The sequence below is a fragment of the Planktosalinus lacus genome, from assembly GCF_014640155.1.
In the GTDB taxonomy this organism is placed as follows: Bacteria; Bacteroidota; Bacteroidia; order Flavobacteriales; family Flavobacteriaceae; genus Planktosalinus; species Planktosalinus lacus.
In genome coordinates, this window is the sequence record NZ_BMGK01000004.1 from 57,672 (window position 1) to 115,342 (window position 57,671).

Below are 57,671 nucleotides of genomic sequence, written 5' to 3' on the forward strand. Positions count from 1 at the left end.
TTGAGTAAGTTACTCCTGTGTTTTTTCCTAAAATGTCGTGTAATGTTACACCTGTTACTTGGATATAAGATGGAACTTTTACGTTTAATACATCATCTGCAGGTGTTGGATAAACTGCAATATACTCAGAAAGGTTATCTCCAATTGAAAGAGGTACTTCTTCTCCAATAATGTTCATTACATAAGAATCAGGAAATCCACCTACATCAGCAGGAGTTGTTGGAAAATTAATTCCACAATCTGCAGATTGAAGGTAACAAGGTGCGTTTTCACCAGCTGTGTTATACCCTGGGAAAAATCTAACATCAGTAGCAGCACCACCATCAGGTGAGTTTACTTCAAATGCAATGATAGACCCTGCAGGAATTGTTGCAGATAAAGACTCTGTCACTACAGATAAATCGTTCGCAGGATCTGAATTATGAGTTGTAGAAGCAATCAATTCATACTCAGTAGCAAGAAATAAGTCCTCACTATCAACAACATATATATTTAAAGTCAACACATTATTAGCATCTGCTGTTCCTTGACCCCATTGAACTTCAGAAATTTCAAAATCCCCGGATACACCAAAATCTGCAAGATCATAAGATCTCCAAAAGGAATTGTTTCTGTATTCAAAGCTTACATTATCCCAGCAAGCAACACCGCCATCTGTAACGTTTTCAGGGTCAATAGATTGAGTTAGGGTAATTTGTGCGTCAGCAGCAAAACTAAAAAGTACAGCTACTAAAAAAAGAGTAATTTTTTTCATAATTTTAAGTTTTATTTAAATTAGTATGGAAACAAATATATACTTTTAAATTTATAACCTGAAAACCTCTTAAGATTAATTTATGTTAAAAAAAGTTTGTTTCCTCTTGTTTTCTTTGCTCATTGGCTGTAATGAATCTAAAACAATTCCTGAAAACACCGTTGTTTTTAATGACAACAAAACCCTACCATATCAAGAGATAATTTCTTTTTATATTCAACTGGCTGACAGCAGTCCTGCTATCAGTATGCAGGAAGTGGGGTCCACAGATGCGGGGCTTCCTTTACATATGATTATTTACAATGACGACTCAAATTTTAAGTTTGATGAATTAACTGGAGAAAAAGCAGTAGTACTCATCAACAATGGGATTCATCCCGGCGAGCCCGACGGTATAGATGCATCAATGAAACTGTTTTCAGACTTGGCTTCAAGCACTATCACACCGCCAAAGAACACAATCATTGTTTGCATTCCGGTGTACAATATTGGAGGCGCTTTAAACCGAAACAGTACTTCCAGAGCCAACCAAAATGGGCCGGAGGAATATGGCTTTCGCGGGAACGCACGCAACTATGACCTTAACCGGGATTTTATTAAAAGTGATTCCAAAAACGCACGGGCTTTTGCAGCGTTGTATCACAAAATCAATCCGGATGTATTCATCGATACCCACGTGAGCAATGGCGCCGACTATCAATACACACTCACGCACTTATTCACTCAACACAATAAACTGGGTGGTGAGTTAGGTAACTACCTGCATCAAACATTTATCCCGGAATTTGAACAAAACTTAAAAAATAAATCGTGGGATATTATTCCTTATGTTAATGTATTCAACCGCCCGCCCGATGCCGGTTTTACACAGTTTTTTGACAGCCCCAGATATTCCACGGGATATACCACCTTATTCAATACATTAGGGATGATGATTGAAACACATATGCTGAAACCTTATAAAAACAGAGTGGAAGGTACTTATGAGATTCTCAAAACAATGCTGAAACTAACCGATGAAAATTATAAAGAAATTAAAGAATTAAGAGCTGAAGCCAATGAACGATTTAAGTCCGGTACAAAATATCCCTTGCAGTGGGCAATAGACAGCACGCAGTTAACCAAACTCGATTTTAAAGGGTATGAAGCGGTTTACAAAAAAAGTAAAGTTACAGGCAATGAGCGGCTGTTTTACAATCGAGAAAAACCGTTTACCAAACAAGTGGATTACTACAATTATTTTAAACCCACTGTGGAAGTGAACATTCCCAAGGCCTATATCATACCGAAGGGTTGGTGGCATGTCATTGATTTATTAAAAATCAACCAAATTGAAATGCTCCCCATTCAACAAGACACACTTATCACCACTGAAAAATACAGAATTGAAGATTACAAAACCCGGAATACACCGTATGAAGGGCATTATCTTCATTATGAAACCCGTGTTTCAAAAACAACACAAAAAACCACTGTACCCAAAGGTGATTTTCTAGTTTATACCAATCAAGCCGGGCTGCGTTACCTTCTGGAAACACTTGAACCACAAGCCACCGATTCCTTTTTTAACTGGAATTTTTTTGATACTATTTTACAGCAAAAAGAAGGATTTTCACCTTATGTTTTTGAAGAAGTGGCTTTAGCACTTTTAAACGATAAGAAACAATTAAAACAAGAGTTTGAAGCAAAAAAAGACGATGATGAAAGCTTCAGAAACAATTGGTATTCAAAATTAAATTGGCTGTATAAAAGATCTGAACACTATGAAGAAGCACATTTAAATTACCCTATTTTAAGGGTTTTAGATTAATCTCCTGAAAAAATAGCTCTCTGATGTTTGCATAAGACTTGTGCAAGGCTTTAGAAGTTTTTTTGGGATTTTTCCAGGCTACTTTTTTTATACCTTCGCTTTTTTGGGGTTTTAATGTACCTTTAAAATTGGTTTTCATTTCAAACCAATAGGTTTCTTTCAGTTTTAATTTGCCGTTTCGTTTAAAAAAATGATAGGTAATTTGAAGTGGCTTTACAATTTCCAGGTCTTCAACTCCGGTTTCCTCTTCGGTTTCTCTTATGGCCGCCTCTTCAATGGTTTCCTTGTTTTCAACACGCCCTTTGGGTAAATCCCACTTGCCGTTTCGTTTGATAAACAAAATCTCCTCCTGTTCATTTTTCACAAGCCCTCCTGCTGCAACCACTACCGGTATTTTCTTTTTAAACTTTTGAAGAATCAATTCGCCATTAGGATAAAAAAGATATACCTGAGGCCATTTGTTTTTTGCAACTTTCTTTACAATTGTCTCCAAATCAGCTTCCTTAAGCGGAATGCACTTGGAATCTTTTTGATAAACCATCTCACTGGTGAGATAAATAGGTCTATCATTCACAAAAACTTTATACATTTGCAGTATGATTTTGAATAAAGAAACGGCACAAAAAACAGCCGACTTACTATTGCAAATTAATGCAATTAAATTACAACCACAAAACCCTTTTTTATGGGCATCAGGTTGGAAGTCTCCCATCTATTGTGACAACAGGATAATTTTATCGCATCCTCCCATTAGAAATTATGTGAGAGAGCAAATTGCACGGCAAATTGAAGAGCTGTATGGAAAGCCCGATGTGATAGCAGGAGTTGCTACCGGCGCCATTGGAATTGGGATGCTCGTTGCAGATTATTTAAACCTGCCGTTTGTATATGTGCGCCCCGAACCAAAAGGCCACGGACGACAAAATCAGATTGAAGGGCAGGTGTCAAAACATCAAAGTGTCGTAGTTGTGGAAGACCTGATAAGCACCGGAAAAAGCAGTTTAAATGCAGTAAAAGCCTTAAAAGAGGCTGAGTTGCGTATCAAAGGAATGGTGGCGATTTTTACCTATGGTTTTGATATTGCTGAAGCAAATTTTAAAAAGGAAAAAATAACTTTACATACCTTAAGCGATTATACCAGCTTACTTTCAGAAGCTGAAAAATTAAATTATATTTCTACCAAAGAACTTCAAACACTTCAAGACTGGAAATCAAATCCGGCTGAATGGAAAAAATAAAAAACCTATGAACCTGGAAAGCAATCAAGTGACCGTAAATAAATCTGCTACTGAACTGGTAGCCTTTTTAAGTGATGTAAAAAACTTTGAACAGCTAATGCCTGACAACATTAGTAAATTTGAAGTGATTAGGGAAAATGCATTTGTTTTTGCCCTCAAAGGCATGCCTGAAATTGCGCTGGAAATCAAAGAATCTTTGCCTCCAAATAAAGTTGTTTTAGGCGCTATTAGTGATAAACTTCCGTTTACACTTACAGCAGCTATCGATGAGGTAAATGAGCAAACTTCTAATACTCAGTTGCACTTTGAGGGAGAGTTTAACGCGATGATGGCCATGATGGTCAAAGGACCCATCTCAAAATTTTTGGAAACCCTGAGCAGTAATCTGGCAAAATTATAATCCGTTAAGTAGTTTAATTTCCTTTAAATCAAATTCTTTTTCACCAAGTTCAGTGGCTACCTGAAGTTTACCTGAATTTGAAACACCTGTTATCAAACCATTAAATTCATTTCCTGCAGGATCTTTGAAAACACTTAGCACACCTTTTCGATAAAGACAATTGAGATATTCACGCTTGATAACTGAATATGGCTGACTGTTTAACTTAAAAAATTGTTCGTTGATTTCATATACAATTTCCAAAGCAAATGTATCAATATCAATATGTTTACCAGTCAACATTTTTATTGAAGCTGCTTGCGGTAAATCTGGCATCTCTGTTTCATTCAAATTCAAACCAACACCAATAATTATCGCTTTTATCTGATCTTTTTTTAAAACAGGTTCCAAAAGCAAGCCACACACTTTTTTATTTGCTGACAGAATGTCGTTTGGCCATTTAATTTTTATATCGGGTAAATTGTAGAATGAGAGTACATTTTTTATGGCAATTGAAACCAGCATAGAAAGACAAAACCGGTTTTCAACATGAAATCCCTCAAGCCTCTTAAGTGCGCTCATCGTTAAGCTTTTCCCCTCTTGTGAATGCCATTCTGTACCCATTTGCCCGCGACCTTGAGTTTGCTTTTCAGCAACAACGGCAAGCTCATTTAGGGATTGGTCATTCCTGAGCAACTCTTTTAGGTAAGTGTTTGTCGAGGTAATGGCACTGATTTTGTTTATATTCATAAAAAATAATCTAAAAATTGCGTTAATCTTGTAAAGCAACAAGCTTCAGGAAACCAAAAAAGTAATAACTTTGCAAAAATAGTTGTTTTAATGACCAAAAAAGAAAACGAAGCAGATCAATTAATTACACAAATAATTCAAGGTATTGAAGATGTTAAAGGTCAGGATATAGAAATTCTTGATTTAAGAGCAATCGAAAACACTGTTTGCGACTACTTCATCATATGCAATGGTACCTCAAACACCCAGGTAAATGCCATTGTAAATTCCATCGAAAAATCAGTAAGCAAAAATTTAAAAGAAAAAGCCTGGCATATTGAAGGCTCAGACAATGCTGAATGGGTATTAATGGACTATGTAAACATAGTGGTGCATGTATTCCAAAAACACATCAGAGAGTTTTATGACATTGAAAGCCTTTGGGGCGACGCTAAAACAGTGAAAATCGAAACAAGTTATTAAAAAAATTGCAACATATTAATGGCAAACAATACAGACAATTCCGAAAAGAAACCACAGGACGAAGGCAATAAAAATAAAGACCTAAAACCAAAATTCAGTCCCTATTGGATTTATGCAATGATCATTTTTGCATTTATCGCAATCAATTATTTTGGAAGTGGCGGCTGGTCTGATCCGGCAAAAACCACTCCTGCCGAATTTCAAGAATTCCTGAAAGATGGTGATGTTGAACGTGTTGTTATTGTCAACAAAAATAAAGCACGTGTTTTTTTAACTGAAGAAGGCAAAGCCAAAGAGGTACATATCAGAAAAGTTGGAAATCAACCTCTTACTTCCAATACCCCTGCTTATCAATTTGAGTTTGGTGACCTTCAGAATTTTGAAAATGAGTTAAGAAAAACCAAAGAAGAACACAACCTGACAACCACTGTTGTGTATGACACCGAGTCTAACATGTGGGGTGATATTTTAATCACACTACTCCCCTTTGCAATCATTATTGCTATTTGGATATTCATTATGCGCAGAATGTCAAGCGGCGCAGGAGGAGGCCCAGGTGGGCAAATATTCAACATCGGAAAGTCCAAAGCACGGCTGTTTGACCAAAATACTGATGTAAAAGTTTCTTTTAAAGATGTTGCCGGACTTGAAGGTGCTAAAGAAGAAATACAGGAAATAGTTGACTTCCTTAAAACACCTGAAAAATACACTGCCCTGGGTGGTAAAATACCCAAAGGCGCTTTACTTGTAGGACCTCCGGGAACCGGTAAAACCTTGCTGGCAAAAGCAGTGGCCGGAGAAGCCAAAGTGCCGTTCTTTTCTCTTTCAGGATCAGACTTTGTTGAAATGTTTGTGGGTGTAGGTGCTTCACGAGTAAGAGATCTTTTTAAACAAGCCAAAGAAAAATCACCCTCCATAATTTTTATTGATGAAATAGATGCCATTGGTCGTGCCAGAGGAAAAAGTAATTTTTCAGGTTCTAACGACGAACGCGAAAATACACTCAACCAATTGTTGACAGAGATGGATGGCTTTGGTTCAAACGCCAACGTGATTGTGCTCGCTGCTACAAACCGCGCCGATGTTTTGGATAAAGCATTGATGCGTGCAGGTCGTTTTGACCGTCAGATCTATGTGGATTTACCTGACTTAAGAGAACGAAGAGAAATTTTTGAAGTCCATTTAAGACCTATCAAAAAAGAAGAAAATTTAGACCTTGAATTTCTGGCCAAACAAACCCCCGGATTTTCAGGAGCAGATATTGCAAATGTCTGTAATGAAGCAGCGTTAATTGCAGCCCGAAAAGGAAATAAAGCAGTGGGTAAACAAGACTTCCTCGATGCCGTTGACCGAATTATCGGTGGTCTTGAAAAGAAAAATAAAATCATCACCCCTGAAGAGAAAAAAGCCATTGCTTTTCATGAAGCCGGCCATGCAACCGTTAGCTGGATGCTGGAACACGCAGCCCCTTTGGTTAAAGTTACCATTGTGCCCAGAGGACAATCGCTGGGAGCTGCCTGGTATTTACCTGAGGAACGCCTCATTGTAAGACCCGAACAAATGCTGGATGAAATGTGTGCTACCTTGGGGGGAAGAGCCGCAGAAAAAGTCATTTTTGATAAAATTTCAACAGGAGCTTTGAGTGATCTTGAAAAAGTAACCAAGCAAGCCCGCGCCATGGTAACTGTTTATGGTTTGAATGATAAAATTGGTAACCTGACCTATTATGATTCCTCCGGTCAATCTGAATACAATTTCACTAAACCCTACAGTGAAAAAACTGCTGAAAGCATTGATAAAGAAATTTCAAATCTCATTGAATCTCAATACAAAAGAGCGATTGACCTACTTGAAAAACACAAAGACAAGTTAATCGAACTTGCCAATGTATTGCTTGAAAAAGAAGTCATTTTTAAGGATAACCTGGAAACAATATTTGGCAAAAGAGATTTTGACGATAGAGATGTTGTTTTAGACAAAATTGATCAGCCGGAAGAATAAGTGACATTGCCTTTCATTTAAATCAAAACTTAATTCGCTTTTGGATTAAGTTTTTTTTATATTTGGTGCCAAGCTGAAAAAACACCTCAAACAAGTTATTAATGAGTTTGTTTAAAAAACTATTTAAAAAAGCTAAAGACAAAGAATCCCCAAAAGAAGAAAGAAGTAAATATTTACCGGAAGTACCGCTACCTACTGACGAAAAATTCACCTACAACTTCAGAAAAAACGGAGGGAAATTTCTCTATTGCGAAAACATGGAGGAACTTGACGAAGCGTTTGACAATATTCTTTTGGAAAACGATTGGTATGAGAAAGATGTTTATTGCACCAATCAAAACCTAAAGTCAAAATTTAATTCCTACAACTTAAAATTTGTCGAAAAAAACAGTGCTACTTTTTTCTTTTCACAATGTGAATCACTGGTTGCAGATGTTGGGGCCATTTTAATTTCTTCTAACCAAATCAAAGAAAAAAAATTAAAAGAGCTGCCTGATAATTTTATCATCTTTGCAACAACAAGTCAGTTGGTTGACACCATTGGAGAGGGGCTGCGAAAAATCAAAAACTCCAATAAAAAAAGTATCCCCACAAATATTACTACCATTAAAAACTTCGAAAGCAAAAAAGAAAATGATTTTATGACCTACGGAAGTAGCTCAAAAAACTTATATTTGCTCCTTCTGGAAGACTTATAATATGAAGGAACTTTTTGTTAGAGCATTGTCTGGGGCTATCTATGTTTTTATTCTTCTAGGTTCTATTTTTCTCTCTGAACTTTCTTTTTTTATCCTCTTTTCGATATTAGGCATCATTTGTTTGAATGAGTTTTTAAAACTTATTCACTTAAAATCCATCGTTCTTTATGGAGTCCTTTTGTTGTTTATAGCCTTATTTTCTGTAGTTCAATTTGATTTATATGCGACAAAACTGCTTCTAATTCTCACCGGTTTTATCAATTTATTTTTATTGAAAGATTTGCTTTGGGTTAACATGATTCCAATGTACCAAAAGAAAAAATATGCTGTAACTATCCTTTATCTTATTTGTGGTTTCGTTTTCATTACACTCATCCCTTTTTATAATAATGTATATTCACCCCATTTGATAGCATCGGTTTTTATACTTATTTGGGCCAATGATATTTTTGCCTTTTTAATTGGAAAGTATTTTGGAAAAAGAAAGCTTTTTGAGCGCATTTCACCAAAAAAAACCATCGCCGGTTTTGTGGGCGGGATGATTGCCTGCATAGTGGCAAGCTTTTTTATTTTTAAATATCTGGCTATCTTTAGCCCGATCTTTTGGATTGGATTGGCCCTGTTGATTAGTTTTTTAGGCCCTGTAGGAGACTTAATCCAGTCAAAATTTAAAAGACAAGCGGGTGTAAAAGACAGTGGGAACCTGATTCCGGGACATGGTGGAGTTTATGACAGGCTCGACAGTATTTTGTATGCAGCCCCATTTATTTATACTTATATCATTTTAACAGATTATGTTTCATAAGGAAGGCCACATATTAATTTTAGCAGCACTGGCAACATTGATTGTACTAGCGCTTTCGTCTCACTTCTTTTTGGAGAATGAACTTCATAAAAAAATACTCGTTAGTGTTTTTATTATCTTTTTCATTCTCATTCTTCAGTTTTTTAGAAATCCAAAAAGGAGTTTTCAACTCAATGACCAAAATGTGCTTTCTCCTGTTGATGGAAAAGTGGTTGTGATTGAAGAGGTGTTTGACAAAGAATATTTCAACGAAAAAAGATTGCAAATATCAGTATTTATGTCACCCATCAATGTGCATGTGACACGATATCCTGTAGGTGGAAAAATTGTTTATTCTAAATACCATCCCGGTAAATATCTGGTTGCCTGGCATCCAAAATCTTCTGAAGAAAATGAACGAACCACTGTTGTGGTCAAGAATTCGGTTTTTGGTGATGTACTGCATAAACAAATTGCAGGGGCGCTCGCAAAACGCATAGTCAACTATGCAGTTGTTGGCGAAAGTGCTGTTCAAGCTGACGATAGTGGTTTTATCAAATTTGGCTCCAGAGTTGATGTCTTACTCCCATTGGATGCCAAAGTGAATGTACAACTCAACCAAAAAGTAAAAGGAGGAATCACAATCCTAGCACAAAAAAATGACAGCTGAAGAACTTGATAAAGCATTTTTGGAGTCTGTGGAAAGAGTCAACAACCACACAGACCCATTTCCGGCTGACTTACTGTTGCGATTATACGCCTATTACAAGAGAGCTAACGATAACAAGGACGACCCAAACAGTAAAAAACCACTCATCAATGCTTTTAAAGCCAACGCGCTTTTTCAAAACAAAGACCTGACACCCGAAGAAGCAAAAAAAGCCTATATAGATGCAGTAAACACCTATTTTCTCTATAGAAAATAAAATTACTTTTTCTTAAATTTTAACGGAAGGTAAACTACTTTTTTGGTTTCAAAAAAAGGTTCTTCAAAAAAATCTGTCAATAAAAACTCCTTAGCTTTAGAATACTCTTTCAACTCTTCAGTTAAGTCACCACCTTTTAAGTATAAAATGCCATTTTGAAGGTTGTGGATGCTTTTTTTGGCAATTTTACCTTCCACCCAATGCACAAAAGTGGGCATTGCCGCTACAGCACGACTTACGATGAAATCATAAGATCCCTGAACATTTTCCACCCTGTCGTTAGTGGTTTTTACATTTTGTATTCCTAAACCTTCCACCACCTGATTAACTACTTTGATTTTTTTTCCGATTGAATCTACCAGATAAAAATTGGTTTCCGGAAATAATATTGCCAAAGGAATTCCGGGAAAACCACCCCCTGTGCCAACATCTAAAATTTGAGCATTGGGCTTAAAATCCTGCACTTTGGCAATGGCCAGTGAATGCAACACATGCCGAAGATAAAGTTCATCAATATCTTTCCTGGAGACTACATTTATTTTCAAATTCCAATCGTGGTACAACTCTTGCAGCATAGTAAAGTGAACACGTTGCTCTTGGGTAATCTCCGGGAAATACTTAGTAATCAGATTCATAAACAATTTTAAGTGAGCAAAATTAATCAATTAAGATTTAATTTTTTGCCAATCCTAGAAGGAAGACTTGAATTTATAATTATATTTGTCAATATTAAAATTGCGTGTAAAACGTTATTACCAAAAAATACACAATGAATACAACCACAATTCGCTTCTCGAGAAAAGATCCTGCCAATTTTTTTAGAACTTTGAACGCTCGGGTCAACGATTATTTCAAAGAAAAAAATATAAAGAAAACGGGCAACTGGAAACTCCACTTGAAAACAATTGCCATGTTTGCAATTTTTTTAACACCTTATTTCTTATTACTTACCCTAAATATGCCCGGATGGGCTCAACTCTTGCTCACCATCGTGATGGGAGTGGGAATGGCCGGTGTGGGTATGAATGTTATGCACGATGGCAATCATGGGTCCTATTCTTCCAAAAAATGGGTCAATAAATTTATGGGGAGCACCATATACATCCTTGCAGGAAATGTTTACAACTGGCAGGTGCAACACAATGTATTGCATCATACCTATACTAACATACACGGGCACGATGAAGACATGGAAGCCGGACGCATTATGCGTTTCAGTAAACACTCTGAATGGAAACGTTTTCACAAATACCAGCATTTGTATTCTGTATTATTATACGGCCTTTTAACGTTCAACTGGGCTTTAACTACAGACTTCAAACAAACCCGAAATTATCTGAAAAGAAAACTTTCATATGGTGAGTTTCCTAACCCCGTCAAGCAGTGGAGCATTGTTGTGATTTCAAAAATAATTTATGTCTCAATCTGGATTGTGATCCCAATGCTTATTCTATCTATCGCTTGGTGGAAAGTTTTGATTGGTTTTTTTGTGATGCATTATGTAGCAGGTGTTATCTTAAGTGTTGTTTTTCAATTAGCTCATATGGTAAAGGATGCACAAATGCCGCTTCCCGATGAAACAGGAACCATGAAGAATACCTGGGCCATACACCAATTATACACAACGGTAAATTTTGCCACCAAAAACAAAATAGTAAACTGGTATACAGGTGGCTTAAACCATCAGGTAGAACATCACATTTTTCCAAACATTAGCCACGTGCATTACACCAAGATTTCAAAAATTGTGAAAGAAACTGCCAGAGAGTTTGATTTGCCTTATCACGAATACAAAACAACACGCAATGCCATTTTTTCTCATTTCAGTCACCTGAAGGAAATGGGAATGAAACCAGCTTTAAGTGCATAAACAGTAGAATCAGCTTTTTTTATGGAAAAACATTTATCCGACAGAGTTAACAATATGTCAACCTCGGCCACATTGGCCATGGCTGCAAAAGCAAGGGAGTTAAAAAGCCAGGGGAAAGATATCATAGGGTTGAGCTTAGGTGAACCTGACTTTACTATTCCCGAATTTATTAAAGATGCTGCCATCGAAGCAATTCGAGATGACATTCACGCTTACCCCCCTGTTGATGGTTATGCCGAACTTAAAAATGCAATCATCAAAAAATTTAAAAGAGACAATCATTTAAGTTATGAGCCCTCTCAAATTGTAGTCTCCACCGGAGCAAAACAATCGTTGGCAAACATAACGATGGTGATGCTCAATCCGGGAGATGAAGTGATTTTACCCGCTCCATATTGGGTAAGTTACAGTGATTTGGTAAAACTGGCTGAAGGCGTCCCAGTTGAAATTTCAACTACAATTGAAACCAACTTTAAAATCACCCCTCAACAACTGGAAGCGGCCATAACTCCAAAAACCAAATTGGTGATGTACAGCTCTCCCTGCAATCCCAGTGGTTCTGTTTACAGTAAGGATGAGTTGAGAGCACTGGCAGATGTGTTAAAAAAACACCCAAACATTTATGTCGTTTCCGATGAGATTTATGAGCACATTAATTTTGGAAACGAGCACTTTTCCATGGCTCAATTTGAAGATATGTATGACCGTACCATCGTTGTAAATGGAGTTTCCAAAGCCTTTTCAATGACCGGATGGCGCATTGGTTATATAGGTGCCCCTACATGGATTGCCAAGGCTTGTAATAAAATTCAAGGGCAAATTACCAGTGGCGCCAATGCCATTGCACAAATGGCAACCATTGTTGCGCTGGAAGCCTCTCCAAATGAAATTCAATATATGGTGGAAGCCTTCAAAAACAGAAGAGCTTTAATTCTCGATCTCTTGAGTGAAATACCCGGTATGAAAACCAATACTCCCGAAGGGGCATTTTATGTTTTTCCCGATATTTCCAGCTTTTTTGGAAAGACCATACGCGGTAAAAAAATTGACAATGCAGGAGACTTTTCGTTACTTCTTTTGGAAGAAGCATTGGTAGCTACCGTTACCGGTGAAGCCTTCGGTGACCCCAATTGCATTCGACTATCTTATGCCGCTTCTGAACAAGAAATCAGGGAAGCAATCAAGCGGATTAAAGAAGTGTTAGGTTAAACAATAAAAATTATTATCATTCAGCTTAGTTTTATATAATAAACAAAGAATTCACCTTTTTTTGTAAACTGAACACTCAATACTCTTTTACCTGTTCCTCCAGAAAAAAGGAGTCAATAATATCAGTACCGTAAAAAGCTCTAAACGTCCCACAAGCATCAGGAAAGTGGCCCACCATTTACCAAGTGTGGGTAACATATCATAAGAAAATACCGGCCCTAAACCTCCAAGTGCAGGTCCCACATTACCAAGTGTGGAAGCCGCCCCTCCAAGTGCTGTTTGAAAATCCAGCCCCAGGAACGAAAACACAGCCACGCCTATAATAAAAAGTAAAATGTAAAATATAAAAAAGGCCAGAATATTAAATACAATTGATTGAGGAATAGCTCTTTCATTATACCGAACAGGAAGCACTGCATGCGCGTGGAAAGCTCTTTTAAACTCTAAAATGCCATTTTTGATAGTGATTAAGTGTCTCACAATTTTCATCCCACCCGATGTGGAACCTGCAGAACCTCCCAAAAACATTAACCCAAAGAAAAACATCGTTAAAAAGGGTGTCCACATAGTATAATCGGCCGTAACAAAACCTGTAGTGGTGACTATAGCCAGCACCTGAAACAATGCATGTCTTATAGATGCCTCAAGTTTGCCAAATACTTCAGGATGTGCTATAGATGAAATTGAAAAATCTGCCTGGAAATAAACGATTGATGCGACAATGAACGTAAAAATTAAAATAAAAACACCATACAAGCGAAACTCTTCATCTCGAAATATTTTAGAGAATCTCCCTTTGAAAGCAAAATAACTCAACACAAAATTGGTTCCTGCAAGGAACATAAAAACAATTGTAATGTATTGAATTGCAGGAATATCGTTCCAATGAGCTATGCTGGCATTTTTTGTTGAGAACCCACCGGTGCTTAAAGTTGACATTGAATGATTGATAGCGTCAAAAAGTGACATCCCAGCAAGATTCAGTAAAAGGGTTTGGATCAAGGTATACAAAAAATAAATCAACCAAAGTCTTTTGGCAGTGTCTGTAATTCGCGGGTGTAATTTATCACTGCTTGGCCCCGGAGCCTCTGCTGCAAACAGCTGCATCCCTCCAATTCCCAACAGTGGTAGAATTGCAATAGCTAATACAATAATTCCCATACCACCAATCCAATGTGTCAAACTTCTCCAAAACAAAATACTTTCAGGAAGGCTTTCAATTTCATTCAAAATGGTAGCCCCGGTGGTTGTAAAGCCACTCATGGTTTCAAAAAAAGCATTCGTAAAATTAGGGATGGCACCCGTCATCACATAAGGCAAAGTGCCGCTAAACGCCATAATAAGCCAGCCAAAGGTGACAATAATATACCCGTCTCTTTTCTTGATTTCTTTTTTGTGATTTTTGGTAAGAAGGAAAATCACTGAGCCAACAAACAATGTTAAAACTCCCGCTGAAAATATCCCGGTGGTCACTCCATCCTCAAAATACAAACTCACGGCGGAAGCTGCCAACATAAAAAATCCATTAAACACCAAAAGAACAGCCAAAAAATGACAAATTATCTTAAAGTTGAAACGTCTCGTAAAGCGTGTCATATTAATTAAAATATTTTTCTACTTTACTAATGGCGTGGGGCAAACAGCACACCACTACCCTATCTCCACTTTTAATGACAAAATTGGGAGTCGCTATCAACCCGTTTCCATTGCGAATTACCCCACCTATAATTGCTGACCTGGTAAAGTCAAGTGAACGGATGGTCTTGTCAACAACAAACGAACTTGAGGAAACCACAAATTCCAGTAGCTCGGCATTCATATTGGTGAGTTTGGTCATCGCTACTACTTCCCCTTTTCGGATGTATCTGAAAATATCATTGGCAGCCAATAGTTTTTTATTGATTAACGTATCAATTCCTATGGATTGTGATAATTGAAAATAGTCCATATTCTCTACCAGTGCTATGGTCTTTTTTACACCTTTGGATTTGGCAACAAGGCACGACATTATGTTGGTTTCACTATTTCCGGTGACGGCAATAAAAGCATCCATATCCTGGATAGATTCCTCCTCCAGCAATTCTACATTTCTTCCATCGGTATTAATGACCAGCACATTGGGTAACATATCTGCCAGATCAAAGGCTTTTTGTTTATTGCTTTCTATCAGCTTTACCCTAAAATGATTTCTACATAATTCGCGTGCGGTTTTAAATCCAATCTTACTACCTCCTAAAATCATCACATTTTTAATGTCTTCTCTGATTTTTCCGGTTAATTTATAAACCTCTTCTACACCTTCTAACGTAGTTAAAAAATAAACCTGATCACCTTCTTTATACACTGTGTCCCCTCGTGGTATTAGGGTATATTGCGTCCCAAAACGCTGAATAGCAATAGGTATAAATTCAATTCCGGGATACACCTCAGCGGCCTCTTTCACTGTTTTGCCAACAAACAAAGCCGTTCTGGGAAGTTTGATTCCAAACATTGTGAGCACACCGTCTTCAAATTGATACGTGTTGCTAAAAGCACTCTGATTTAACAAGAGTTCTATTTCGGCAGAAGCCAGAGACTCAGGTGAAATCAATTCGTCAATACCAAAAGTTGAAAATCCAATTTCATCTTTATTCTTGATCCATTCGGTGTTTGAAATACGTGCAATAGTTTTTTTGGCACCCATTTGTTTGGCAATAAAACAAGCAGTGATATTTGTGGTTTCACTGGAAGTAACACCAATCAACATATCCGCACGATCTATATGAGCATCTTTCAGTACTGAAGGAGATGTACAATCACCTTTTAAAACCCTGATATCCAAATGTGTTTCGGCATACGACAAACTGTCTTTCACATTGTCAATCAAAGTGATATCCTGAGATTCATAGGACAGTAATTTTGCTAAGTGAAAACCTACTTCACCGGCCCCTGCAATAATAATTTTCATCGGTATAAAAATTTACAAACCAAGCTATTATTCTTTATGGTTGTTGAAACGAAAAGTATAACAAAGTTACTATAAAAATAAACAAGCACCCTCATTTCATTTAAAATTCTATTATGAAAAAAGCAATGCTAAAATGCTATATTTGCACAAAATATTGATATGAGTGAGAAAGTAAAACCCTATAAGGAATCTGACCTCAACAAAAAGAAGCAGGTAGAGAAAATGTTTGACACCATTTCAGGTAATTATGATGGTTTAAACAGGGTGATTTCATTGGGAATAGATAGAAAATGGCGAAAGAAAGTCATCAAATTTGTAATGGAAACAAATCCTGAAACAGTTCTCGATATTGCTACCGGAACTGGTGACCTAGCCATCAGTTTTGCTCAATTTGATATCAAAAAAATCGTGGGTTTTGACCTTTCTGAAGGGATGCTTTCAATCGCAAGAAAAAAAGTCATCAAACAAAAACTAACTGATAAAATTGATTTTATTCAAGGAGATTCTGAAGAGATGCCATTTGAAGACAATAGCTTTGATGCAATCACGGTGGCCTTTGGTGTAAGAAATTTTGAAAACCTTGAAAAAGGGCTTTCAGAGATTTTAAGGGTTTTAAAGCCTGGTGGAACATTTGTAGTTTTGGAAACCTCAGTTCCTACTAAAGTTCCTTTCAAACAAGGGTACTTTTTTCACACCAAATATATACTCCCATTAGTAGGAAAACTCTTCTCAAAAGACAAAGTCGCCTATAATTATTTAAGTGAAAGTGCTTCTGTATTTCCTCATGGTGAAAACTTCAACAATATTTTGAGAAAAATTGGGTTTAAAGAAGTGAAAAATAAACCGCAAACCTTTGGGGTTGCAAGTATCTACTTAGCATCAAAATAGATTTATGAAGAATATTTTTTTGATATTGGCATTGCTCTTTTTAGTGGAAACAGCTCAGGCTCAATTATTTTCTAAAGAGCGTCTTGCAAATCTTGAAAACTTTGATAAACGAAGATGGAGTTGGGGATATTTTTTGGGGTTTAACAACTATGACTTCAAATTTGATTATAAAAACGAAACAGGTGACCCAGATATATTTGTGGAAGCCAACGGCGGTTTTAATGTAGGGCTGATTGGTGATTTAAGACTAAACGACTATTTTAACTTAAGACTGGAACCCGGATTATACTATACAGAACGCAATTTAATTTATCCCGGTTTTGAGGAAGAACGTGACTACCTTAGAGAAGTGAAGTCAACTTACATCCATATACCACTATTGCTCAAGGTTTCCACCAAAAGACTTAATAACTTTAAACCTTTTCTTGTAGCGGGCGTTTCTACTTCTTTTGACCTTACCAGTGACGAACAAAACCCAGAAGACAACAGCGTTGGCCGGTTCAGAATGACAACCAATAATTACTATTATGAACTTGGCTTTGGAATTGACTTTTATCTTTTTTACTTCAAATTTACACCATCTATCAGAGGTGTTTTTGCTTTAAACGATGAGCTGATCAGAGACGTGGATCCTAACAGTCCTTATACCGTGAATATAGACAAGCTTTCTTCAAGAGGTGTTTTTATCAACTTCACTTTCCAATAGAACGGTGAAATTCACTCAGCAAAATGGAAGTAGCCATGGCCACATTGAGACTTTCTGTTTCTTTCGAATTACCAAACTGAGGGATGCTTATTTTTTTTGTTAAAAAGGGTTCTAGTTCTACTGAAATGCCTTTACCCTCATTACCCATTAATATGATCGCATCACTGGGAAGTTGTTCCTCATAAACAGATTGACCATCCATAAAAGCTCCATAAACAGGTAAACTGTTTTCATTGGTAAAAAAAGCATCCAGCTCTTTATACACCACATTAACTCTGGCAAGGGAGCCCATCGACGCCTGTAAAACTTTTGGATTGTAACAATCTACCGTATCGCTGGAACAGATAAGTTGTTGAACTCCAAACCAATCACACAAACGAATGATGGTGCCTAAATTCCCCGGATCTCTCACATCATTGAGCGCAACCTGAATACCTTTATTGCTATAACTTTTGGATGCTGAAATTTCAAAAACTGCCAGCGCCGTATTTGGACTTTTCAAGACGCTGATTTTCTTGAGGTCAGTGGGCGAAACTTCGGTCGTTTTACTTTCGGGCAAACCCGAAATTAATGAAGTCGCAAAAAGTGAATGCAACTTCCACCCTGCCTGATAAAACTCCTGAATAACTTTTGTACCTTCGACAAAAAATAATTGATGTTTTATTCTGAATTTTTTTTGCTGTAAAGACGTTATTAACTTTATTTGGCTTTTGCTTACCATGCAAAACTTGTATTTTTGAACACTAATTAATCTACTTTTTGAAAAAGCTATTTGCAAAAATACCATTATTTCTGCTAACCCTCATCATACTGAGCTCTTGCGATGCCGTTAAAAAAGTTAGCGAAAATGATTTTTTACTCACTAAAAATACCATTTTAATTGACGACCAAGAGAGTTCAGATGCCGGTGCTTACAGTCAGATCATTCAGGAACCCAACTCCCGTCTTTTAACCATCCCCATTGCGTTGCACTTTTACAACTTGGCCAGTGAAAAAACAGATTCTGTTTACTATGCACAGTTATATAAAACCCCACAAAAGAAAAAACGACTCGTCAGCATTTTTTCACAAAAACAAGTGGATGAAATCGTCAACTATAAAGTGGGTTTCAATAACTGGATTAAAAGTAATGGGGAAGCTCCGGTAGTTATTAGAAAGGACCGGGCCGAACGATCAAAAGAACGCATTGAAGAATACTATAAAAGTTTTGGCTGGCTCAATGCCAAAGCAAGTTATGAAATTATTGAAGACACTTTAAAAGAAAAACGGGCTTCTATTATTTATAAAGTGGAAAGGCAACAACCTTATTTTTTAGATTCTATCGTAAAAAAAATAGACTCCCCCATCGTCGACTCCCTTTTTAAATCCACTGAAAGAAAAAGTCTGATTAGATCTGGACAACAATATTCCCGAAATAATTTTGCAGATGAAAGAGACCGTGTCACTGTTCAAATGCGGAATTCAGGCTTGTTTCACTTTAATCAGGAGGCTATCTCATTTATTTCAGACACTGTAAATACAGGACACAAAGCCAACATTGAATACCTCATCAGCGACCGAGCTATTCAATCTGGCGATACAACCCTAAGGGAACCCTTTAAGATTCATAAAGTTCAAAAAATTAAAATCATAACAGATTACAGTTTTGAAAATCGCAATAAAAAATTCCAGGACTCTGTAAATTTTAATGGCTACACTCTCTATAGTTATGACAAAATGAGCTACAGGCCCAAGGCCATAACAGACGCTGTATTTATTGAACCCGGCGGAATTTTTAAAGATACAGACCGCACCCTTACATACAATCATTTAAGTGAACTAAGAGTGTTTAGATATCCAAACATCAGTTATGAAATCGACCCGGCCGACAGTACAGATACTGATTTAATCGCTACCATTTTATTAACTCCACGAAAAAAGTTTGGAGCAAATTTTGATGTGGATGTTTCCACTTCAAATATTCAGGACATAGGAATTGGTTTCAGCACTTCCTTTTTGACCAGAAATGTTTTTAAGGGTGCTGAAACACTTGAAATATCAGTAAGGGGGAGCATCGGTTCCTCTAAAGATGTTGCAGAAAGAGACAGCCGCTTTTTCAACCTTTCAGAAGTGGGGGGCGATGTTAAACTGGGAGTACCCAGAATTTTGTTCCCTTTAAACACTGAAGGCATTATTCCTAAATATATGTCGCCTTACACCAATTTAAGTGTGGGAGCAAGCAGTCAGAGTAATATTGGCCTTGATAAACAAACAACCAATCTAATTTGGAACTACAAATGGAGCCCTTCTCGCATTCACACTTACAGAATGGATCTCGCCAACGTTCAGTACATTAGAAATTTGAATACAGGAAATTACTTCAATGTCTATAAAAATTCCTATGACAGATTGAATGACATTGCACTTGAAAACAGTTCAAACATCAATCCTTTTTACTTTAACCTGGACGACAATAACAACCCCCAATCGCTTATTATACCCGAAGGAGCTGAAGGATTCCTCAATGATTTTAATCAAACTGACTTGCAAGGCCTCACTGAAGAAGACCGACAAACCATTAGAAACATTAACCAACAAAAAGACAGACTCACCGAAAACAACCTTATTTTTGCCTCCAATATTTCCTGGATTAGAGACTCAAGACAATCGGTTTTTGACAACCAGTTTTCGCGCATCAGGTTAAAGCTTGAATTTGCCGGAAATCTATTAGCAGGTGTTTCTTCACTGGCAGGAATAGAGAAAAACAACAATGACAATTATGAAGTTTTCAATGTCACCTTTTCACAATATGTAAAATTTGACGGTGAATATGTGAGATATTGGGAGGTCAACAAACAAACCCAGGTTGCAATGCGTCTTTTTGGCGGCATAGCCATCCCTTACGGAAACTCAAACAGTATTCCCTTTAGCCGAAGTTATTTTGCAGGAGGGCCCAACGACAACAGAGGCTGGTTACCATTTAAATTAGGTCCCGGAGCAAGTGACCGTGGTGATGAGTTTAATGAAGCCAACTTTAAGCTTGCGGCCAATATTGAATACCGTTTTACTATTTTGGGTTCCTTCAAAGGTGCTTTGTTTGTTGATGCTGGAAACATCTGGAATGCACTCGACAATATAACAGACGAAAAATCAACTTTTGAAGAATTTTCAGACCTTAAAAACGTCGCCCTTGGCTCAGGCTTTGGACTGAGGTATGATTTTGGATTTTTTGTGCTCAGAGGAGACCTTGGATTTAAAACCTATAATCCAGCCAGAGAAGAAGGTGATAGATGGTTTAAGGAATACAACTTTAGCAATACAGTATTAAACATCGGCATAAACTACCCTTTTTAAGTTTATATTTTTATACTTTTGTACTTACTAAAATAGTACTCAATCATGGTAAATCACACTATTCAACCCGGTGTTGCAACCGGAAAAGCAGTACAGGAAATCCATCAGTTAGCTAAAGAAAAAGGCTTTGCTCTTCCCGCAGTCAATGTAGTGGGTTCAAATTCCATCAATACCGTTTTGGAAACCGCTGCAGCTTTAAATTCACCTGTAATCATTCAATTTTCAAATGGAGGGGCGCATTTCAATGCAGGAAAAGGACTTTCAAATGAACATCAAAAAGCGGCCATTGCCGGAGGTGTTGCGGGTGCTAAACATATACACGAACTTGCTAAAGCTTATGGCGCTACCGTTATTTTACATACAGACCATTGTGCAAAAAAATTATTGCCGTGGATAGACGGACTACTCGATGCTGGCGAAGTTCATTATAAAAAATATGGTATTCCGCTATACAGTTCTCATATGCTGGACCTTTCGGAAGAGCCCATCGAAGAAAATATTGAAATCTCAAAGCGCTACCTTCAACGGATGAGCAAAATGGGAATGACCCTTGAAATTGAACTGGGTATTACCGGCGGTGAAGAAGACGGCGTGGACAACACAGGTGTTGACTCCTCCAAATTGTATACCCAACCTGAAGAAGTCGCTTTTGCATATGAAGAACTTAAAAAAGTGAGCGATCAGTTTACCATTGCAGCGGCATTTGGAAACGTTCACGGTGTTTATAAACCCGGAAACGTAAAACTCACTCCGGTCATTCTTAAAAACTCTCAGGAGTATGTTCAGAAAAAATTTGGCACCGGTCACAACCCTATTGATTTTGTGTTTCACGGAGGAAGTGGTTCTTCAGTTGAAGAAATCAGGGAAGCTATTGGTTATGGAGTGATAAAAATGAATATTGACACCGACCTCCAGTTTGCATTTACAGAAGGCATCAGAGACTATATGGTCAATAACCTAGATTACTTAAAAACACAAATTGGAAATCCCGAAGGGGAAGAACTGCCAAATAAAAAATATTATGACCCTAGAAAATGGTTACGTGAAGGCGAAATGACTTTTAAAAAGCGCCTTGAACAGGCATTCAAAGATCTCAACAATATCAACACACTTTAAGCATACAGTATACTAAATTAAAATATCTTATATCTTTAATCTAAAATAATAAATCAATGGCTTGGTTTAAAAGAACAAAAAAAGGGATTCAAACCCCCACTGAGAATAAAAAAGATGTCCCCAAAGGTCTTTGGTATAAATCCCCTACCGGTAAGATTGTAGATGCCGAACAGTTGGCAAAAAACTTTTACGTTAGCCCTGAAGATGGCTATCACGTGCGCATTGGAAGTAAGGAATATTTTGAAATCCTTTTTGACGACAACAATTTCAAAGAGCTCGATAAAAATTTATCTTCAAAAGATCCTTTAAAATTTGAAGACACTAAAAAATATCCTCACAGACTCAAAGAAGCTGAAAAAAAGACCGGTTTAAAAGATGCTGTAAGGACAGCTGTTGGAAAATCTATGGGTGAAGACCTTGTGATTGCCTGTATGGATTTTACATTCATTGGTGGTTCTATGGGCGCCGTGGTGGGTGAAAAAATAACCCGTGCGGCCGACTATGCGCTTAAAAAGAAAATCCCTTTATTAATAATCTCAAAAAGTGGGGGTGCCCGAATGATGGAAGCTGCCTTTTCATTGATGCAGCTGGCAAAAACATCGGCTAAACTGGCACAACTATCTGATGCTAAAGTGCCCTACATATCATTGTGTACAGACCCCACAACCGGAGGAACCACAGCTTCTTTTGCCATGCTGGGAGACATTAATATTTCTGAACCCGGTGCACTCATTGGTTTTGCGGGCCCCAGAGTAGTGAGGGATACTACCGGAAAAGAACTCCCTGACGGATTTCAAACAGCAGAATTTTTGCTTGAGCACGGTTTCCTGGACTTTATCTCACACAGAAAAGATTTAAAAAAGAATATCAATAAATACATAGACTTGTTATTAAACAGGCCACTGAGGGTTCCGGCTTAATTAAAAAATAGTGACTAAAGAGTAAAATAATAAATTTTATTTCACTACTTTTGCACCCTGATTACCAGAGAGGTAATTTTTACATAAAAATCATTTAAATAATATTGGCATGTACCCAACAAAAGAAGACAAAACAAAAATTTTTGAAAAACACGGTAAAGCTAAAACAGATACCGGTTCAGCTGAAGGACAAATCGCCTTATTTACAGCGCGAATTGAACATTTATCACAACACCTTAAAAGGAACATTCACGATTACAATACTGAGCGTTCATTGGTAAAACTGGTAGGTAAAAGAAGGTCTCTGTTAGATTATCTTATGAAAAAAGATATTGTTAGATACCGTGCTATCGTAAAAGAATTAGGATTAAGAAAATAATTTTAAATGGGGCTTTTTGCCCCATTTTTTTATAATACCTGCCTCAGGCAGTTTCTGAAAAAGCTACTCTTTTAGTTTTTCATTGGTCAACACTACTACACAACACAACGACCATTGTTTAACCAAACAGGCAATACTGCTTGTTTATTATTAATTTATTATGATACCAAAAGTTTACAAAGAGGTCATTGACCTTGGTGACGGTAGAGAAATTTCTATCGAAACCGGAAAATTAGCAAAACAAGCCCACGGGTCTGTTGTTGTACAAATGGGAAAAGCCATGTTGCTGTGTACCGTTGTTTCATCCTACAAGGAGAGCACAATGGATTTCTTTCCATTAACTGTTGATTACCGTGAAAAATTTGCGGCTGCCGGACGTTATCCCGGTGGTTTCTTCAAAAGAGAAGCACGCCCAAGTGATGGTGAAGTACTAACTATGAGAATAGTAGACCGCGTTTTACGCCCTTTATTCCCTTCAGATTATAAAACCGAAACGCAGGTAATGATTCAATTGATGTCTCATGACGATGATGTTATGCCTGATGCACTTGCCGGTTTGGCAGCATCAGCCGCAATTCAGTTGTCTGACATCCCATTTGAATGTGCCATTTCTGAAGCCCGTGTGGGTAGAATCAATGGAGAGTTTGTTTTAAACCCCAGCCGCAGCCAGTTACTGGAGTCTGATCTTGATATGATTATAGGCGCTTCTGCAGATTCTGTAATGATGGTGGAAGGTGAGATGAAAGAAATTTCAGAAGAGGAAATGGCTGATGCTATCAAGTTTGCACACGAAGCTATTAAAGAACAATGTGCTGCTCAATTGCGTTTAGCAGAAGCATTCGGTAAAAAACCGGTGCGTGAATATGAGCCAGCAAAAAGCGATGAATCAATTGCAGCCAAAGTGCGCGAAGCAGCGTATCAAAAAATATATGATATTGCTAAAGGTGGTCACAGCAAAAGAGAGCGCGGCGAAGCTTTTTCAGCGGTAAAAGACGAAGTAATGGCTTTATTTACTGAAGAAGAACTTGAGGAAAATGAAGCGTTGATCAAAACCTATTTCAACAAAATCGAAAAAGAAGCAGTAAGAGAATTGACCCTAGCTGAAGGATTGCGTCTTGACGGAAGAAAAACTACAGATATCCGCCCCATTTGGTGTGAGATTGACTATTTGCCTTCTGTTCACGGTTCTGCAATTTTCACTCGTGGGGAAACTCAGGCATTGGCAACCGTAACTTTGGGAACCTCCAGAGAGTCAAATATGATTGACATGCCAACGCATCAAGGTGAAGAAAGTTTTTATTTACACTATAATTTCCCACCATTTTGTACCGGTGAAGCTTACCCAATTAGGGGAACTTCACGTCGTGAAATTGGTCACGGAAACCTTGCACAACGCGCCTTGAAAGGAATGATTCCTGATGAGTGTCCATATACTGTGAGAATTGTTTCTGAAGTTTTGGAATCAAACGGTTCATCTTCAATGGCAACAGTATGTGCAGGAACGATGGCTTTAATGGATGCAGGTATCCAAATGAAAAAGCCGGTCTCGGGTATCGCAATGGGATTGATTTCTGACGGCGACCGTTTTGCGGTACTTTCAGACATTCTTGGTGATGAAGATCATCTGGGTGACATGGACTTTAAAGTAACCGGAACAGCAGACGGTATCACCGCCTGTCAAATGGATATCAAAGTAAAAGGAATGCCTTATGAAATTTTGATTAAAGCATTGAAGCAAGCCCGTGAAGGCCGTTTGCACATTCTTGAGAAATTGACTGAAACCATTGCTGAGCCAAATGCTGATGTGAAACCACACGCTCCAAAAATCATCACCAGAATAATTCCTAATGAGTTCATAGGTGCCTTGATCGGACCCGGTGGTAAAGTGATTCAGGAGCTTCAAAAAGCTTCAGGAACCACGATTGTTATTAACGAAGATCCTGTTACTGAAGAGGGAATTGTTGAAATTTTAGGTACAGACCCTGAAGGAATTGATATGGTTCTTACTAAAATTGACTCATTGATGTTCAAGCCGGAAGTAGGCGGTACTTATAAAGTAAAAGTGATCAAAATGCTTGACTTTGGTGCTGTGGTAGAATATCTTGACGCTCCCGGAAATGAAGTATTGTTGCACGTTTCAGAATTGGCGTGGGAACGCACCGAAAATGTTTCAGACGTTGTGAATATGGGTGACGAATTTGAAGTGAAATACTTTGGAGTAGACCCAAGAACACGTAAGGAAAAAGTTTCGCGCAAAGCCTTGTTACCAAAACCTGAAGGCTATACCGAAAGACCTCCACGTGATCGTAACGATAGAAATGACCGTGGAAGAGATTCCAGAGGAAGAAATGACAGAGACAGAAAACCGAGAAGGGACTAATTCATTGTCAGAAAATAGCATCCAAAACACCTCTAAATTTTAGGGGTGTTTTTTTTTGATCTGTACGCAACCTTTTTAAAAAGTCAAGACTATTAAGGAAAGAAGTCTTTTGAAAATTTAATTGTTTTATTATGAAAAATTATAGAAAGCTAATAGTCTTATTATTGATTTTCCCTTTTTTGGCATGTGAAAATGAGCCTGTTGGTGAAATTGGTTATACTACAGATTATATATTAGTAGATTCAGAATTATACCACCTTATGAAACGAGTCGCAGAACCGGAATCTGGTGAAGGCATTTCTTGTATTCAATTCAACTATTCATTTCCCATCTTTGTTTTTGACGGCAACCAGGAATTCCTTCGGGTTGAAGGTGTCAACAACAACGAAGAATTCATTTTTCTTCTGGAAAACCTCGAAGAAGACGAGTCCATTAGTTTAAGTTACCCCATGAGCGGTACCACAACCAGTGGTGAATGGATAGAAATCAATACTAACAGTGAGTTAAAAGAAGCCATAGAGAATTGTCTTAAAGAAGAAATAATTAGTAATTGCAACCAAACCCTCTGTGAATTACAATGCGCCTGGGTTATCACTGCTTTCAGCAACACCACCTTTGAAGGAGCCTATTTTAGAAATAATGCTGACGGCACATTCAACCTTTACCATACTACAAATGTTTATTTTGGAACCTGGACCACCTACTTTATTGAAGATCAATTGTACCTAAATATGCATTTCATTGACGACGGTGTCGTAGCTGAGGCTTTTAATTTTGAATGGGAACTGGACTATACTTCAGATGAATTCATGACACTTACTGCAGAAGGTCAAACCCTTTCAATCGGTATAGACTGTGAGCTGCCTTGTTTTGAAGAAAATTATACCCAATGTGAAATAGAAGGAAGTGAAGGAACAGCAAATTTCGCGCTGCAGCAATATGTATTGTGTTTTGGGTATAATTATGGAAATAGTGCCAATCACCCCCTTGAATTTTCATTTTATGAAACTTTGGAGAATGCACAAACCGGTAGTAACCAAATATCCTCAACATCTTATAACAATATTGAAAATCCACAAACTATTTATTTCAAATCTTTGGATATGCAAACAGGCACTACTACAGGTTTTGGCTCTTTTAATATTGAAGCAATTCCTTGTAATTAATTTTTTTTATAAACGATACATTCTACTAAAATGAAAAATATCTTATTTATATTACTTGCTGTTATTTTTACCACAATTTCTTGTTCAAGTGATGATGATGCAATAAATCTATCTGTTGGGGATGAACACCAAGGAGGCATTATTTTTTACCTCGATGAAACCGGGGAGAGTGGATTGATTGCATTTCAACAAGATATTGGAGAGGCTGAATGGGGATGTACGGGAAATGAAGAACCTCTGGCACTGAATGAAGGAATAGGTTTTGGCGAACAAAACACCCTGGCAATTGTAACTTATTGTGATGATGAACATTTTGCGGCAAAGCTTTGTTTTGAGTTAGATATGAACGGGTATGACGATTGGTTTTTACCTTCTATAGATGAATTGGAACTTGTTTACGAACATCGCGATCTTATCGGTAATTTTTCTTCAGACGAAATTGCTGTATATTCGAGTTCTACAGAAGGTTGGCCAAATACTCAACAAGATGGCACCCCCTTTTATCTTAGAACCTTTGTTTTTGATTTTAGTGACACCCCAATTACCGGTGAGAGAAAAATATTTTCAAGTAAAGTAAGTTCACATAAGGTAAGACCTGTTCGATCCTTTTAACATTAAAAAGTCATATATTTTAAACCAGCTTTTAATATAAGAAAGCAGAGGTAAAAGCTAAACTATTTGAATCTAGAAGAATTAATAAAGGCCTGTAAGAAAAACGACAGGAATGCACAAAAAGAACTCTACAATCGATATAAAGCGGTTCTTTATTTGGTGTCTTTAAAATATTGCCGCAATAACCAAGATGCCGAAGACAATCTGCATGACGCCTTCATTTCAATTTTCAATACCATAAAATCATATAAAAACAAAGGTTCTTTTGAAGGTTGGCTAAAACGAATCACTATAAACAAAGCAATTGATAAATACAAAAAAGGGAAATCAACCGTGTCAACTGAAATAAAAGAAGCTCTTTTAGAAGACACCCTAATAGAAGACGAAAAATTGAACATCCCTTTTGAGACCGTTCTAAAATCTATTCAGAAGTTACCCGACCAATACAGACTTGTTTTCAGTCTCTATCAACTTGATGAATACTCACATAAAGAGATTTCAAAAAAACTTTCAATTTCAGAAGGTACATCAAAATCAAATTTGCACAGGGCAAAAGCATTATTAAAGAAAAATATTTTAAAAGCAGGTTTTAAACCATAAACCAATCAAAATGGGACAAAAAGAGGACATAGGAAAGCTAATCAAAAAACAATTTAAAGGTGTTGATGTTTCACCTGAGGATTTGCTTTGGGATAAAATTGATGCTACCCTTCAGAAGAGAAAAAGGAAAAGAAGAGCCCTGCTTTTTTTGTTATTTATAATTGCTGCTATAGGACTTTCCACCTACTATTATACAAATTACAATCCATCTAACGTTGTAAATAATTCCCCAAATAGTGATTTAAAAAATGAATCCAGTCCAACGAATTCGATGACTGAAACTCATAATACTACCAATCAAGTTGGCAATACTACTGATCAGGAAAACATTTCCAATCAAGAAAATTTAGAAAAAGTTAATAGAGATACATTGACTCAGGAAAATGATAAATCTCCTCAAAAAATATTTTCTGAACAGTTTTTAAACAAAGGAAAATCAAAAACAAATAAAAGTAAAAATACAACACAAAATAAAGAAGAATATACTCAAGCATCCAACAAAGAACTTACTGAAACATCAACAACTTCTAAAACTGATAATTCAGATACTATAATTCAAGATACTGTATTAGATACTCTAAATAAAACAAAGAACCTCAAAGAGAACTTTCCTCAGAACACTGCCAGACAAAAAAGAGCGCGCATTCAAAAAGACAGCACTAATAGCAACGAGAAAACAATTGATAACATTGATTCAAAAAAATGGGCGCTTACTATAACCGGGGGTGTTTCTTACCTCAATTCGTTCAATAGAGGGTCAATTATTGATTCACGACTTGACACATACAATCGGGAAGGTACACTTGATTTTTCTTATGGTTTAGCGATTCGTTTTGAGCTTTCAAACAAATTTGCAGTTAGCTATGGAGCAAATAAATCAACGTTCAGTTATGAGACTCAAAACGTTCCGTCTTCAGATGAAATTGAAATAAATAGAATTTTAAGCTATACTGATAGATCCTTTGGAAATACAACTACAAGTGCTGAAGTTTCAAACTTCCTGGATGGAGAAAATCAAACTGACTTATTACATCAAATTGAATATATTGAAATGCCGCTTTTAATGCACTATAAACTTATAGATAAACGATTAGGAATTCACACAATTGGTGGCTTCAGCACTTATTTACTCAATAAAGATCACTTGTATGTTAAAAATGATCAAGGAAAAAGGCTTAAAATTGGTGATTCAAAAAACCTGATTGCAACAAGATTCAGTATTAACCTAGGTGTGGGAGCATATTATACAATCTCTGATAATTTTATGATAGAACTAAACCCTACTTTAAAATACAACTTTACAAAAATCAGCAGCAGGTCAAACGGTGATAATCCTTTTGTCATTGGGGTTTTCACCGGATTGACCTATAAAATATTCTAATCAGTTTAAAATTATTTTGTACTTCCTGTAACATTTTCTGTTCTCTTCACGTATAACTATAAGAACAAGATTATAAAATCACTATTTAAGACTTGTTACAAGATAATCTTTACTGAAAAGACGCTTCCGGAGAAGCAAGGGTTACAACTCTCAGTCGGTAGTAAACAGAGTGAACCCGATCGATCTGAATAAGTAAAAAAAGTATTTTGTAGCAAGTCTTTTTAAACTGTAAACTCCCTACATGAGACAACTAAAAATTACGAAGCAGGTTACTAACAGAGAAACCGCATCCTTAGACAAGTATCTACAAGAAATAGGAAAAGTTGACTTAATCACCGCAGACGAAGAAGTTGAATTAGCACAAAGAATCAAAAAAGGAGACCAACGGGCATTGGAGAAATTGACCAAAGCCAATTTACGATTTGTGGTTTCTGTTGCAAAACAATACCAAAACCAAGGCTTGACCCTTCCTGATTTAATTAACGAAGGTAACTTGGGTCTTATCAAAGCGGCACAACGTTTTGATGAAACACGTGGTTTTAAGTTTATCTCCTATGCTGTTTGGTGGATTCGTCAATCCATTCTACAGGCATTGGCAGAGCAATCAAGAATTGTGCGATTGCCTTTAAATAAAATTGGGTCAATCAACAAAATCAACAAAACTTTTGCCTTTTTAGAGCAATCACATGAACGTCCGCCTTCAGCTGAAGAAATTGCTAAAGAACTGGACATGACCATCAATGACGTAAAAGAGTCGATGAAAAACTCCGGCCGTCACGTATCAATGGATGCACCCCTTGTGGAAGGAGAAGACTCAAACCTCTATGATGTATTGAGAAGTGGTGAATCACCAAATCCTGACAAAAGCCTTTTGCACGAGTCTTTACGCACCGAAATTGAACGTGCACTGGAAACTTTGACACCCCGTGAAGCAGATGTGATTCGTTTGTATTTTGGCCTTGGTGATCAACATCCTATGACACTGGAAGAAATTGGCGAGACTTTTGATTTAACCAGAGAGCGTGTGCGACAAATCAAAGAAAAAGCCATCAGAAGGTTAAAACACACATCGCGAAGTAAAATATTGAAGACATATCTAGGATAATTCCTATATTACGGCAACTAACAGTTATCACTAACTGTTCGTTTTTTGATTGATGAATGAATCCCCGGCTGATTACCGGGGATTTTTCATTATTTCCGCCAAGGCGGAAATCTCGTAAATCTATCTTTCAATATTTGAAACAATTCCCTAATATAAATCCCAAAATCAGAGAAATTTTTTTTTCAATGATATTAATTTCAACTTCATAAGCAAATACTGCTTACATATTTAAACCAATCAACAAACACACTTCCATCGAACTTTAATATCTTTGCAAAAACAATCTTAGTATGAGCATCAAAATAGCCCCTTCCATCCTTGCAGCAGATTTCGCCAACCTTCAACGCGATATTGAACTAGTCAACAAAAGTGAAGCACACTGGTTTCACATTGACATTATGGACGGCGTTTTTGTGCCTAATATTTCATTTGGAATGCCCGTGCTTCAGGCCATAACCAAACACGCAACAAAAACCATCGATGTGCACTTAATGATTGTTGACCCTGACCGCTACATCAAAACATTTGCAGATTTAGGCGCAAACATACTTACCGTGCATTATGAAGCCTGTACACACCTTCACAGAACATTGCAAGCCATTAAATCCGAAGGCATGCAGGCTGGCGTGGCACTGAATCCGCATACCAATGTTTCTTTACTTGAAGACACAATAAAGGACATTGACCTGGTGTGTTTAATGAGTGTAAACCCCGGTTTTGGAGGGCAGAGCTTTATTGAAAATACTTATAAAAAAGTGAGCCAACTCAAGGAAATCATTAATAGAAACGGGGCTTCCACCAAAATTGAAATCGACGGTGGCGTGACTGATAAAAATGCGAAACTACTCGTTGAAGCAGGAGCAGATATATTAGTGGCCGGCAGTTATGTATTTGGCGCTCAAAACCCTACAGAAACTATTGCGGGATTAATAAAATTAACTAATTAAGGGTCAAATATTATAATTCTGAACTTCTTTTAGTAGCTTTATTGTAATTTTCAAGCCAAATGAAAATAGAAGCTACACCCTCATTTGATTCCTGGACATCCTTATTCCTTGTGGCTGTGTTCATGGGAATATTTTTGTTTTTTTCGATACTCCTCTCAAAAAACAAAAGGACCATTCCCATTGCTTTTCTGATTCTGGCTTTTTCTTTAATATTATTTCAATATGTTTTATACTGGACCAATTACATGGTGGTTATCCCTTATTTTAAATTATTACCTCATGTCAGTTATTATTGTGCCGGGCCATTATTATACTTATACTTTTTAAATTTATATAAAAAGGAAGTTTCATTCAATTATGCGATGCACTTTCTACCTGCTTTTTTGGTAATCATAACCTATGTGGCTATTCTTATGAAAAATACCCATTTCCCGGAGGTGAAAATCCCATGGTTTTGGTTTTCAAATAACCCTTGGTTTATTGCTATTCATTTAGGAATATATTTCTTACTGATTTTTAAATTATTCTCTAAAATCCAAAGAACTACTGAGTATGAAAACCTGAGACATCGATGGAGTCTAGTTTTAATTATACTTTTTGGCTTGTTTATCTTGGCCTACGTTTCCTATTATGTGTTGGTTAACTTTTCATTTTTTAATAGTGAATGGGATTATTTAATTTCCATCGTAATGAGTGTGTCCATATATACTATTGGCTTTTTTGTAATTAAACAACCGGAAGTATTTGATGGTGAGTTTTTTACCAAGCTGTTTTTACCAAAGCAAAATACATCTGATTCTTTTGAAGATGCTTTACTAAATGAGATTTACAATAAACTCACCAAACACATGGAAACTGACAAACCCTATATTGATAACGAATTAAGGCTCGTAAACCTTGCGGATTCATTGGGCTTCTCAACACACCTACTCTCAAAAGTGATCAACAGAAAATCAGGGAAAAATTTCAATCAATATGTCAATGAATACAGGCTTAAAGAAGCTAAAGAGTTGCTTTTGAAGAACCCGGAATACAGTATTAAAACTATCTATTTTGAAGTGGGCTTTAACAATAAAGCCACTTTTTATAACGCCTTTAAAAAAGAATTTGAATGTACACCCAGTCAATTTAGAAGCTCACGCTTTTCCTCATAATACTTAAAAAGAGTCTGTTTTTATAATCATAAACCCCTTTACACATTTTGTTTTTGAAATTAGCTTTAGAAATTTTTAAAAACAAAAGATATGAAAACAAAAGCTTTATTTTTTTTAGTAGTACTACTGACCTTAACTTTTGAATTTTCTGCTCAAAACACACATTATATTTATGTGAGTGACGCAGGAGGTTTTACAAGTCAACCCTGGCAAATACTTCGTTATGATCTGGATGGAACCAATCCTCAGGTATATATTTCAAACCAGGATTTTGTAGCAAATGGAGTAGGCTGGCCACAGGATATTCTCTTTCTTGAAGATCAAAATGTGGTTCTTATTTCTTGTTTGGTAGGAAACAAAATCACAAAACACGATGCAGATTCTGGTGCATATATTGACGACTTTGCAACAATACCGGGAGGCCCCACACGTATGAAAATTGGCACAGATGATCTTATTTATGTTTTGCAATGGAGTGCTACCAATAATAAAGTACTTCGTTTTCAGCAAGACGGCACAGCATTGGGTGAATATACTGATGTGGGAGTAGCCAGAAGTATCGGTATGGATTGGGATAATGCAGGCAATATGTATATATCTTCTTATAGTGGCAGTTACGTACAAAAATTTGACACAAATGGGATGTTTATGGAAGAGTTTATAAACACAGAACTAGCAGGCCCCACAAACATTATGTTTGAAGGCAATGGAAATCTTCTTGCATTAAACTGGTCGGGAAATAATGTGAAACGATTTGACGCATCAGGAAATTTTTTAGGAACATTTACCACATCTATTACCCAACCCGAAGGTATTACGGTACACCCGGTTAACGATAATTATCTTATTGGAAATGGCGGAAATGGCAGTGTTGATATGTTTCAATCTGATGGTACTTTTGTTGAAAGTACCATCCCAAGTGGCTCAGGTGGATTAATGCAACCCAATGCCGTAGTAATAAGAGATGCAACGCTTTCAACAGAAAGCTTTATAAAACCCAAGGTTTTTGTTACACCCACTTTTGGTTCAGAGTTTAAGTTGAACACAACTGAAACCCAATTTTTAGATTCTTTAGAGTTGTATAATACACAAGGTGAAAAAGTAGCAAGTTTACCTCTTGATGTTACTATCTGGAATGCTGATCGGCTTTCAGAAGGGCTCTATATTTTAACTGCTACAAAAGGAGATTCTAAATTTTCTCAAAAAATTATAGTACAAAAATAATTTAGCTATAAATAGAAAGAAACCATATCAAGTTGTTATTTGATATGGTTTATTTTTTGTCATATCTTTAAAGCTATGAATCTTCAGGAGGTATTAAATTTATTTTTCAGAATCATTGTATCGTTTCACATACTAAATTTATTCATAAAAGACCAAGAAATATGAAGCTTGTAAAAACCTTCACAGAATACTTCAGTCAAAAAAATATAGTGAATGGGTAGAGATGTGAATTATGATGTAGTCATTATCGGTGCCGGTCCTATAGGGATTGCATGTGCATTGGAATGCAAAAAAAACAATCTCAGGTATCTTGTTCTTGAAAAAGGAACTTTAGTCAACTCGCTCTACAATTACCCGCTGGATATGACCTTCTTCTCTACTTCTGAAAAACTGGAAATAGACAACATTCCTTTTATGAGCGTCAACCCCAAGCCCAAACGCATTGAAGCCCTGGAATATTACCGGCGAGTAGCAACAAATAATGACTTGAACATCAACCTTTTTGAAAAGGTTCTTTCCTCTGAAAAAGAAGGCCCCCTTTTTAAAATCACTTCTGAAAAAGCCACGTATTTTTCCGAAAACCTGATTGTATCTACGGGGTTTTATGACATTCCCAATAAACTGAATGTCCCCGGTGAAGATTTAAAAAAGGTAACTCATTATTATAAAGAAGCACACTATTACACTTTGCAAAAAGTGGTTGTTGTGGGTGCCAGCAATTCTGCCGTGGACGCTGCGCTTGAAATCTGGCGAAAAGGTGGAGATGTAACAATGATTATACGTGGAAAATCTATAGGCGACCGTGTGAAATACTGGGTAAAGCCCGATATTGAAAATCGCATTAAAGAAGGAAGCATCAAAGCCCATTTTGAATCTGAAATTAAAGAAATAACGAAAAATGAAGTCATCATCAACACATCTGAAGGAGATGTTACTATAGAAAATGACTTTGTCATTGCTTTAACCGGCTACCGGCCAAATTTCAAGTTTCTTGAAGATTTGGGCATAAAACTTTCAAACGACGAAAAATCATATCCCACCTATAATAAAAAAAGCATGGAAACCAACGTCAAGGGTCTTTACCTCGCGGGTGTTATTTGCGGCGGAATGGACACCCATTTATGGTTTATTGAAAACTCTGTGATTCACGCAAAACAAATTGTAAAGCATATCCTTTCAAAAAACAAATAATCCCTAAAAATGGTTGAGGCCTTCCAGAATATAGAAATCGGATTGTTGCTGCTATTGTTTGGACTGGGGGTTGTTGCTTTTATTATTTCGACTGTTTCGGGAGGTGGCGGGGCTTTGATTTTGGTACCCGTTTTAAACTGGCTTATTGGAACGCCCTCTACTGCTCCGGTTTTAAATCTCGGAACATTTATTGGCCGGCCGGTAAGGTTAATCCTCTTTTGGAAACATATCAACTGGAAGGTCTTTTGGTATTATGTTCCGGCAGCACTCTGTGGGGCCTGGATTGCCGGATGGATATTCAGCGAACTCAATGTAGACTGGCTAAAGTTTTTTGTGGGGCTGTTTTTAATAAGCACCTTGTTTCAATACCGTTTCGGTAAAAAGAAGCAATCCTTTGTCATGAAATACCGGTATTTTGTTCCTTTGGGTTTGGCTGTTTCCATCCTGGGCACCATAATCGGGGCACTTGGCCCTGTTTTAAACCCTTTTTATTTAAATATTGGCCTGGAAAAAGAGGATTTGATCGCTACCAAAACTGCCAACTCTTTCTTTATGGGAGTGGCACAAATAAGCAGTTATAGTTTTTTTGGACTTTTGGACAACACCCTATGGATTTTTGGTATTGTATTGGGTCTTGGGGCAGCTTTGGGAAATTGGTTGGGTAAACTATTCCTTTCCAAAATGAAAAGCAGTTTGTTCAGAAAATTTTTAATTGCCCTGATGGTCATCAGTGGTTTTATTATGATGTACGACTTGTTGAAATCCTTTTTTTAAAAAGTAAAAGCAATCCTATTTTCAAAAGTGAACGCATCAACTCAAGTCAATAATTTCACAGACTTCCTCAACAGTTGAATTCTTTTATCCTATTAAGATAGCTGCAATTGTAATTTTTTATAAAAAATTAATACACAATTAAGAAATGTTTAGCAGGAATACAGTTTTCTATCCTTTGATTTTTAACGGAATAGACCTATCTTAGATAGAATAACCTTAAAAATTCAAAAGATGGATTTAATAAGCCCAAAAGATTTAAAAAAGTTAACAGAATATACAAATGATGTATGTGTTTCAATCTTTATTGCAACCTCAAGGTCAGGTAAAGAAGTATTGGAACTACATGACAAAACTCGTTTAAAAGGAAAATGGGATGAATGCAAACGGAAACTTGAAAATAAAGGAGTCGCAGTTGAGAAAATAAAAAAGATTGACAGGCCCATTCAGGATTTGTTAAATGACAGCGATTTTTGGAGGCATCAGTCAGATGGTCTTGCCATTTTTGCTTCTGATTCTTTTTTTGATAAATACACTCTGCCCATCAACTTTGAAGACTATGTTTATGTCTCAAAAGAATTTTACCTGAAACCCCTTGCCCCTATACTTTCAGGTGATGGGAAATTTTTCATCCTTTCGCTGCAGCTTAAGGATATTAAATTTTATGAAGCCACACGATACAGCATCGGGGAAATAAAAATTGACGAAATAACACCATCGAGTCTGCGGGATCGTGTGGGTTATGATTATGAAGAAAAAAACCTTCAGTTCAGGAGCCAGCAAGAAGGTGAAGGTCATGCTATTTTTCACGGTCATGGCGCCGGTGGCAGGGATCATAAAGATGAAATATTTAAATTCTACAAAGCTATTGATGACGGCCTGAACAAGCTTTTGGAAAATGAAAAAGCTCCCCTGGTCATTTTTTGTCAGGACTATATGTTTCCCATCTATAAAGAAGCAAACACTTACAACAACCTCTATGACACCCCCATTCCGGGAAACCCAAATGATGTTGACATCATAGGCCTTCACAGCAAAGCAGTAGAAACCGTTGAGTCTTATCTGAATCAGGAAGAAAAGAAAAAATTAAAGAACTATGATGACATCCCTTTAAGTGAAAAAAGTGCTGCTGTGCACGATATCATTCCCGCTGCTTTTCAAGGTAAAATTGACGCCTTGTTTTTAGAAAACCGGGGAGAAATTTGGGGAACCTATGATGAAGAGAACATGAAAGTAAAAGTACAGGATAAACAAACACCTGAAAACACCTCTTTAATGAACCTTGCCGCAGTCAAGGTATTGGAAAACAAAGGCGCTGTTTACTTGGTTGAATCTCCTCTTATGCCGGAAAAAGAAGGTAAAATGAATGCCATTCTGAGGTACCGTTAAGATGTTTTTATTATATATGAGAAATTTAATACCCAGCAAAATTAAAGTTCAGCAACTTTTTTTTAAACGTATAAAGTTCCGGAAAGTTTTGTTTTAGTTCCACAGGAGACTCAAAAAAATACTCAGCCAGTACGGCCATAAATTCATATTGGTTTGTAAACGCATAGGTCCTGAAAAAACGAGTGTTGTCCAGTTGGTCTTTTACTTCCTGATTGGTCAACCGTTTAAGAATGTTCTTAAAATGTTTCATGTATCGTGCAGAATCGGGGTCTTTTCCGGTCATCGCCTCGAGTTGCATGGCGTGCATGAATTCGTGTATCCCCAGGTTGAGATTATCATTTGTAATTTCATACCCTTTCTCAAAATCTTTCCAGGATAAGGCTAAAACCCGGAGTTTTGGGTTGAATTCGCCTTTGTGGTAAGCATCATTTTCTTTGCTGTAAAATTCTTTTGGGTAAATCAGGATAGAGTCTATCAACCTGTACGTATAGTTTTTTCTGCCAAAACTAAGTAAACACCCTATGGCAGCAATCAAGGTAATATGTGTTTCAGTAAGTTCAAGCCCTTCCCTGCCAATAAAATGTTTCTGCCTGATAAAGGTAGCAACCCGGTGTTCAAATTGTTTTTTGTGCTTAGAAGAAAGTTGATTGTAAATTGAAAATCGCGAACGCAAAACGCTTTGCTGCTTTTCAGACAGTCTCTTATAGACAAAAAATTGCCGTATCAACGGCTTGTCAAAATAAAGCATGTAGTGATGTTCAAACACCCGGAATAAAAACAGAAAAATACCTAAAAAAACAAGGGCATACGCATAAGGCGCAAGCCAGCCATAATTTTGATTGGTGTCTACAGCGTTTAGCAATAATGGAAAAAGTTCCATTGAAATTCTTTAATGAAGTAACGTTCCAGAATAGTAAATCGTATTTTTGAGTAGAAAACTATGGGCATACACTATCCATACACCATCTATTAAGTATCCATTAAGTATCTATGGAGTAGCTTATTCCCTTTTTGAAGAATCACCAACAAAGTTTTGGGAGTTGTTCTTAAACAAGATGTTGAATGTGGTCAAACTTCCATAGCAACGGGTGATGTATTGCTGCAGGTCAATCTTAAGATCGGCATCCAGCTCTTTGGAGGCGTTGATTTTTTGTTCCATCACACGTAAGCGATCGCGCAACATCACAATTTTATTAAAGAAGGTGTCGACAGGCACTTCTTTGGAGGACAAGGTTTTGTCTTTGGGCTGCAGGATCATAGTACCCCCGCGCCATTTATCAGCAAGGGGCACCACTTCGCTAATATCGCTCCAGCGCTTTAGGATGTCCCTGAGTGATTCTTCCACTTCTGAAAAGCTCACGGTGTCCACTTCGTCTTCCACGGCTTCTATGGTCTCAAAATCATCGTCAACAGGAATTGTTTCCAGTCCCTTGTCCATAAAAGTCACCCAATACATTTTGGAAGTGACATTGGTGACCACTCCCTTGCCGTGCGTGGGATGATCAATCCTTGATCCTATACCTAATATTTGTTGCATATCCCCTATTCCCGCGAAGGCGGGAATCTCATGATTTAAAGTTCTACATTTCCATCACTAAATAAAGCATTTTTTTAAAAAGGTGCAATAGTTTTAAAAAGAAAAAGACCTTTAGCCGAAGCTAAACGTCTTTTTCATACAACTGGTTGGTTATTTTTTATTTTTTCACCAGTTTAATAAACTTGGCTGCGACTGGCACTTTATTTAGTCTTACGTCCTGAGTCCTGCAGTCCTAAGTCACAGGGTTAAAGTCTTTTTTTATATTTTCTCTTCTCTTATATCCACTCACGGCTCACCTCCATCTTAATAATGCTTTCATCTAAATATCAGAAAAAATGCACGTATGAGTGTATGATTCAAGTAAAAACCCAAAAACGAATGTATAGACTCACCTGCATGAATGTATGATTCATGATGCATGAGTGTATGATTCAGGTCGAGTCTATGTATGGTTCATGCATGGTTACTGTATGGTTCGCCTGAAGCGAATGCCACCCGAGTCCCACTTGAATGCTACTCTAATGCCACTTTCATGCCACCTTTAAGGCATGATAAAGGCATATAAATGCTATAAAGAGTACTTTTCGCCAAAAATCAATTACTATTTTTAACAATAAAATTAATGTTTAAAATCGGTCAACTCTAATCAGGGAAGTTCATCAGGAGCATACTGGCGGGGGTATAGCCGCTATTACCACATTGTACTTTGGTTCTACATATGTTTTTTAGCCATTTTCGGCCATTTTATTTCCAATGTGTGTCATCACTTCATTGAATTCTTTTGATGGACTGAATTCAATCATTTTAACATCTTCCTGTACAATTGCGGTATGTCCGGTTGGTAAATAATAAACATCCCCTACTGTTAAAACTTCCTCAGCTCCATCATCATATTTAACAAGTAGTTCCCCACTTAATATATATCCCCAATGTGTACTGTGACAACTGTCATTTTTAAGTCCATTTAATAAAGGCGTAAAATCCGTTCCCTTTGGCAACTCGTTAAAGCAAACCGTCATTCCACCAAAGTTGTCTTGCATTCGCATCGTTGTTCCGGGTGCTTCCATTGTTACCGGAATGTTTTTTTTGTTGACTTTCATAATTTAATATTTAATTGATTAGTTGATTTTTAAATTACTTGCGTAGTACATTAGTATATTAAAGCTAGGTTAAAAATTTATAATTGATATAGTTCATATCTAAAACATGCTTTGTTTATTTTTTTCTAAAGTAGTGCCTTCCGGCAAAATATCAAAGGAATTTTTAATGTTATATTGTTGTTAGTGAAAACATTAGGAAAATATCATTCATCTGAAACGTCTGTGTGAAATAGCAAAGGGATGTTTAATAAAATAACGGAGGTACCCTCAGAAGCCGGTTGTGCAACCCGGGAGGTTTTATGTTTTTTGTGTGGGCACGAAGTCATAGACTTCGCGCAGCAAGGAGTTCTTCTATCAACAACAGGGCTCATCTTGTTGGATGGGTAGGCACTTTACACTTCCGTAACTGCAATAAACACAACAGTCGCCTTGCAGTGGTTTTAATACCGTCTTGCACTTTTCACATTCGTAAAAAAATTGGCAAGCTTCTGTGGGCATTGTTTCTTCTTTCCGGTGGCCGCAGTTAGGGCAAGTGATGGTGGATTGTAATGTGACCTCCATTTTATTGCTCCTTTTTGGCTGTTACTGTATATCCTGTTGCGGTAATTGCATTTTCAATTTCTGCAACGTTTGTTTTTGAGTTGTCAAATTCTACAATAGTATTTCCATTGTCATAGGAGGCTGTTGAATTTATGATTCCCGGAAGTTTATTCACTTCGTGGTTTATGGGTGCTTCACAACCCGCACACGTCATGCCACTTACTGAAAACTCAACAGTTTGTACATTTGCTTTGTCAACTACAACCATTTGTTTTTCTGTCTGGGGAAAGAAAGCTGAAGAATAGTATGGAAAGGCAAGCATCAATACTGCAAAAACGGTGATGATTCCTAAAAAAGTGTTGCTTTGAATAAACTTTGGTTTTACATCAGTTTCACAATTGCTGCAGTCAATTTCCTTTTTTGGTTTGAGTTGTAAATACCAGGCAAACCCAAGAACAAATAGGGTCAACCCAATTAAATAAGGTCTGAAAGGGTCAAGCCATGAAAAAGTTGAAGCCACACCGCTCGTTCCGGCAACCAAAGCCAAAACAGGGGTGATACAACAAAACGAAGCTACAATTGCTGTCAAAAGCCCAAGGCCTGCGAGTCTTTTTTCTGATTCTATTTTCTTGTTGCCCATATTGACTGTCAAAGGTAATCCATTTCTTAAAACCCATGTATCCAAAAACCTTTAAATGTTATTTGCATTGTCCATACAAAACCGGAAAACCTTCAAGAGCCGGGAAAAAAGGGAAATTCAGAAGTGAATTTCTTGCTAAGAAGGCACTAAATCACAAAGTTTCACTAAGAGAAAAGATTATACACTTTGTGTGAGACGAACTAATGTTGAGAGGTTTTTTGGTTTCTTGTTTTTAAGAACCAATATTCCGCTGCAAAAATAGCAACCATAAATAGCAGGGAAATGATGACCACGAAGGGGTCGCTCTTCGACTTTATATACAGAAATGCACCCAATACCACAGCATCCAGAATGATGGCAGTGATTAGGATACCAGCATTTGCTTTTATTTCTTTCCTTAGCTTTCTCAATATACCCCAGTGAATAATAATATCCATCACAAGATATAATATGGCTCCCATCGAAGCAATCCTGCTGAGATCAAAAAAGATGGTAAGTACAATTGCGATGACCGCCACATACACTAACATGTGCTTTTGTATCCTGCCGGGCATTCCAAAATGGCTATGCGGAATCAGCTTCATATCGGTAAGCATGGCAGTCATCCTGGAAACCGCAAAAATACTGGCAATAATTCCGGAAACCGTGGCCACAATTGCAATGCCTACTGTAAACCACAGCCCATACTTACCAAATGCAGGACGTGCTGCCTCTGCAAGGGAATAATCTTTAGCTGCTACAATTTCAGGAATGGACAGGTTCACGGAAACCGCAAAAGCTACCAAGAGATAAACCACCAGACATATCAATAAGGAAATGACAATGGCACGGCCTAAATTTTTATGTGGCTTGGTAATTTCATCTCCGCTATTGGTAATGGTGGTAAAACCTTTGTATGCCAATATGGAAAGGGCAAGTGCCCCGAGGTAGCTCGCAACCGAATACTCATCGGTTTCCACCTGTGGTAATGCCTGTTCAAATGAAAACCCTGCAGCCCATAACCCGCCGATGGCAAAAATGGCAATTCCCCCAATTTTGATGATTGCCATAGCAAATGAAGATTTACCTATGAATTTATTACCGGAAATATTCACTAGAAAGGCAATTACAATAAGCAAGACACCCAATACCGGAACCAGAAAACTGTTGTCTTCCACATCAAACAGCTGAAGTGTGTAACTGCCAAAGGTGCGGGCGACTAAACTTTCATTGATGACCATTGAAAATGCCATAAGCAATGCGGCACCTGCCGTAACCGTACCCTCGCCATAGGCCTTTTTAAGGTACATCGCGATGCCACCGGCAGACGGAAACGCATTGGACATCTTAACATAAGAATAAGCACTAAAACCCGAAACAATTGCCCCTGCCAGAAAAACAAAAGGAAATAGAGTGCCTGATAATTCAGCTACCTGACCCAACAAAGCAAAAATACCTGCACCTATCATCACTCCGGTACCCAATGCTACCGCACCCGTTAATGATAAACTGCCTTTTTTGTATTGCCCCATAGATTAGTTAGTCTTTTCCAATTCCGCCTTTTTCTTTTCGAACTCCGCTTCGTCAATTTCGCCTTTGGCGTATCGATTTTTCAAAATATCCAAAGGTGAACTTGTAACGTTACTTCCGGGAGCTGTTGGGGTATTTCTTTGAAAGAGGTTGCCCCTGCTTAATGCTATGATTAAAATAATGAGAACTATTGCTCCAATGATCCATCCATACATCATAATATCTGAATTTGTTAAATGTGATTAATCCCGGAAACTTCAAGTATTAATTAAGTTCTGACCGGCATCTAAATATAAGAATACTATCTGTGATGACCTTGGCTACCTTTGTCTTTTTTCTTTTTGTCCATCTTCTCATGCCCTTTCATCATTGATTTTCTATCCATCATGCCTTTGTTATGCATTTTTTGCATCATATTTTTCATCATGTCAGGATTGTCCATCATGTGTTCCATCATCTGTTCTTGATGTTTCTCCATCATTTGCTGCATCATCATTTTTTGATGTTGTGGATTTTGCATCATCTCTTGCATCATCATCTCACGATGCTGTGGATTTTGCATCATTTCCTTCATCATCATTCGCATGGCTGGCTGATTGGTTGAAAGTCTGTGTGAGAATTTTTTCATCATTTGCTCATCATTCATCATAGCAGCAAATACTTCTTGCTGTTTGTTTTCGTCTTTCATCATTTCCCCCATATTTTGCGCCTGCACAGCAAGGTTGAACGATAAGAATAGTAAAGTTATAATTGTTGCTATTTTAGTTTTCATAATTGTGATTTTTTTAATGTGTTTATTTTCCATTTCCGGGAAATTATTTTAGTAGTATTAATGATCTTGTTCTTCATTCATCTCCATCGGAGTGTTATCATCCATCCTGTGCCCGTCAGTCTGACTATCTTCGTGCATATGGTCTTCACCTTCCATAATTTCGGTTTGGTCTTCATTCATGATATTCCCATCTTGATCGTCTTCTTTTTTCTTATCTGTGCAGGAAATTGTCAGTGAGATGATAAATAGTATGATTAGAATTTTTGTAAGTTGATTCATTGAAGTTTTCATAATTTTCTGTTTCTGGTTTTTATAGTGTTGCTTAAATCTGATTTTTTAAGATTAAAGAACGTCAATCACAGACTTAAGCTTAGATTGAATTTCTTCAGCTATTTTTTCCAAGTCTTTATTTTCTATGGCCTGCATAGAGGCCATTGGGTCTACGGCCGCAACCTCAACAGCCTCCTGCTTTTGCTGAACGATAACGTTGCAGGGCAGCATCACACCAATTTTATCTTCCGCCATCAGTGCCTTGTGGGCATAGGACGGGTTGCAGGCGCCTAAAATTCTGTAAGGCCGAAAATCCTCATCCAGTTTTTTCTTTAAAGTTGCCTGTACATCAATTTCGGTAAGGACACCAAATCCCTCTTCTTTCAGGGCCTCTGTTACTTTTTCAATAGCTTCTTCAAAACTTACGTTTTTCAATGTTTTCTCATGGTAGTATTTCATCATTTCTTTATTTTTTTCTTTGGTTATAATATAATAAATTAAAAAGTAAAATAATGTAACATTTGTTACACAAGGGTTCTGTTAACCCTTTAGAAAAGTGATGAAGAGTAGCGGGTCTTTTCTGTTTATGAACAAAGTGCATTATAAAGTATAAATCCGCCGAATGCAAAAGCTAAGGGTGCAATCCATTGAAAATACATAGGCTTGAGTATCGCGGCACTTTTTAATGAAAATTGATGATGGAGTGACCTGGGCACCCCATAAAGGATGAGAGACGTTATCAGCATAAACCACCCCAAAACCGAAAAAACTTCCGATATTTTGGAAAAACCAGCATATAATATAAGGGCGAGGGCAATGAGGAAGCGCAGTGTGATTTCGGTATAGTTGATGACATTGGTACTGCCGGCCATTTGTAAAGTCTTTCTTACTTTGTTGGGTCTAAAAAGCATCAAAAACCCGGAAAAAATAATAAAGGCACCAAACAGTATAACGATGAACTTTGCCATTGTAATAATCATAGGTTCTACAGGTTTAGATAACAAGGATTAATACCTTTGTTCAAATCTTCTTAAAATGTTCTGCGAGATTGTCCAAATCACTAATCCAAAGCTGCCAGTGCGTTTTTAAAATCGGCCATCAGATCTTCAGCGTTTTCGATGCCTACACTACAGCGAATGAGCCCCTCCGGAATGCCCAATTGTTTTCGTTCTTCTTCAGAAGCTTCAACATGGCTGGTAACTTTTGGAGGCCCCACCAAAGTACCCACAGAACCCAGGCTTGCTGCCAGATGCGCATACTGAAGCGAATTGAGAAAGGTCTTTACCTTTTCAAAACCTCCTTTTAGTGAAAAGGCCAAAACGCCTCCAAAACCGGTCATTTGTTTTTTCGCTATTTCGTGACCAGGGTCTGAAGTAAGGCCGGGATAAAACACCTGCTCTACCTGAGGTTGTTTTTCAAGAAAACGAGCCATGGCAAGCGCAGTTTCATTTTGTCTTTTTACCCTCAGTTCAAGTGTTTTTACACCTCTGAGAAGCAGATAGGCCGACATAGCATCGAGTGTAGCACCATTGATTTCACGAAAGTGAAATAGTTTGTCTATAAGCTCTTTTTTTCCACAAACGATCCCTCCCATGGCATCAGAGTGGCCTCCTATGAACTTTGTGGCGCTATGCAATACCAAATCAGCTCCCAGTTGCAGTGGTTTCTGATTAATGGGCGTGGCAAACGTATTGTCAACCACCACAATGGCTCCCACTTCATGAGCTGCTTTACAAAGTCTTTCCAGGTCAACTACTTTGAGTGTCGGGTTGGTGGGGCTTTCCAGATACAGCACCCGGCAGCCTTTTTTGATTTCGGCTTCTATCGCATCCATATCGGTTGTTTCACACAGTTGCACGTCTACATTGAAACGGGGCAGGAACTCTAAAAACAACTTACTCGTTCCGCCATAGGAATCTTTGATGGAAACCACACGTTGTCCCGGTGAGAGCAGTGTAAATAACGTATTGCTGATCCCTGCCATCCCTGTTGAGAAACTGGTGGCCGCTTCGGCATCTTCCAGAATCCGCATTTTCTCTTCAAAAACAGCAACAGTAGGGTTGGTATTGCGACTGTAAATGTGTCCTTCCTGTTTTCCGATGGCCACATCAAACCAGGTGTCTACATCTTCATACCCAAAAGTCACGCTGTGTACTACCGGGGTTTGAGTGGCTCCCTTATAAAACAGACTTGTTTCACCGGCCCAAACTGATTTGGTACCTTGTTGAATGTTCTTCCAGTTATTCTTTTTTTGCGTCATACTATTCTAATTATTATTTTGCTGTGTTGCAATAATTGGTTACGGTTTTAAATAAAATGTCAGCCATCGTCACTACTGATTGAAGTTCGACCCATTCAACGGCAGCGTGCAATCCGTGGCCTGTGGGGCCAAAAATCACCGTATCGATGCCTTTATCGCTAATCAGTGCTGAATCTTCCCACCAGGTGTGACCAATGAAGTTTGAGTTCTTTCCGGTTATGTCTTTTAAGGCATCGCACAGGGAAGTTACCATCGTTCCTTCTTTATCCCCTTCAAACGCATCACGCCACATCAGGGTGCTCACTTCGGCATTTATTTGTTTTTTCATCAATTTTTCATTGATGGCTTTGAGTGATTTCAGTATATCTTTTTCCTTTTCCCCGGGCAGTGAACGCCTTTCCAAAATCAACCTACACTGATCTGCATACATAAATGGAGCGGTTCCTCCTTTTATAACCGGGATATGGATAGAAGGACGACCCAACAAGGGATGCGCTTTGGTTTGTTTTAATTGGTCACTCATCAGGCTCAACTCCTGCATCACTGCAGCCATGTGCATATTGGCATCAATCCCTTCCTCCGGCAAGCCACCATGAGCCGCCTTGCCTTGTGTTGTAAATTCAAAAAGCCCAAAACCTTTGTGGGCGGTGCATACTTTCAATTCGGTGGGTTCGGTTACAATGGCGCCATCAGTATGGTATTTTTTTAGGGCGTGTTCAGTCCCAATACTATCATATTCCTCGTCTGCCACAAAGGACAAAATGATATCTCCTTTGAAGCTGATTTTATAATCCCTGATTTGTTTGGCCATGGAAAGTATGGCTGCGATACTGGCTTTCATATCCTGAGCACCCCTCCCATAAAGTTTGCCGTCTTCAATCCTAGCTGAAAAAGGGTCTTTCATGTGTGTCACGTCCACGGTGTCCATATGCGCATTCAACATAATCGACCGGCCATCTCCTGTTCCTTCTATAATGCCTGTAACATTCATACGGCCCTTTCCCAGCCGGTCAATCGCTGTGGTGATGTTTAATTTCTTTAGGTGAGCTGCAATGTAAAGGCCTATTTCTTCTTCTCCCGGACCCTTTTCAGACAGACTGGGGTTTACCGAATTAATGCTTACCAACTCCTGAAGTGTATTGATTAAAAAAGCGGAGTCAACTGAGTTTAGCATGTGAAATTCCTTTTGTTACCACTTTTAAAAATAAGTAAATTATTCAATCTAAAATGTGTTGCAGACAGAATATTCAAAACAAATCATACCAACCCTCCTTCATTGTAGTCCATTCCGGGTGTACTATGTACCGAATATCAAAACAGGAACTCGTTCTGGAAGTTAGTTTACTCATTCCTTATTGCGAAATAAAGCCAGATGCTGGATAAGGGTCCGGCTTTCCAGTCCACCCGCCAGTGCTCCTGTAGTAACTCCCACGGTGCTTATGAATACGGCAAGGCGTATTTTATCTTCAAGAAGAATTTCCGGTTTGTTCAACGTAGGCCAGGTTTGCATCAGATCAGGTGGAAAAACGTACATCTCAATAATCATCATAAGGATTCCCACCATCAGAAAGAGCCCAATACACGCCAGGAAAATACTAAAATAAATGACGCTATTGGCCACTGCAAGATGTTCGGTAAGTATTCTTTTTTCCTTTCGGGGCAAGAAAAGGGATTGCACCCGCACCAGATAAAAACTTGCCATCATAATACTGATCACTGCAAAAAAGGCCGCCGTTCCATTTGTCATTCCCAAACCTACATCCCATATTTCTGCCGTAAAGATGAGTATGATGGCCGGAGCAACAGCTGCGGTTGCAAGACCAGGTAAGGATAGCGGTAACAATAGCGCTTTGTTTTTAAGCAACGGCCTGAAAAAAGTTTTCAGATGCCTGAAGGTCATGAGAATGTGAAATATAAAAGTTTCCACATCATTCGCATCCCTAAGTTCCCTGTCAGGTGCTTTTTGAGCATTCTTTTTTAATAGTTGTTTTTCTTGAGAAGTAAAAGAAGGTATTTTCTTTAACTCTTCACTGAAGGATTTGGCGCCCATTATTTTACTAGTAACCGAAGAGGTCGTTTTCAGCCCCAGTAAATGCCCTATTTGGTGCAGCAAAAAGGTGCCGCTGTTATACCTCACCCTGGCATCATCTAAGGCCAATCTTGGTTTATTGCGACCAGTGGAAGTTAACTTACGTGTAGAAAGAATGATAATTCGAGTTACGGAGGAAGTAAGCCCGGCAACCAGGTTATTTCTGCGGGACATAATGCCCACATCTGTAATGACCGTTATCAGGTCATAAGGACCTTCAGACATCCTCATGCTGGCATCGTCCAGAAATACAGATGGATATCTGGAGCGGTCGCTTTCCAACATGGTAGTATCTACGATATCAAAATTCCAGTTGATCCCGCTACTTTCTTTAAGTTCGGATTCTACATCCTCCACCAGTTGATTTGCATAACGGATAAGAGCTTTTTTATTTTCTTTTTTGCTGTAGGCAATCAAAACCCCCACATCCATTTCGGGTTCCGGTTGCGGGCCTTGTGCTTCCTTGAGGGCACTAAAAAAACGCTTTCCTGAGGTAATCGCTCGAATCACCCGGGTGGAATTAATCACTCTAACGGACTGCAATATCCTGAGAGCATTCAATATCCTTAACACTCGTAATGCAGGTACCAACAAGGCAATAACTGTAATCCAATTACTTTTTAAATAACTTATTTTTCTGGGAGCTAGCGCAATTTTTATTATAAACTCGACAATAAACAAACCCCAGATGATGTAAATAAGCGTTTCCTGAAATGTGGTTAAACCTCTCACAAGTTCAATGATGAACAAATAAAGCCAAACCAACGCGAGAATAAACATGGGAATTTCCAGGTGTTCTTCAAGCTTATAAAAAGCACGGTACAGTTTTCTGCTCTTTTTCAAAGGCTTTATAGTTTGCAATAGTGTAAAAATCTACTCAATTAGGGAAGATAATATAAAAACTTGAACTCGCTTCCTATTCTTTTTAAAATCAAACACCTAAGGTTGTATGATTAAAAGATGTATAAAAAGTGCACCCAAAAATTAAAGATCTGTGAAACACTTACCGGTGCTTTGGGCTGTCTTTTTTACTATGGAAACATCGGTTAATTGGAATGTGTTAAAGACCTATTTAAAAGAGTGTATCAAAACTATTAGCGGTTTAACCTTAATTAAAATTGATCTGTCCACAGGCAATTTCTTTTTCATTCACTCTATAAAAAACAGTTTGATCTTTAAAACTCAATGCTGCTCGAACCACACCATCTACCCCTTTATTAAAGAGTGTTACGACATAAAACATAGTCGAGCTATTTGGGTTTATCGTTTTTTGCACTGAGGACGATTTATGCAGCTCATTATCTAAAAAAGATTCTAAACTTGTCAGACCGTAATTAAACAAGGGTTCATTTTCAAGTGTCATTGTTTCGGGTGGTAGTAATAGTTTAAAATAGGTGTCCGCTGAAGAAGGAAGCTTAAATGCATCCGCAGGAAAATGAATTGACAGTTCTAAAGGATTTACGGCTTCATTGGTTATGCGGGTCCAAAAGATTGCATATAGAAAGTCATTCCCGTTGGTATCGGTGTATTTTAGTCCACCTTTTGGAAGGCTGTTCTGAATTAATAGTCTCCTTCCTTCAGCATCAGTATATTCATACCGGGTGTCAATATATTTTTCATTGTCAGTGGTCGGTTGATTTTGACTTTTGAATTTTTCTGGTGATTCCACCTTCTCCTTATCAACAGTAACTGTATCTGGCGTTGACTTACTGCCTTGTCCACAGGAAAAAAGTCCCGTAGTGGCTATAGACAATACTATTAAACTTTTTCTCATTTTATACAGCGTGCACACATCCTTTCTACCCTATAAGCTGGGACGTGATTTTGAAACAAATATAGCAAAGAAACCCAAACGGGCAGGTAGGGTGGCCTGATTCAGTTGTTGGTCATAAAATAACCAAACACGTCTTGTTTTGTTGTGGTTTAACTCATAGGGTTATTTACTTCTGTATCGTCCCTGCGTTTTAGATAGATGTTAAATGTAGTACCACTGCCAACCTCGCTTTCAACTTCAATGGTTCCACCTTGATTCGTAACCATTTTATTAATAATAAATAAACCGATTCCCGTTCCTTCTATTTGTGGCTTTAGCCGGGTAAATTTTGAAAATATTTCCCCTTGCTTTTCCGGTTCAATACCCACTCCATTATCCCCCACTGAAAGCAGGGAAAACTGGCCAGCTTCTTCTGTTTTGATGAAAATCTCCGGGGTGATATCAGGTCTTGAAAATTTAATGGCATTATTGAGCAAATTGTAGAGGATACTTCTAAGGTTTTTTTTTGAAAACTGAATTTCAGGAACAAGAATATTGGTCGTAATTTTGGCATGAGATTGAAAGATTTCATTTTTCAATGTAAGTTTTACATCCGACAAAATCTGTTCAATATCAACCATACCTGCTTGGTCGCTTACATCAGTTCCAACCTTTGCAATATCCGCCAGTTCTTTGATCAAGTCTGTTAAAGAGCGTGCGGATTCCTCAATCAAGTCTACATATTCTTTAATCTCTTCATCTACATCATCGCTTAGTGATGACCTCAATAAGTCAGTCAGCGAGATCAGATTGGCTAACGGGTTTCTAAAATCATGTGAAACAGAGTAAATAAACGTTTCGTGGTCGGCATTTATATTTTCGATAAGTTGTTTGTCAAGTATGCGTCCCGTGATGTTAACAAAGGTGACCACCACACCATCTGTAATATTTTTTCTCTTAATGATGTAAGGAAGTATGTTCATTTGAAACCAACGCTTGTCCGGAGTTTGAATTTCATCCTCAAGGTCAATATTTGTTGCTATTACTTCCTTAATGCGCTCTGTAAACCCCTTGAGTTTTGAAAACGCAGGAATGTTTGAAATGGATTTTCCAATATCTTCCTTGACTAGCTTAAAGTGTGCGTTTGCGGGTGGACTGAACTTTCTTAGAATTAAATCAGCATCAATAAACAACTGAGGGATAATCGTGTTTCTAAAATAGTTCTCTAACTCTTCATTTAGCTCAACAAGCTTCTTTATTTTCTTTTCTTCGACCCCTACTTTTTTACTCATACAAATATTTCACTAACCATTTTATCGAATTCCACTTATGTGGGATACAGACCCACAAAAGATAGTACTCCTGTTGGTAAAATGTCTTACATTGAAATCTTTAAAAGTTACATTTATCCCACTTTTTTTGAATGAAGAAGCCTTGTTTACTTTAAAACTCCTTCTATCTTCTTTGATTATTCAAAGATTGCGAGGGAAAAAGTAATACACCTAAAAACATTCTAGCAAATTTGACTCCTGAAGAACCTGCTGTAATCCCTTTGCTTTGACCCTTGCAAACAGAATCTCCACCGGCTTAACGCCATCGGTTTTTTTACTAAGGTATAGGAAAGCTGCGTTTTTTCATCCCTTCGTCGAATTCAAAATGGCATTTCTGAAATGGGAATTAGGATTACCTAGGGTGATCCCTCAAAGCTCCGCTTTGAAAATGTTGCAAACAAAAAAACGCTCAAGTAAACTTGGCGTTTTTTTGTTTGCAACATTTATTCGTGACCGCGGAGGGATTCAAACCCCCAACCCTCAGAGCCGAAATCTGATATTCTATTCAGTTGAACTACGCGGCCTTATATCCCCGTGAAAACGGGAATCTTATAAATCAATCTTTCAAAATTTTATTTTATATTATAACCTCAGAACCCTCAGAACCGATCCGCCAAAGGCGGACTATTCAGTTGAATTACTCGGTCTTAAAGAGTTATGAACTCAATTTTTCTTTAACTATATTTGAAATAGTCTTGCCGTCTGCTTTTCCGGCCAACTTATTCGAAGCCATGCCCATCACTTGGCCCATGTCTTTCATCGACGTAGCACCGGTTTTGGCTATGATGTCTGCCACTACTTTTGCAATTTCTTCTTCACTTAATTGCTCCGGTAAAAACTCCTCGATGACCGCAGCTTCTTCCAGCTCAGGTTGTGCCAGATCATCACGACCCTGCTCTTTATAAATAGCCGCACTGTCTTTTCGCTGTTTGACAAGTTTTTGAAGCAATTTGATTTCCTCCTCTTCAGTGAGGTCTTGCTTCGCTCCACTTTCAGTTTGCGCAAGTAAAAGAGCTGACTTGATTGCCCGTAAAGATGCCAAGGCATTGGTATCTTTTTGCTTCATCGCCTCTTTCATTGCGGTCATAACTTTATCCTGCAAACTCATACGTTTTTACTTTAAAATGGACTGCGAAGATACAACATTGCAAAGAGATTTTCCAGTTTGGTTTTTAGAAATTTGCACTTTTTTAAAACAGAAAACCCCAGTAACCTTTACAGGTTATTGAGGTTTTGAAGCAAATCTAACACTAAACTTACTTTAAATAGGTTTAATCCACGTTGTCGTGAAGAAACGAATTGTTGCTGCGCAACTGGATTTCATCATTTTCATCTGTGGATAATGTAGTTCTGGAGATCTTTTCTTTGTCTGAAGAATGCTCATCAAGTTCAATTCCCAGACGCTTGTATGCAGGTTGCTTTTCCAACTCATCCACTCTTGAGGAATTGTTGTTGAACTTGTAGTTAAACGCTTTCATTTTCTGTTTGCGTTCTTCTGTGCGCTTACGCAATAAATTGTTGATGGAGGTGTTCATTGGGTCAACTTCTTCTTCTGTGTCAGCATCAGGTGTGTTGTCTGAAACGGTTCTCTTTTCAAAAACGAGTTCGTTATCAACAGGCTCTTTGGGAGCTTCTTTTTTATTGGGTTTGGCTTCAGCCAAATGATTTTCTATATCCTGATAGTCATCCAGACTGTAGCGTTTCACACCATCTTTTGAAACCTCAGTAACGGGAATGATTTCAACCGCTCCCTTCACCTCATAATCATTTACTGTTGACTCTTCGGTGTCTTCCTGTTCATCTTTAGTTTCTTCAGATTTGTTTAAAGGAAGATCAAACATCAGCATCTGGTTTTTATCTTCCTCAGGGCTGTTTTTGGTTTCTGTTTGTTGTGATTTTGAGGTTGCTTCCACAATCACAAAGTCATTCACTTCCATGGTGTTCACATAGTCCTGATCAAACTCGTCCAGGTTTTCAGCCGCAATTTCTTCATAACTCACCGAGATATTCTTTAAAAACTCTGATGTTTTGATATAGCCTTCAAAGGGTTGCTCAGGTTTTTGCTCTTCAACCTCTTCGTCAAACAGGGTGTGCTTGATGATGGGTTCTTCTTTTTTCTGTGGTTCCTGAGCTTTTTTAAATCCGTCGGTGTTGCCCTGTTTTGAAACCAGTACTTGTTCGGCCGCTTGTTCATCCTCAAGGGTATGAATGATTTTTTTGGTTTCGGTATTAACAATTTCATTTTGTTGCTCTGCATTGAACCCGGTAGCAATCACGGTTACAGAGATGGCACTGTCAAGGCTTTCATCTTCACCCACACCCATAATGATGTTGGCGCCATGACCCGCTTCCTGTTGGATATGGTCACTGATTTCTCCAATTTCATCGATGGTAATTTCTTCTGAGCCAGAAACGATAAGTAGCAGTACGTTTTTAGCTCCGGAAATCTTGTTGTCATTCAATAAAGGAGAGTCGAGGGCATTGGTGATGGCTTCATGTGCACGGTTTGAACCTACGGCACTCGCGCTTCCCATAATCGCGGTTCCGCTATTGGCAAGCACTGTGCGGGCATCGCGCAAGTCAATGTTTTGGGTATAGTGGTGGGTTATTACCTCAGCGATTCCGCGTGATGCGGTGGCCAATACTTCGTCTGCTTTGGAAAAACCGGCTTTAAAGCCCAGGTTTCCATATACCTCGCGCAGTTTGTTGTTGTTGATCACGATGAGGGAATCTACATTGCGTCTAAGGTTTTCAACACCAATTTGTGCCTGCTCATTTCTGGTTTTGCCTTCAAACTGAAACGGAATGGTTACAATCCCCACTGTAAGCACATCGAGTTCCTTGGCCATTTTTGCAATGATGGGGGCTGCACCGGTTCCGGTACCACCACCCATACCTGCCGTAATGAAAATCATTTTGGTATTGGTGGAAAGCATATCTTTGATTTCGTCCATGCTTTCGATGGCTGCATCTTTACCAATTTCAGGGTTGGCACCCGCTCCAAGACCTTCTGTAAGTGAAACCCCTAGCTGGATTTTGATGGGTACAGGGCTGTTTTCCAATGCCTGTGAATCGGTGTTGCATATTACAAAATCGACACCTTTAATGCCTTGTTGAAACATGTGATTGATCGCATTGCTGCCTCCTCCACCCACACCAATGACTTTGATGACATTGGATTGGTTTTTAGGGAGGTCAAACTCAATTTTGTTAAACTCGTTGTTGCTACTCATACTATTATATTTAGAAATTGGATATTCTGATTGTTTTATTCTTATTCTGCGGTGTCTAAAAATTCTTTGAAGCGTTCTGCCCATTTCTCAAAGAAACTTTTTCTTGCTTTAGGAATGGCTCCTCTGCCATCGGTCTCTTCTGTTAGTTCACTTTCAGTGGCGTTGTCAATTTGAGGTGCTTCTTCCAAAGTTGGGTCGATGCCTTGAGTATGATGTTTCTCTAAACTATTCAACACCAATCCCACTGCGGTGGCATACATAGGGCTAGTGGTTTCAGCATCTGTGTTTCCAGCCAGATGTTCGTTAGGGAAACCAATTCTGGTGTCCATACCTGTAGTGTATTCCACAAGTTGCTTTAAATGTTTTAACTCGGCACCACCCCCTGTGATGACAATACCGGCAATGAGTTTTTTCTTTTGCTCTTCGTGGCCATAGGCTTTGATTTCGGCATAAACCTGTTCTATAATTTCAACCACTCTCGCGTGGATAATTTTAGACAGGTTCTTCAGCGTGATTTCCTTGGGCTCTCTTCCTCTGAGTCCGGGTATGGAAACAATTTCGTTGTCTTTATTCTCCCCCGGCCAGGCAGAGCCGAACTTAATCTTAAGCATCTCTGCTTGTTTCTCTATGATGGAACAGCCTTCTTTAATGTCTTCAGTAATCACATTTCCCCCAAAAGGAATCACAGCCGTATGACGAATAATTCCATCTTTAAAAATGGCAAGGTCTGTAGTGCCGCCACCAATATCTATCAATGCTACACCTGCTTCTTTTTCTTCCTGGCTCAACACGGCATTGGCTGAGGCCAGTGGCTCGAGGGTGATTCCCGCCAACTCAAGACCTGAGCTTTTAATGCAGCGCCCAATATTTCTGATGGATGCCACCTGCCCCACAACCACATGGAAGTTAGCTTCGAGTCGTGCTCCATACATACCGCGTGGTTCCGTGATTTCAGCCTGACCATCAATTTTGTAGTCTTGAGGCAGTACATGAATGATTTCTTCGCCGGGCAACATCACCAGTTTGTGAACCTGATTGCACAGAGTCTCGATATCGAGTTCGCCAATAACCTCTTCACCGTCCCTACGGGTAATGTAATCACTGTGTTGCAAACTTCTGATGTGTTGCCCGGCAATACCAGCCACCACTTTTGATATTTTAATTTCTGATGAGGCTTCTGCTGCTTCCACAGCTTGTTGAATGGATTGGATGGTTTGGGTGATGTTATTCACCACGCCACGGTGCACTCCCATGCTTTTGGCTTTGCCAATTCCCAAAATTTCCATTTTACCATACTCGTTGTAACAACCAATCATTGCGACGATTTTTGTTGTTCCTATGTCCAGACCTACTGCAAAATTCTTGTTTTCCATATGCTACTTTTTTGTTCCTATCACCTGATTGTTAACTTTTAAATTCACCAGGTTGTATGCTGAAATTGTATTATCGTTTATTGTTTTTTGGTAAAAAGCCTTAAATTTTTGAAACTTTTTATCTATCTCTGTGGGCTTACCAAATTCAATTGTAAAATCATACACCCTTAAAAACAACCTGAGCTCATCATCTGACTCCTTTTGAATACCGATGATGTGATTGTTCATAAACTCATCTTCTCTTATTTTTAAAAGCAAGGGCAATATTTCTTCATAATCAGCATCTGTAATTCCTGTTATGATGGGGACCCGGGCAGCGTGAACTTCAGAAAGCGGCATGGCTGTTCCTTCTTCATCAAGGTAAAATGGCGGAGATGCCGCCACACGCGCGATAGGTTTACGTTGTTTTATTTTTGCCCCTAAAATACCGTCAACAGTGACAAACACTTCAGCTTTTGAAATCATAGGGTTTTTACTGAGCCTATGTTCCATCTCATTCAAATCTAGAATTTCTTTAGCTATGCTCGTAACTTCCACTTTATTTTGTATTAACAATTTATTAACCGTCTCATAGGTGATGAAATGATTGTTGTCATCCAGAAAAACAATGTGTTTTTCAATCAATGTGCGTTGGGCGTTCCGCTGTGAGCTAAACGCAAACAGGAATCCCACAAAAAGGATTAAAACAGTGAACTTTATGTAATCCCAGTTAATTTTCATTATTCAACGCTGATTTTACTTTGTTAACTTCTTCGCCTATATCACCGGCACCCAGCATTACAACTACAGGTGTCTTACTTTTTTTTACTGCATTGGGCAAAGCCTCTTTTGATATTAATTCTTTGTTGTTGTTTTTAATTTTATCCAGCAGCCATTGAGCGTTGATACCGTCAATGGGTTTTTCACGAGCTGGGTATATTTCCAGCAAAAACACCTTATCAAATTTTGAGAGACTTTCTGCAAAGGCATCTCCAAAATCTCTGGTTCTGCTAAACAAATGGGGTTGAAACACCACTAATGTTTCCTGATTGGGATACATTTCTGTCACTGCCTGGTGTACGGCATTGATTTCTTCAGGATGGTGTGCATAGTCATCAATCAACACACAGTTTGATGTTTTCAACTTGTAAGAAAACCTTCTTTTAACACCTTTAAAACTTAATAAAGCTTTGGGCAGGCTGTCGATGGGGACACCAGAACAAACAGCCATACCTAAAGCCAGGATAGCATTGAACAGGTTGTGACGACCCGGAAGGTTAAGCGTAATATTTTTAACAGTAACTTTTGGTGACTTCAAGTCAAACACATATGCCCCGTTGTTGATGCGCACATTTTGAGCTTCAAAGTCGGCTTCCTCTTCTACTGCAACAGTCAATCCGTTCAAGGGAAGTCCCTTTTTGTGTAATAAAAATCCGTCGTTTGGAACTAAAGACGCAAACTCTGTAAAGGCCAGCTTAATGGTGGCTTCGTCGCCATAAATATCAAGATGGTCTGCATCCATGGAGGTAATCCCCGCGATAAACGGATTTAATTTCAGGAAAGAGCGGTCAAATTCATCGGCTTCCACCACGGTATAGTCCTGACCTTTGAGAATTACATTGGATTGATAGTTTTCAGCTATACCCCCCAAAAAGGCAGTTACTTTTTGATTGGTCTCTGCCAGCAAATGCGCCAGGATGGCTGATGTGGTTGTCTTGCCATGGGTTCCGGCAACAGCCAGGCATTTACCGGTTTTGGTAATCTCTCCTAAAAGCTCAGAGCGTTTCACAATGGGATAGCCATTGGTTTTAAAATACTTTAACAACACACTCTCTACAGGAATTGCAGGGGTATAGACAATGAGTGAGGTTTCTTTAGCAAAAGATGTTTCAACAGGAGTCAGCTGGTCTTCATAAGTGATCGTAACACCCTCAGTGATGAGTGCTTTGGTTAACTCAGTAGGTGTTTTGTCATAACCGAACACCTGCTTTCCTGTCATAAGAAAGTAGCGGGCAAGCGCACTCATACCGATCCCTCCAATACCGATAAAATATATATTTTGTATGTGCTTATCCAATTTCATTTTAGTTCTTTAATAACTTTTCTACTTCGTCTGCAATGGCAGCTGTTGCTTTGGGTTTGCCAAACTTTTGAATGTTCTGAGCCAGTTGTTGTCGTTTTTCGACAGAATTAAT

Annotated in this window: 58 protein-coding genes and 1 tRNA gene (2 of these 59 cut by a window edge); 29 read left to right on the forward strand and 30 right to left on the reverse strand. The window is 38.1% G+C overall.

Annotation, left to right across the window (positions count from 1 at the left end):
• A protein-coding gene (locus IEV69_RS05560) for a T9SS type A sorting domain-containing protein (RefSeq protein ID WP_188440337.1) crosses the window boundary here: on the reverse strand, window positions 1–754 show its 5' portion. It extends 98 nt beyond the left edge of the window; only the first 754 of its 852 coding nucleotides appear in the window; its start codon is at window positions 752–754; its stop codon lies off the left edge, out of view.
• Between the two features lie 82 nt (window positions 755–836).
• Here IEV69_RS05560 and IEV69_RS05565 point away from each other — a divergent pair, with 82 nt between their 5' ends.
• Window positions 837–2,564: a M14 family metallopeptidase gene (locus IEV69_RS05565; RefSeq protein ID WP_188440339.1), complete on the forward strand. Its 1,728-nt coding sequence runs from the start codon at window positions 837–839 to the stop codon at window positions 2,562–2,564.
• Here IEV69_RS05565 and IEV69_RS05570 read toward each other — a convergent pair.
• A complete protein-coding gene (locus IEV69_RS05570; RefSeq protein WP_188440341.1) occupies window positions 2,542–3,153 on the reverse strand; it encodes an NUDIX hydrolase in 612 nt (203 codons plus the stop codon). The genes IEV69_RS05565 and IEV69_RS05570 overlap by 23 nt on opposite strands.
• Window positions 3,154–3,160: 7 nt before the next feature.
• Here IEV69_RS05570 and pyrE point away from each other — a divergent pair, with 7 nt between their 5' ends.
• Window positions 3,161–3,802 (forward strand): orotate phosphoribosyltransferase, encoded by a 642-nt coding sequence (gene pyrE, locus IEV69_RS05575; protein WP_188440343.1) that lies wholly within the window; start codon window positions 3,161–3,163, stop codon window positions 3,800–3,802.
• A 7-nt stretch (window positions 3,803–3,809) separates the two neighbouring features.
• On the forward strand, window positions 3,810–4,202 hold the full coding sequence (locus IEV69_RS05580; RefSeq protein WP_188440345.1) for an SRPBCC family protein: 393 nt from the start codon (window positions 3,810–3,812) through the stop codon (window positions 4,200–4,202).
• Here IEV69_RS05580 and IEV69_RS05585 read toward each other — a convergent pair.
• Complete coding sequence (locus IEV69_RS05585; RefSeq protein ID WP_188440347.1) at window positions 4,197–4,931, reverse strand: biotin--[acetyl-CoA-carboxylase] ligase; 735 nt, start codon at window positions 4,929–4,931, stop codon at window positions 4,197–4,199. The genes IEV69_RS05580 and IEV69_RS05585 overlap by 6 nt on opposite strands.
• A gap of 90 nt (window positions 4,932–5,021) precedes the next feature.
• Between IEV69_RS05585 and rsfS the strand changes: the two genes are divergently transcribed.
• The 6 genes from rsfS (at window position 5,022) to IEV69_RS05615 (ending at window position 9,802) form a co-directional block, all read left to right on the forward strand.
• Window positions 5,022–5,393: a ribosome silencing factor gene (gene rsfS, locus IEV69_RS05590; protein ID WP_188440349.1), complete on the forward strand. Its 372-nt coding sequence runs from the start codon at window positions 5,022–5,024 to the stop codon at window positions 5,391–5,393.
• A gap of 18 nt (window positions 5,394–5,411) precedes the next feature.
• Entirely contained in the window at window positions 5,412–7,394 is a 1,983-nt protein-coding gene (gene ftsH / locus IEV69_RS05595) for an ATP-dependent zinc metalloprotease FtsH (RefSeq protein ID WP_188440351.1), read from the forward strand.
• Between the two features lie 101 nt (window positions 7,395–7,495).
• Complete coding sequence (locus IEV69_RS05600) at window positions 7,496–8,092, forward strand: LUD domain-containing protein (protein ID WP_188440353.1); 597 nt, start codon at window positions 7,496–7,498, stop codon at window positions 8,090–8,092.
• 1 nt (window position 8,093) lies between these two features.
• Window positions 8,094–8,897 (forward strand): phosphatidate cytidylyltransferase, encoded by an 804-nt coding sequence (locus IEV69_RS05605; protein ID WP_188440355.1) that lies wholly within the window; start codon window positions 8,094–8,096, stop codon window positions 8,895–8,897.
• On the forward strand, window positions 8,887–9,546 hold the full coding sequence (locus IEV69_RS05610) for a phosphatidylserine decarboxylase family protein (RefSeq protein WP_188440358.1): 660 nt from the start codon (window positions 8,887–8,889) through the stop codon (window positions 9,544–9,546). Before IEV69_RS05605 ends, IEV69_RS05610 begins: the two co-directional genes overlap by 11 nt.
• Entirely contained in the window at window positions 9,536–9,802 is a 267-nt protein-coding gene (locus IEV69_RS05615; protein ID WP_188440360.1) for an acyl-CoA-binding protein, read from the forward strand. Before IEV69_RS05610 ends, IEV69_RS05615 begins: the two co-directional genes overlap by 11 nt.
• Window positions 9,803–9,804: 2 nt before the next feature.
• Here the strand turns inward: IEV69_RS05615 and rsmG are convergent, their stop codons facing one another.
• A complete protein-coding gene (gene rsmG, locus IEV69_RS05620) occupies window positions 9,805–10,437 on the reverse strand; it encodes a 16S rRNA (guanine(527)-N(7))-methyltransferase RsmG (RefSeq protein ID WP_188440362.1) in 633 nt (210 codons plus the stop codon).
• A 134-nt stretch (window positions 10,438–10,571) separates the two neighbouring features.
• Here rsmG and IEV69_RS05625 point away from each other — a divergent pair, with 134 nt between their 5' ends.
• The gene (locus tag IEV69_RS05625) at window positions 10,572–11,672 is read left to right on the forward strand and encodes a fatty acid desaturase family protein (RefSeq protein WP_188440364.1); all 1,101 of its coding nucleotides are present in this window, start codon (window positions 10,572–10,574) and stop codon (window positions 11,670–11,672) included.
• Window positions 11,673–11,693: 21 nt separating this feature from the next.
• A complete protein-coding gene (locus tag IEV69_RS05630; RefSeq protein ID WP_188440366.1) occupies window positions 11,694–12,881 on the forward strand; it encodes a pyridoxal phosphate-dependent aminotransferase in 1,188 nt (395 codons plus the stop codon).
• 87 nt (window positions 12,882–12,968) lie between these two features.
• Here IEV69_RS05630 and IEV69_RS05635 read toward each other — a convergent pair whose 3' ends face one another.
• On the reverse strand, window positions 12,969–14,477 hold the full coding sequence (locus tag IEV69_RS05635; protein ID WP_188440368.1) for a TrkH family potassium uptake protein: 1,509 nt from the start codon (window positions 14,475–14,477) through the stop codon (window positions 12,969–12,971).
• Window position 14,478: 1 nt separating this feature from the next.
• Window positions 14,479–15,828, reverse strand: coding sequence for a Trk system potassium transporter TrkA (trkA, locus tag IEV69_RS05640; protein WP_188440370.1), 1,350 nt, complete (start codon window positions 15,826–15,828; stop codon window positions 14,479–14,481).
• 159 nt (window positions 15,829–15,987) lie between these two features.
• On the opposite strand from trkA, the gene ubiE reads away from it, so the two are divergent.
• On the forward strand, window positions 15,988–16,716 hold the full coding sequence (gene ubiE, locus IEV69_RS05645; protein ID WP_188440372.1) for a bifunctional demethylmenaquinone methyltransferase/2-methoxy-6-polyprenyl-1,4-benzoquinol methylase UbiE: 729 nt from the start codon (window positions 15,988–15,990) through the stop codon (window positions 16,714–16,716).
• A 4-nt stretch (window positions 16,717–16,720) separates the two neighbouring features.
• Complete coding sequence (porT, locus tag IEV69_RS05650; protein WP_188440374.1) at window positions 16,721–17,422, forward strand: type IX secretion/gliding motility protein PorT/SprT; 702 nt, start codon at window positions 16,721–16,723, stop codon at window positions 17,420–17,422.
• On the opposite strand, the gene IEV69_RS05655 is transcribed toward porT, so the two are convergent.
• The gene (locus IEV69_RS05655) at window positions 17,409–18,143 is read right to left on the reverse strand and encodes an RNA methyltransferase (protein ID WP_188440376.1); all 735 of its coding nucleotides are present in this window, start codon (window positions 18,141–18,143) and stop codon (window positions 17,409–17,411) included. The two genes, porT and IEV69_RS05655, sit on opposite strands and share 14 nt — an antisense overlap.
• 38 nt (window positions 18,144–18,181) lie before the next feature.
• Here IEV69_RS05655 and tamL point away from each other — a divergent pair, with 38 nt between their 5' ends.
• The 16 genes from tamL (at window position 18,182) to IEV69_RS05735 (ending at window position 37,090) form a co-directional block, all read left to right on the forward strand.
• Window positions 18,182–20,755, forward strand: a complete 2,574-nt coding sequence (gene tamL / locus IEV69_RS05660; RefSeq protein ID WP_188440378.1) for a translocation and assembly module lipoprotein TamL — start codon at window positions 18,182–18,184, stop codon at window positions 20,753–20,755.
• 45 nt (window positions 20,756–20,800) lie between these two features.
• Window positions 20,801–21,871, forward strand: coding sequence for a class II fructose-bisphosphate aldolase (gene fbaA / locus IEV69_RS05665; RefSeq protein ID WP_188440380.1), 1,071 nt, complete (start codon window positions 20,801–20,803; stop codon window positions 21,869–21,871).
• 56 nt (window positions 21,872–21,927) lie between these two features.
• Window positions 21,928–22,791, forward strand: coding sequence for an acetyl-CoA carboxylase, carboxyltransferase subunit beta (gene accD / locus IEV69_RS05670; protein WP_188440382.1), 864 nt, complete (start codon window positions 21,928–21,930; stop codon window positions 22,789–22,791).
• 109 nt (window positions 22,792–22,900) lie between these two features.
• A complete protein-coding gene (gene rpsO / locus IEV69_RS05675) occupies window positions 22,901–23,170 on the forward strand; it encodes a 30S ribosomal protein S15 (RefSeq protein WP_188440384.1) in 270 nt (89 codons plus the stop codon).
• Between the two features lie 160 nt (window positions 23,171–23,330).
• Window positions 23,331–25,550 carry a polyribonucleotide nucleotidyltransferase gene (locus IEV69_RS05680; protein ID WP_188440386.1) on the forward strand — a complete coding sequence of 740 codons (2,220 nt, stop codon included), beginning with the start codon at window positions 23,331–23,333 and terminating at the stop codon, window positions 25,548–25,550.
• Window positions 25,551–25,681: 131 nt separating this feature from the next.
• Entirely contained in the window at window positions 25,682–26,716 is a 1,035-nt protein-coding gene (locus IEV69_RS05685) for an FIDD domain-containing protein (protein ID WP_188440387.1), read from the forward strand.
• Between the two features lie 30 nt (window positions 26,717–26,746).
• Window positions 26,747–27,328, forward strand: a complete 582-nt coding sequence (locus IEV69_RS05690; protein WP_188440390.1) for an Lcl C-terminal domain-containing protein — start codon at window positions 26,747–26,749, stop codon at window positions 27,326–27,328.
• A 66-nt stretch (window positions 27,329–27,394) separates the two neighbouring features.
• Entirely contained in the window at window positions 27,395–27,928 is a 534-nt protein-coding gene (locus tag IEV69_RS05695) for an RNA polymerase sigma factor (protein ID WP_188440392.1), read from the forward strand.
• 10 nt (window positions 27,929–27,938) lie between these two features.
• Window positions 27,939–29,309, forward strand: a complete 1,371-nt coding sequence (locus IEV69_RS05700; RefSeq protein WP_188440394.1) for a hypothetical protein — start codon at window positions 27,939–27,941, stop codon at window positions 29,307–29,309.
• Window positions 29,310–29,550: 241 nt separating this feature from the next.
• Window positions 29,551–30,414 (forward strand): sigma-70 family RNA polymerase sigma factor, encoded by an 864-nt coding sequence (locus tag IEV69_RS05705; protein WP_188440396.1) that lies wholly within the window; start codon window positions 29,551–29,553, stop codon window positions 30,412–30,414.
• A 290-nt stretch (window positions 30,415–30,704) separates the two neighbouring features.
• A complete protein-coding gene (gene rpe, locus IEV69_RS05710) occupies window positions 30,705–31,361 on the forward strand; it encodes a ribulose-phosphate 3-epimerase (protein WP_188440398.1) in 657 nt (218 codons plus the stop codon).
• A gap of 59 nt (window positions 31,362–31,420) precedes the next feature.
• Window positions 31,421–32,515: an AraC family transcriptional regulator gene (locus IEV69_RS05715; RefSeq protein ID WP_188440400.1), complete on the forward strand. Its 1,095-nt coding sequence runs from the start codon at window positions 31,421–31,423 to the stop codon at window positions 32,513–32,515.
• Between the two features lie 90 nt (window positions 32,516–32,605).
• Window positions 32,606–33,739, forward strand: coding sequence for a T9SS type A sorting domain-containing protein (locus IEV69_RS05720; protein WP_188440402.1), 1,134 nt, complete (start codon window positions 32,606–32,608; stop codon window positions 33,737–33,739).
• Window positions 33,740–33,952: 213 nt separating this feature from the next.
• Window positions 33,953–34,930: a YpdA family putative bacillithiol disulfide reductase gene (locus IEV69_RS05725; protein ID WP_188440404.1), complete on the forward strand. Its 978-nt coding sequence runs from the start codon at window positions 33,953–33,955 to the stop codon at window positions 34,928–34,930.
• 9 nt (window positions 34,931–34,939) lie between these two features.
• Window positions 34,940–35,704 (forward strand): sulfite exporter TauE/SafE family protein, encoded by a 765-nt coding sequence (locus tag IEV69_RS05730; protein WP_188440406.1) that lies wholly within the window; start codon window positions 34,940–34,942, stop codon window positions 35,702–35,704.
• Window positions 35,705–35,935: 231 nt separating this feature from the next.
• Window positions 35,936–37,090 carry a baeRF7 domain-containing protein gene (locus IEV69_RS05735; RefSeq protein WP_188440408.1) on the forward strand — a complete coding sequence of 385 codons (1,155 nt, stop codon included), beginning with the start codon at window positions 35,936–35,938 and terminating at the stop codon, window positions 37,088–37,090.
• Between the two features lie 25 nt (window positions 37,091–37,115).
• On the opposite strand, the gene IEV69_RS05740 is transcribed toward IEV69_RS05735, so the two are convergent.
• The 23 genes from IEV69_RS05740 to murG all read right to left on the reverse strand — a co-directional run.
• Window positions 37,116–37,970, reverse strand: coding sequence for a zinc-dependent peptidase (locus IEV69_RS05740; RefSeq protein ID WP_188440410.1), 855 nt, complete (start codon window positions 37,968–37,970; stop codon window positions 37,116–37,118).
• Between the two features lie 120 nt (window positions 37,971–38,090).
• Complete coding sequence (locus IEV69_RS05745) at window positions 38,091–38,627, reverse strand: DUF8685 domain-containing protein (RefSeq protein WP_188440412.1); 537 nt, start codon at window positions 38,625–38,627, stop codon at window positions 38,091–38,093.
• Window positions 38,628–39,352: 725 nt separating this feature from the next.
• Window positions 39,353–39,727 carry a cupin domain-containing protein gene (locus IEV69_RS05750; RefSeq protein WP_188440413.1) on the reverse strand — a complete coding sequence of 125 codons (375 nt, stop codon included), beginning with the start codon at window positions 39,725–39,727 and terminating at the stop codon, window positions 39,353–39,355.
• Between the two features lie 354 nt (window positions 39,728–40,081).
• Entirely contained in the window at window positions 40,082–40,288 is a 207-nt protein-coding gene (locus IEV69_RS13875) for a GDCCVxC domain-containing (seleno)protein (RefSeq protein ID WP_229741349.1), read from the reverse strand.
• 1 nt (window position 40,289) lies between these two features.
• Entirely contained in the window at window positions 40,290–40,907 is a 618-nt protein-coding gene (gene merTP / locus IEV69_RS05755) for a mercuric transport protein MerTP (RefSeq protein WP_373283661.1), read from the reverse strand.
• Between the two features lie 200 nt (window positions 40,908–41,107).
• Complete coding sequence (locus tag IEV69_RS05760; RefSeq protein WP_188440415.1) at window positions 41,108–42,418, reverse strand: APC family permease; 1,311 nt, start codon at window positions 42,416–42,418, stop codon at window positions 41,108–41,110.
• Between the two features lie 3 nt (window positions 42,419–42,421).
• The gene (locus tag IEV69_RS05765) at window positions 42,422–42,634 is read right to left on the reverse strand and encodes an SHOCT domain-containing protein (protein WP_188440417.1); all 213 of its coding nucleotides are present in this window, start codon (window positions 42,632–42,634) and stop codon (window positions 42,422–42,424) included.
• Window positions 42,635–42,717: 83 nt separating this feature from the next.
• Window positions 42,718–43,221, reverse strand: a complete 504-nt coding sequence (locus IEV69_RS05770) for a hypothetical protein (RefSeq protein ID WP_229741351.1) — start codon at window positions 43,219–43,221, stop codon at window positions 42,718–42,720.
• Between the two features lie 24 nt (window positions 43,222–43,245).
• Window positions 43,246–43,479, reverse strand: a complete 234-nt coding sequence (locus tag IEV69_RS05775; RefSeq protein ID WP_229741352.1) for a hypothetical protein — start codon at window positions 43,477–43,479, stop codon at window positions 43,246–43,248.
• A gap of 51 nt (window positions 43,480–43,530) precedes the next feature.
• Complete coding sequence (locus IEV69_RS05780; RefSeq protein WP_188440778.1) at window positions 43,531–43,917, reverse strand: DUF302 domain-containing protein; 387 nt, start codon at window positions 43,915–43,917, stop codon at window positions 43,531–43,533.
• 125 nt (window positions 43,918–44,042) lie between these two features.
• Window positions 44,043–44,426 (reverse strand): hypothetical protein, encoded by a 384-nt coding sequence (locus IEV69_RS05785; protein WP_229741354.1) that lies wholly within the window; start codon window positions 44,424–44,426, stop codon window positions 44,043–44,045.
• Between the two features lie 92 nt (window positions 44,427–44,518).
• Window positions 44,519–45,718, reverse strand: a complete 1,200-nt coding sequence (locus tag IEV69_RS05790; protein WP_188440422.1) for a cystathionine gamma-synthase family protein — start codon at window positions 45,716–45,718, stop codon at window positions 44,519–44,521.
• 13 nt (window positions 45,719–45,731) lie between these two features.
• Window positions 45,732–46,892: an ArgE/DapE family deacylase gene (locus IEV69_RS05795; protein WP_188440424.1), complete on the reverse strand. Its 1,161-nt coding sequence runs from the start codon at window positions 46,890–46,892 to the stop codon at window positions 45,732–45,734.
• A 171-nt stretch (window positions 46,893–47,063) separates the two neighbouring features.
• A complete protein-coding gene (locus IEV69_RS05800; protein ID WP_188440427.1) occupies window positions 47,064–48,650 on the reverse strand; it encodes a hypothetical protein in 1,587 nt (528 codons plus the stop codon).
• Between the two features lie 265 nt (window positions 48,651–48,915).
• Window positions 48,916–49,581, reverse strand: a complete 666-nt coding sequence (locus IEV69_RS05805; RefSeq protein ID WP_188440429.1) for a hypothetical protein — start codon at window positions 49,579–49,581, stop codon at window positions 48,916–48,918.
• 149 nt (window positions 49,582–49,730) lie between these two features.
• Complete coding sequence (locus IEV69_RS05810) at window positions 49,731–50,852, reverse strand: sensor histidine kinase (protein ID WP_188440431.1); 1,122 nt, start codon at window positions 50,850–50,852, stop codon at window positions 49,731–49,733.
• A 489-nt stretch (window positions 50,853–51,341) separates the two neighbouring features.
• A tRNA-Arg gene (locus IEV69_RS05815) sits at window positions 51,342–51,415 on the reverse strand.
• A 131-nt stretch (window positions 51,416–51,546) separates the two neighbouring features.
• The gene (locus IEV69_RS05820; RefSeq protein ID WP_188440433.1) at window positions 51,547–51,999 is read right to left on the reverse strand and encodes a GatB/YqeY domain-containing protein; all 453 of its coding nucleotides are present in this window, start codon (window positions 51,997–51,999) and stop codon (window positions 51,547–51,549) included.
• A 163-nt stretch (window positions 52,000–52,162) separates the two neighbouring features.
• The gene (gene ftsZ, locus IEV69_RS05825; RefSeq protein ID WP_188440435.1) at window positions 52,163–54,124 is read right to left on the reverse strand and encodes a cell division protein FtsZ; all 1,962 of its coding nucleotides are present in this window, start codon (window positions 54,122–54,124) and stop codon (window positions 52,163–52,165) included.
• Between the two features lie 41 nt (window positions 54,125–54,165).
• Window positions 54,166–55,497: a cell division protein FtsA gene (gene ftsA, locus IEV69_RS05830; protein WP_188440437.1), complete on the reverse strand. Its 1,332-nt coding sequence runs from the start codon at window positions 55,495–55,497 to the stop codon at window positions 54,166–54,168.
• Window positions 55,498–55,500: 3 nt separating this feature from the next.
• On the reverse strand, window positions 55,501–56,217 hold the full coding sequence (locus IEV69_RS05835) for a cell division protein FtsQ/DivIB (RefSeq protein ID WP_188440438.1): 717 nt from the start codon (window positions 56,215–56,217) through the stop codon (window positions 55,501–55,503).
• A complete protein-coding gene (murC, locus tag IEV69_RS05840; RefSeq protein WP_188440440.1) occupies window positions 56,207–57,559 on the reverse strand; it encodes a UDP-N-acetylmuramate--L-alanine ligase in 1,353 nt (450 codons plus the stop codon). The genes IEV69_RS05835 and murC overlap by 11 nt, the downstream gene beginning before the upstream one ends.
• A 1-nt stretch (window position 57,560) precedes the next feature.
• Window positions 57,561–57,671, reverse strand: partial view of an undecaprenyldiphospho-muramoylpentapeptide beta-N-acetylglucosaminyltransferase gene (murG, locus tag IEV69_RS05845; RefSeq protein WP_188440442.1) — the 3' end only. Its footprint extends 984 nt past the window's final position; the window shows 111 of its 1,095 coding nt (coding positions 985–1,095); its start codon lies beyond the right edge, outside the window; its stop codon occupies window positions 57,561–57,563.

Coding starts and splice junctions, on each gene's coding strand:
- IEV69_RS05565 (WP_188440339.1), top strand. CDS start 837: ATGTTAAAAAAAGTTTGTTTCCTCTTGTTTTCTTTGCTCATTGGCTGT.
- IEV69_RS05570 (WP_188440341.1), bottom strand. CDS start 3,153: ATGTATAAAGTTTTTGTGAATGATAGACCTATTTATCTCACCAGTGAG.
- pyrE (WP_188440343.1), top strand. CDS start 3,161: ATGATTTTGAATAAAGAAACGGCACAAAAAACAGCCGACTTACTATTG.
- IEV69_RS05580 (WP_188440345.1), top strand. CDS start 3,810: ATGAACCTGGAAAGCAATCAAGTGACCGTAAATAAATCTGCTACTGAA.
- IEV69_RS05585 (WP_188440347.1), bottom strand. CDS start 4,931: ATGAATATAAACAAAATCAGTGCCATTACCTCGACAAACACTTACCTA.
- rsfS (WP_188440349.1), top strand. CDS start 5,022: ATGACCAAAAAAGAAAACGAAGCAGATCAATTAATTACACAAATAATT.
- ftsH (WP_188440351.1), top strand. CDS start 5,412: ATGGCAAACAATACAGACAATTCCGAAAAGAAACCACAGGACGAAGGC.
- IEV69_RS05600 (WP_188440353.1), top strand. CDS start 7,496: ATGAGTTTGTTTAAAAAACTATTTAAAAAAGCTAAAGACAAAGAATCC.
- IEV69_RS05605 (WP_188440355.1), top strand. CDS start 8,094: ATGAAGGAACTTTTTGTTAGAGCATTGTCTGGGGCTATCTATGTTTTT.
- IEV69_RS05610 (WP_188440358.1), top strand. CDS start 8,887: ATGTTTCATAAGGAAGGCCACATATTAATTTTAGCAGCACTGGCAACA.
- IEV69_RS05615 (WP_188440360.1), top strand. CDS start 9,536: ATGACAGCTGAAGAACTTGATAAAGCATTTTTGGAGTCTGTGGAAAGA.
- rsmG (WP_188440362.1), bottom strand. CDS start 10,437: ATGAATCTGATTACTAAGTATTTCCCGGAGATTACCCAAGAGCAACGT.
- IEV69_RS05625 (WP_188440364.1), top strand. CDS start 10,572: ATGAATACAACCACAATTCGCTTCTCGAGAAAAGATCCTGCCAATTTT.
- IEV69_RS05630 (WP_188440366.1), top strand. CDS start 11,694: ATGGAAAAACATTTATCCGACAGAGTTAACAATATGTCAACCTCGGCC.
- IEV69_RS05635 (WP_188440368.1), bottom strand. CDS start 14,477: ATGACACGCTTTACGAGACGTTTCAACTTTAAGATAATTTGTCATTTT.
- trkA (WP_188440370.1), bottom strand. CDS start 15,828: ATGAAAATTATTATTGCAGGGGCCGGTGAAGTAGGTTTTCACTTAGCA.
- ubiE (WP_188440372.1), top strand. CDS start 15,988: ATGAGTGAGAAAGTAAAACCCTATAAGGAATCTGACCTCAACAAAAAG.
- porT (WP_188440374.1), top strand. CDS start 16,721: ATGAAGAATATTTTTTTGATATTGGCATTGCTCTTTTTAGTGGAAACA.
- IEV69_RS05655 (WP_188440376.1), bottom strand. CDS start 18,143: ATGGTAAGCAAAAGCCAAATAAAGTTAATAACGTCTTTACAGCAAAAA.
- fbaA (WP_188440380.1), top strand. CDS start 20,801: ATGGTAAATCACACTATTCAACCCGGTGTTGCAACCGGAAAAGCAGTA.
- accD (WP_188440382.1), top strand. CDS start 21,928: ATGGCTTGGTTTAAAAGAACAAAAAAAGGGATTCAAACCCCCACTGAG.
- rpsO (WP_188440384.1), top strand. CDS start 22,901: ATGTACCCAACAAAAGAAGACAAAACAAAAATTTTTGAAAAACACGGT.
- IEV69_RS05680 (WP_188440386.1), top strand. CDS start 23,331: ATGATACCAAAAGTTTACAAAGAGGTCATTGACCTTGGTGACGGTAGA.
- IEV69_RS05685 (WP_188440387.1), top strand. CDS start 25,682: ATGAAAAATTATAGAAAGCTAATAGTCTTATTATTGATTTTCCCTTTT.
- IEV69_RS05690 (WP_188440390.1), top strand. CDS start 26,747: ATGAAAAATATCTTATTTATATTACTTGCTGTTATTTTTACCACAATT.
- IEV69_RS05700 (WP_188440394.1), top strand. CDS start 27,939: ATGGGACAAAAAGAGGACATAGGAAAGCTAATCAAAAAACAATTTAAA.
- IEV69_RS05705 (WP_188440396.1), top strand. CDS start 29,551: ATGAGACAACTAAAAATTACGAAGCAGGTTACTAACAGAGAAACCGCA.
- rpe (WP_188440398.1), top strand. CDS start 30,705: ATGAGCATCAAAATAGCCCCTTCCATCCTTGCAGCAGATTTCGCCAAC.
- IEV69_RS05715 (WP_188440400.1), top strand. CDS start 31,421: ATGAAAATAGAAGCTACACCCTCATTTGATTCCTGGACATCCTTATTC.
- IEV69_RS05720 (WP_188440402.1), top strand. CDS start 32,606: ATGAAAACAAAAGCTTTATTTTTTTTAGTAGTACTACTGACCTTAACT.
- IEV69_RS05725 (WP_188440404.1), top strand. CDS start 33,953: ATGGGTAGAGATGTGAATTATGATGTAGTCATTATCGGTGCCGGTCCT.
- IEV69_RS05730 (WP_188440406.1), top strand. CDS start 34,940: ATGGTTGAGGCCTTCCAGAATATAGAAATCGGATTGTTGCTGCTATTG.
- IEV69_RS05735 (WP_188440408.1), top strand. CDS start 35,936: ATGGATTTAATAAGCCCAAAAGATTTAAAAAAGTTAACAGAATATACA.
- IEV69_RS05740 (WP_188440410.1), bottom strand. CDS start 37,970: ATGGAACTTTTTCCATTATTGCTAAACGCTGTAGACACCAATCAAAAT.
- IEV69_RS05745 (WP_188440412.1), bottom strand. CDS start 38,627: ATGCAACAAATATTAGGTATAGGATCAAGGATTGATCATCCCACGCAC.
- IEV69_RS05750 (WP_188440413.1), bottom strand. CDS start 39,727: ATGAAAGTCAACAAAAAAAACATTCCGGTAACAATGGAAGCACCCGGA.
- IEV69_RS13875 (WP_229741349.1), bottom strand. CDS start 40,288: ATGGAGGTCACATTACAATCCACCATCACTTGCCCTAACTGCGGCCAC.
- merTP (WP_373283661.1), bottom strand. CDS start 40,907: ATGGGCAACAAGAAAATAGAATCAGAAAAAAGACTCGCAGGCCTTGGG.
- IEV69_RS05760 (WP_188440415.1), bottom strand. CDS start 42,418: ATGGGGCAATACAAAAAAGGCAGTTTATCATTAACGGGTGCGGTAGCA.
- IEV69_RS05765 (WP_188440417.1), bottom strand. CDS start 42,634: ATGATGTATGGATGGATCATTGGAGCAATAGTTCTCATTATTTTAATC.
- IEV69_RS05770 (WP_229741351.1), bottom strand. CDS start 43,221: ATGGAAAATAAACACATTAAAAAAATCACAATTATGAAAACTAAAATA.
- IEV69_RS05775 (WP_229741352.1), bottom strand. CDS start 43,479: ATGAAAACTTCAATGAATCAACTTACAAAAATTCTAATCATACTATTT.
- IEV69_RS05780 (WP_188440778.1), bottom strand. CDS start 43,917: ATGAAATACTACCATGAGAAAACATTGAAAAACGTAAGTTTTGAAGAA.
- IEV69_RS05785 (WP_229741354.1), bottom strand. CDS start 44,426: ATGGCAAAGTTCATCGTTATACTGTTTGGTGCCTTTATTATTTTTTCC.
- IEV69_RS05790 (WP_188440422.1), bottom strand. CDS start 45,718: ATGACGCAAAAAAAGAATAACTGGAAGAACATTCAACAAGGTACCAAA.
- IEV69_RS05795 (WP_188440424.1), bottom strand. CDS start 46,892: ATGCTAAACTCAGTTGACTCCGCTTTTTTAATCAATACACTTCAGGAG.
- IEV69_RS05805 (WP_188440429.1), bottom strand. CDS start 49,581: ATGAGAAAAAGTTTAATAGTATTGTCTATAGCCACTACGGGACTTTTT.
- IEV69_RS05810 (WP_188440431.1), bottom strand. CDS start 50,852: ATGAGTAAAAAAGTAGGGGTCGAAGAAAAGAAAATAAAGAAGCTTGTT.
- IEV69_RS05820 (WP_188440433.1), bottom strand. CDS start 51,999: ATGAGTTTGCAGGATAAAGTTATGACCGCAATGAAAGAGGCGATGAAG.
- ftsZ (WP_188440435.1), bottom strand. CDS start 54,124: ATGAGTAGCAACAACGAGTTTAACAAAATTGAGTTTGACCTCCCTAAA.
- ftsA (WP_188440437.1), bottom strand. CDS start 55,497: ATGGAAAACAAGAATTTTGCAGTAGGTCTGGACATAGGAACAACAAAA.
- IEV69_RS05835 (WP_188440438.1), bottom strand. CDS start 56,217: ATGAAAATTAACTGGGATTACATAAAGTTCACTGTTTTAATCCTTTTT.
- murC (WP_188440440.1), bottom strand. CDS start 57,559: ATGAAATTGGATAAGCACATACAAAATATATATTTTATCGGTATTGGA.